This window comes from Nocardia puris, from assembly GCF_003315035.1.
Classification (GTDB): domain Bacteria; phylum Actinomycetota; class Actinomycetes; order Mycobacteriales; family Mycobacteriaceae; genus Nocardia; species Nocardia puris.
On record NZ_QNRE01000001.1, the window covers coordinates 616268 to 672948 of the forward strand.

At 70.6% G+C, this 56681-nt stretch carries 57 protein-coding genes (2 of these 57 running past the window's edge); 15 read left to right on the forward strand and 42 right to left on the reverse strand.

The window, feature by feature from the left end; all coding sequences use genetic code 11:
* Nucleotides 1–325, forward strand: partial view of a peptidylprolyl isomerase gene (locus tag DFR74_RS02845; RefSeq protein ID WP_084538224.1) — the 3' portion only. 263 nt of this gene lie to the left of the window's left edge; the window shows 325 of its 588 coding nt (coding positions 264–588); its start codon lies beyond the left edge, outside the window; the stop codon is at nt 323–325.
* 64 nt (nt 326–389) lie between these two features.
* Here DFR74_RS02845 and DFR74_RS35800 read toward each other — a convergent pair whose 3' ends face one another.
* The 6 genes from DFR74_RS35800 to pgsA all read right to left on the reverse strand — a co-directional run bounded on the left by DFR74_RS35800 (nt 390) and on the right by pgsA (nt 4431).
* Nucleotides 390–560 (reverse strand): hypothetical protein, encoded by a 171-nt coding sequence (locus DFR74_RS35800; RefSeq protein WP_170160691.1) that lies wholly within the window; start codon nt 558–560, stop codon nt 390–392.
* A 119-nt stretch (nt 561–679) separates the two neighbouring features.
* Nucleotides 680–1582 (reverse strand): phage shock envelope stress response protein PspM, encoded by a 903-nt coding sequence (gene pspM / locus DFR74_RS02850; protein ID WP_067514381.1) that lies wholly within the window; start codon nt 1580–1582, stop codon nt 680–682.
* Nucleotides 1583–1728: 146 nt separating this feature from the next.
* Complete coding sequence (locus tag DFR74_RS02855; RefSeq protein ID WP_067514379.1) at nt 1729–2550, reverse strand: PspA/IM30 family protein; 822 nt, start codon at nt 2548–2550, stop codon at nt 1729–1731.
* A gap of 192 nt (nt 2551–2742) precedes the next feature.
* Nucleotides 2743–3174 carry a helix-turn-helix domain-containing protein gene (locus DFR74_RS02860; protein ID WP_067514377.1) on the reverse strand — a complete coding sequence of 144 codons (432 nt, stop codon included), beginning with the start codon at nt 3172–3174 and terminating at the stop codon, nt 2743–2745.
* Between the two features lie 109 nt (nt 3175–3283).
* A complete protein-coding gene (locus tag DFR74_RS02865) occupies nt 3284–3775 on the reverse strand; it encodes a CinA family protein (RefSeq protein ID WP_067514398.1) in 492 nt (163 codons plus the stop codon).
* Nucleotides 3772–4431, reverse strand: coding sequence for a CDP-diacylglycerol--glycerol-3-phosphate 3-phosphatidyltransferase (gene pgsA, locus DFR74_RS02870; RefSeq protein WP_067514373.1), 660 nt, complete (start codon nt 4429–4431; stop codon nt 3772–3774). Before pgsA ends, DFR74_RS02865 begins: the two co-directional genes overlap by 4 nt.
* Before the next feature lie 143 nt (nt 4432–4574).
* Here pgsA and DFR74_RS02875 point away from each other — a divergent pair, with 143 nt between their 5' ends.
* Nucleotides 4575–5141, forward strand: a complete 567-nt coding sequence (locus tag DFR74_RS02875) for an amino-acid N-acetyltransferase (RefSeq protein WP_113974921.1) — start codon at nt 4575–4577, stop codon at nt 5139–5141.
* Between the two features lie 28 nt (nt 5142–5169).
* Nucleotides 5170–5451 (forward strand): YciI family protein, encoded by a 282-nt coding sequence (locus DFR74_RS02880; RefSeq protein ID WP_067514370.1) that lies wholly within the window; start codon nt 5170–5172, stop codon nt 5449–5451.
* A 43-nt stretch (nt 5452–5494) separates the two neighbouring features.
* Here DFR74_RS02880 and DFR74_RS02885 read toward each other — a convergent pair whose 3' ends face one another.
* Nucleotides 5495–6499 carry a TerC family protein gene (locus tag DFR74_RS02885; RefSeq protein ID WP_067514368.1) on the reverse strand — a complete coding sequence of 335 codons (1005 nt, stop codon included), beginning with the start codon at nt 6497–6499 and terminating at the stop codon, nt 5495–5497.
* 131 nt (nt 6500–6630) lie between these two features.
* Between DFR74_RS02885 and DFR74_RS02890 the strand changes: the two genes are divergently transcribed.
* Nucleotides 6631–7305, forward strand: a complete 675-nt coding sequence (locus tag DFR74_RS02890) for a GAP family protein (protein WP_067514366.1) — start codon at nt 6631–6633, stop codon at nt 7303–7305.
* Between the two features lie 4 nt (nt 7306–7309).
* Here the strand turns inward: DFR74_RS02890 and DFR74_RS02895 are convergent, their stop codons facing one another.
* Nucleotides 7310–9880, reverse strand: coding sequence for a DNA translocase FtsK (locus DFR74_RS02895; protein WP_067514364.1), 2571 nt, complete (start codon nt 9878–9880; stop codon nt 7310–7312).
* Between the two features lie 116 nt (nt 9881–9996).
* The gene (locus DFR74_RS02900; protein ID WP_067514396.1) at nt 9997–10620 is read right to left on the reverse strand and encodes a TIGR03085 family metal-binding protein; all 624 of its coding nucleotides are present in this window, start codon (nt 10618–10620) and stop codon (nt 9997–9999) included.
* A gap of 141 nt (nt 10621–10761) precedes the next feature.
* On the opposite strand from DFR74_RS02900, the gene DFR74_RS02905 reads away from it, so the two are divergent.
* Both DFR74_RS02905 and DFR74_RS02910 read left to right on the forward strand, forming a co-directional pair.
* A complete protein-coding gene (locus DFR74_RS02905) occupies nt 10762–11130 on the forward strand; it encodes a DUF4189 domain-containing protein (RefSeq protein WP_084538223.1) in 369 nt (122 codons plus the stop codon).
* A 57-nt stretch (nt 11131–11187) separates the two neighbouring features.
* A complete protein-coding gene (locus DFR74_RS02910) occupies nt 11188–11745 on the forward strand; it encodes a hypothetical protein (RefSeq protein WP_067514362.1) in 558 nt (185 codons plus the stop codon).
* A 69-nt stretch (nt 11746–11814) separates the two neighbouring features.
* On the opposite strand, the gene DFR74_RS02915 is transcribed toward DFR74_RS02910, so the two are convergent.
* Nucleotides 11815–13911 carry a ribonuclease J gene (locus DFR74_RS02915; RefSeq protein ID WP_113974922.1) on the reverse strand — a complete coding sequence of 699 codons (2097 nt, stop codon included), beginning with the start codon at nt 13909–13911 and terminating at the stop codon, nt 11815–11817.
* The gene (gene dapA / locus DFR74_RS02920) at nt 13908–14816 is read right to left on the reverse strand and encodes a 4-hydroxy-tetrahydrodipicolinate synthase (protein WP_067512964.1); all 909 of its coding nucleotides are present in this window, start codon (nt 14814–14816) and stop codon (nt 13908–13910) included. The genes DFR74_RS02915 and dapA overlap by 4 nt, the downstream gene beginning before the upstream one ends.
* A 147-nt stretch (nt 14817–14963) precedes the next feature.
* Between dapA and DFR74_RS02925 the strand changes: the two genes are divergently transcribed.
* Nucleotides 14964–15461, forward strand: a complete 498-nt coding sequence (locus DFR74_RS02925) for a toxin-antitoxin system HicB family antitoxin (protein ID WP_067512962.1) — start codon at nt 14964–14966, stop codon at nt 15459–15461.
* A 194-nt stretch (nt 15462–15655) separates the two neighbouring features.
* Here DFR74_RS02925 and DFR74_RS02930 read toward each other — a convergent pair whose 3' ends face one another.
* From DFR74_RS02930 to DFR74_RS02950, 4 genes are all read right to left on the reverse strand, one after another.
* On the reverse strand, nt 15656–16846 hold the full coding sequence (locus tag DFR74_RS02930; protein WP_084538060.1) for a winged helix-turn-helix domain-containing protein: 1191 nt from the start codon (nt 16844–16846) through the stop codon (nt 15656–15658).
* Nucleotides 16847–17501: 655 nt separating this feature from the next.
* Nucleotides 17502–18518, reverse strand: a complete 1017-nt coding sequence (locus DFR74_RS02940; RefSeq protein WP_067512960.1) for a hypothetical protein — start codon at nt 18516–18518, stop codon at nt 17502–17504.
* Nucleotides 18511–19824, reverse strand: a complete 1314-nt coding sequence (locus DFR74_RS02945) for an ATP-binding protein (protein ID WP_232331875.1) — start codon at nt 19822–19824, stop codon at nt 18511–18513. The genes DFR74_RS02940 and DFR74_RS02945 overlap by 8 nt, the downstream gene beginning before the upstream one ends.
* On the reverse strand, nt 19788–20486 hold the full coding sequence (locus tag DFR74_RS02950; protein WP_067512995.1) for a DNA-binding response regulator: 699 nt from the start codon (nt 20484–20486) through the stop codon (nt 19788–19790). Before DFR74_RS02950 ends, DFR74_RS02945 begins: the two co-directional genes overlap by 37 nt.
* A gap of 345 nt (nt 20487–20831) precedes the next feature.
* Here DFR74_RS02950 and DFR74_RS02955 point away from each other — a divergent pair, with 345 nt between their 5' ends.
* Nucleotides 20832–21455 (forward strand): TetR/AcrR family transcriptional regulator, encoded by a 624-nt coding sequence (locus DFR74_RS02955; protein ID WP_113974923.1) that lies wholly within the window; start codon nt 20832–20834, stop codon nt 21453–21455.
* A gap of 15 nt (nt 21456–21470) precedes the next feature.
* Here DFR74_RS02955 and DFR74_RS02960 read toward each other — a convergent pair whose 3' ends face one another.
* From DFR74_RS02960 to DFR74_RS03005, 10 genes are all read right to left on the reverse strand, one after another.
* Nucleotides 21471–21923 carry a flavodoxin family protein gene (locus DFR74_RS02960; RefSeq protein ID WP_198161869.1) on the reverse strand — a complete coding sequence of 151 codons (453 nt, stop codon included), beginning with the start codon at nt 21921–21923 and terminating at the stop codon, nt 21471–21473.
* Between the two features lie 6 nt (nt 21924–21929).
* Nucleotides 21930–22424, reverse strand: a complete 495-nt coding sequence (locus DFR74_RS02965; protein ID WP_113974964.1) for a hypothetical protein — start codon at nt 22422–22424, stop codon at nt 21930–21932.
* Nucleotides 22425–22429: 5 nt separating this feature from the next.
* Entirely contained in the window at nt 22430–23176 is a 747-nt protein-coding gene (dapB, locus tag DFR74_RS02970) for a 4-hydroxy-tetrahydrodipicolinate reductase (protein ID WP_067512954.1), read from the reverse strand.
* Between the two features lie 163 nt (nt 23177–23339).
* A complete protein-coding gene (locus DFR74_RS02975; protein ID WP_198161873.1) occupies nt 23340–23762 on the reverse strand; it encodes a type II toxin-antitoxin system VapC family toxin in 423 nt (140 codons plus the stop codon).
* Nucleotides 23759–24034, reverse strand: coding sequence for a type II toxin-antitoxin system Phd/YefM family antitoxin (locus tag DFR74_RS02980; RefSeq protein ID WP_067512950.1), 276 nt, complete (start codon nt 24032–24034; stop codon nt 23759–23761). The genes DFR74_RS02975 and DFR74_RS02980 overlap by 4 nt, the downstream gene beginning before the upstream one ends.
* A 273-nt stretch (nt 24035–24307) precedes the next feature.
* Nucleotides 24308–25411 carry an alcohol dehydrogenase catalytic domain-containing protein gene (locus tag DFR74_RS02985; protein ID WP_067512948.1) on the reverse strand — a complete coding sequence of 368 codons (1104 nt, stop codon included), beginning with the start codon at nt 25409–25411 and terminating at the stop codon, nt 24308–24310.
* A 66-nt stretch (nt 25412–25477) separates the two neighbouring features.
* Nucleotides 25478–26440 carry an NAD(P)H-dependent flavin oxidoreductase gene (locus DFR74_RS02990; protein ID WP_113974924.1) on the reverse strand — a complete coding sequence of 321 codons (963 nt, stop codon included), beginning with the start codon at nt 26438–26440 and terminating at the stop codon, nt 25478–25480.
* Nucleotides 26437–28149, reverse strand: coding sequence for a class I adenylate-forming enzyme family protein (locus DFR74_RS02995; RefSeq protein ID WP_067512988.1), 1713 nt, complete (start codon nt 28147–28149; stop codon nt 26437–26439). The genes DFR74_RS02990 and DFR74_RS02995 overlap by 4 nt, the downstream gene beginning before the upstream one ends.
* 42 nt (nt 28150–28191) lie before the next feature.
* Complete coding sequence (locus DFR74_RS03000; protein WP_067512946.1) at nt 28192–29370, reverse strand: acetyl-CoA C-acyltransferase; 1179 nt, start codon at nt 29368–29370, stop codon at nt 28192–28194.
* Nucleotides 29371–29521: 151 nt separating this feature from the next.
* Nucleotides 29522–30487 carry a winged helix-turn-helix transcriptional regulator gene (locus DFR74_RS03005; protein WP_067512986.1) on the reverse strand — a complete coding sequence of 322 codons (966 nt, stop codon included), beginning with the start codon at nt 30485–30487 and terminating at the stop codon, nt 29522–29524.
* A gap of 135 nt (nt 30488–30622) precedes the next feature.
* Between DFR74_RS03005 and DFR74_RS03010 the strand changes: the two genes are divergently transcribed.
* From DFR74_RS03010 to DFR74_RS03020, 3 genes are all read left to right on the forward strand, one after another.
* A complete protein-coding gene (locus DFR74_RS03010) occupies nt 30623–31843 on the forward strand; it encodes an acetyl-CoA acetyltransferase (RefSeq protein ID WP_198161867.1) in 1221 nt (406 codons plus the stop codon).
* Between the two features lie 19 nt (nt 31844–31862).
* Nucleotides 31863–33380: a carotenoid oxygenase family protein gene (locus tag DFR74_RS03015; RefSeq protein ID WP_067512945.1), complete on the forward strand. Its 1518-nt coding sequence runs from the start codon at nt 31863–31865 to the stop codon at nt 33378–33380.
* Nucleotides 33381–33494: 114 nt separating this feature from the next.
* Nucleotides 33495–33887, forward strand: coding sequence for a VOC family protein (locus tag DFR74_RS03020; protein ID WP_067512943.1), 393 nt, complete (start codon nt 33495–33497; stop codon nt 33885–33887).
* A 6-nt stretch (nt 33888–33893) separates the two neighbouring features.
* On the opposite strand, the gene DFR74_RS03025 is transcribed toward DFR74_RS03020, so the two are convergent.
* The gene (locus tag DFR74_RS03025; RefSeq protein ID WP_067512982.1) at nt 33894–35279 is read right to left on the reverse strand and encodes a pentapeptide repeat-containing protein; all 1386 of its coding nucleotides are present in this window, start codon (nt 35277–35279) and stop codon (nt 33894–33896) included.
* Nucleotides 35280–35383: 104 nt separating this feature from the next.
* Here DFR74_RS03025 and DFR74_RS03030 point away from each other — a divergent pair, with 104 nt between their 5' ends.
* On the forward strand, nt 35384–35785 hold the full coding sequence (locus tag DFR74_RS03030) for a nuclear transport factor 2 family protein (RefSeq protein WP_067512941.1): 402 nt from the start codon (nt 35384–35386) through the stop codon (nt 35783–35785).
* A gap of 1 nt (nt 35786) precedes the next feature.
* On the opposite strand, the gene DFR74_RS03035 is transcribed toward DFR74_RS03030, so the two are convergent.
* On the reverse strand, nt 35787–36998 hold the full coding sequence (locus tag DFR74_RS03035; RefSeq protein WP_067512980.1) for an MFS transporter: 1212 nt from the start codon (nt 36996–36998) through the stop codon (nt 35787–35789).
* A 97-nt stretch (nt 36999–37095) separates the two neighbouring features.
* On the opposite strand from DFR74_RS03035, the gene DFR74_RS03040 reads away from it, so the two are divergent.
* Nucleotides 37096–37413 (forward strand): ArsR/SmtB family transcription factor, encoded by a 318-nt coding sequence (locus DFR74_RS03040; RefSeq protein ID WP_067512939.1) that lies wholly within the window; start codon nt 37096–37098, stop codon nt 37411–37413.
* A 65-nt stretch (nt 37414–37478) separates the two neighbouring features.
* Here the strand turns inward: DFR74_RS03040 and DFR74_RS03045 are convergent, their stop codons facing one another.
* The 7 genes from DFR74_RS03045 to DFR74_RS03075 all read right to left on the reverse strand — a co-directional run bounded on the left by DFR74_RS03045 (nt 37479) and on the right by DFR74_RS03075 (nt 46952).
* Entirely contained in the window at nt 37479–38897 is a 1419-nt protein-coding gene (locus DFR74_RS03045; RefSeq protein WP_067512937.1) for a tetratricopeptide repeat protein, read from the reverse strand.
* A 52-nt stretch (nt 38898–38949) separates the two neighbouring features.
* A complete protein-coding gene (locus DFR74_RS03050; protein WP_067512978.1) occupies nt 38950–40245 on the reverse strand; it encodes a M16 family metallopeptidase in 1296 nt (431 codons plus the stop codon).
* Nucleotides 40246–40340: 95 nt separating this feature from the next.
* Complete coding sequence (locus tag DFR74_RS03055) at nt 40341–42611, reverse strand: polyribonucleotide nucleotidyltransferase (protein ID WP_067512935.1); 2271 nt, start codon at nt 42609–42611, stop codon at nt 40341–40343.
* A gap of 404 nt (nt 42612–43015) precedes the next feature.
* Nucleotides 43016–43876, reverse strand: a complete 861-nt coding sequence (locus DFR74_RS03060) for a phosphosulfolactate synthase (protein ID WP_067512933.1) — start codon at nt 43874–43876, stop codon at nt 43016–43018.
* 37 nt (nt 43877–43913) lie between these two features.
* On the reverse strand, nt 43914–45323 hold the full coding sequence (locus DFR74_RS03065; RefSeq protein ID WP_067512931.1) for an MmgE/PrpD family protein: 1410 nt from the start codon (nt 45321–45323) through the stop codon (nt 43914–43916).
* 210 nt (nt 45324–45533) lie between these two features.
* The gene (gene rpsO, locus DFR74_RS03070) at nt 45534–45803 is read right to left on the reverse strand and encodes a 30S ribosomal protein S15 (protein ID WP_067512929.1); all 270 of its coding nucleotides are present in this window, start codon (nt 45801–45803) and stop codon (nt 45534–45536) included.
* A 165-nt stretch (nt 45804–45968) separates the two neighbouring features.
* A complete protein-coding gene (locus tag DFR74_RS03075) occupies nt 45969–46952 on the reverse strand; it encodes a bifunctional riboflavin kinase/FAD synthetase (RefSeq protein WP_084538057.1) in 984 nt (327 codons plus the stop codon).
* A 284-nt stretch (nt 46953–47236) separates the two neighbouring features.
* Between DFR74_RS03075 and DFR74_RS03080 the strand changes: the two genes are divergently transcribed.
* Nucleotides 47237–47953, forward strand: a complete 717-nt coding sequence (locus DFR74_RS03080) for a metal-dependent transcriptional regulator (RefSeq protein WP_067512976.1) — start codon at nt 47237–47239, stop codon at nt 47951–47953.
* Nucleotides 47954–47962: 9 nt separating this feature from the next.
* On the opposite strand, the gene DFR74_RS03085 is transcribed toward DFR74_RS03080, so the two are convergent.
* Complete coding sequence (locus DFR74_RS03085) at nt 47963–48793, reverse strand: hypothetical protein (RefSeq protein WP_228790845.1); 831 nt, start codon at nt 48791–48793, stop codon at nt 47963–47965.
* A gap of 1787 nt (nt 48794–50580) precedes the next feature.
* Between DFR74_RS03085 and DFR74_RS03095 the strand changes: the two genes are divergently transcribed.
* Nucleotides 50581–50991 carry a PNPOx family protein gene (locus DFR74_RS03095; protein ID WP_232331874.1) on the forward strand — a complete coding sequence of 137 codons (411 nt, stop codon included), beginning with the start codon at nt 50581–50583 and terminating at the stop codon, nt 50989–50991.
* A gap of 171 nt (nt 50992–51162) precedes the next feature.
* Here the strand turns inward: DFR74_RS03095 and DFR74_RS03100 are convergent, their stop codons facing one another.
* The 7 genes from DFR74_RS03100 to DFR74_RS03130 form a co-directional block, all read right to left on the reverse strand.
* Nucleotides 51163–51585: an EF-hand domain-containing protein gene (locus tag DFR74_RS03100; protein ID WP_067512923.1), complete on the reverse strand. Its 423-nt coding sequence runs from the start codon at nt 51583–51585 to the stop codon at nt 51163–51165.
* A gap of 216 nt (nt 51586–51801) precedes the next feature.
* Complete coding sequence (truB, locus tag DFR74_RS03105) at nt 51802–52719, reverse strand: tRNA pseudouridine(55) synthase TruB (RefSeq protein WP_067512921.1); 918 nt, start codon at nt 52717–52719, stop codon at nt 51802–51804.
* Nucleotides 52716–53384, reverse strand: a complete 669-nt coding sequence (gene npt, locus DFR74_RS03110; protein WP_067512972.1) for a 4'-phosphopantetheinyl transferase Npt — start codon at nt 53382–53384, stop codon at nt 52716–52718. The genes truB and npt overlap by 4 nt, the downstream gene beginning before the upstream one ends.
* A gap of 102 nt (nt 53385–53486) precedes the next feature.
* Complete coding sequence (locus DFR74_RS03115) at nt 53487–54443, reverse strand: metallophosphoesterase family protein (protein WP_113974965.1); 957 nt, start codon at nt 54441–54443, stop codon at nt 53487–53489.
* 87 nt (nt 54444–54530) lie between these two features.
* Entirely contained in the window at nt 54531–54947 is a 417-nt protein-coding gene (locus DFR74_RS03120; protein ID WP_067512919.1) for a type II toxin-antitoxin system VapC family toxin, read from the reverse strand.
* Nucleotides 54944–55195, reverse strand: a complete 252-nt coding sequence (locus DFR74_RS03125) for a FitA-like ribbon-helix-helix domain-containing protein (protein WP_067512917.1) — start codon at nt 55193–55195, stop codon at nt 54944–54946. The genes DFR74_RS03120 and DFR74_RS03125 overlap by 4 nt, the downstream gene beginning before the upstream one ends.
* Nucleotides 55196–55421: 226 nt before the next feature.
* Nucleotides 55422–56681, reverse strand: the 3' end of a protein-coding gene (locus DFR74_RS03130; RefSeq protein WP_067512915.1) for a hypothetical protein. Its footprint extends 1914 nt past the window's final position; the window shows 1260 of its 3174 coding nt (coding positions 1915–3174); the start codon falls outside the window, past its right edge; it ends in the stop codon at nt 55422–55424.

Sequence of the window (56681 nt, forward strand, 5' to 3'; positions counted from 1 at the left end):
CCCGGGTTTCATGGCGCAGGGCGGTGACTTCACCAACGGTGACGGCACCGGCGGCAAGAGCATCTACGGCGACACGTTCCGCGACGAGAACTTCCAGCTCACCCACACCGGCCCCGGCGTGCTGAGCATGGCCAACCGCGGCCCCGGCACCAACGGCTCGCAGTTCTTCATCACCACGGCCGCCACCCCGTGGCTGGACGGCAAGCACGTGGTGTTCGGCACCGTGGTCGAGGGCCTGGACGTGGTGACCGCCGTCGAGCAGGCCGGTTCGGAGTCCGGGCAGCCCACCCGCGAGGTCGTCATCGCCGAGAGCGGTCAGCTCTAGTCACACGGAAACGGGCCGTGCCCCTCCTCGATGGAGGTGGTACGGCCCGTTGGCTTTTCGCGGTCTACAGCTTGCTGGCCGAATTGTCCGAGCCCGACACCGCCTTGTACAGCAGGTACAGGCCGAACACCACGGCGCTGATCACCAGGATCGGGAACAGCCCCTTGATCAGCGCACCGATGATGGCCAGGGCGATCCAGACGACCGCGACGACTCCGATGATCTTCCACAGCATTTCCAGCCTCCTGGACGTTTCGCTCGAAGCGCCCCACCGGCGATCCGACACCTCCATGCTGACACCCCGGGCGGCAGAAATCACCAGGTCAACAGCGATATGGGGGTGCATTTCAGGGTTCACCCCGAGAGCGGGCGCTCCGTGCGGTACCCGAGGGTGGACAGGTTCGGCGCGGCGACGGCGGTGCTGTCGGCGACCTCGGTGAGCGCCTGCGCCCAGCCGTCGAGACGGTCGGCGGCGTCGCGCAGTTCGGCCACGATCCCGTCGAAGCGGTGCGCCACGACGCTGCTCTCCGGCACCGCCAGCACCCGGCCCGCGGCGGCGACCACCTGCTCGTATTCGGCGATGCCCGCCTCGATGCGGCCGAGTGCGAAGCGCACGTTGCCGATCAGCGCCTGCACGGCCTGCGGGTTGGTGTGGCCGAGGGAGGCGATGGCGCGTTCCATGCCGACGATGTCGGAGGCCAGGGCGTGCAGCGCGGCGGCGCCGGAGGCGGCGGTCTCGACCATCTCGGTGAGTTCGTCCTCGGGGAGCCGGTGGCTGGCGGCGATCTGGGCGACGAGGCCGTGCATCGCCCGTTCGACGCCGATCAGGCGGGTGATCGGCGCGCGGGCGGCCGAGCGCAGCGGAGGTTGTTTGCGGGGGACGAACGCCGCCTGCGGCAGCGGGGATCGCCGCAGGCGCAGGTAGCGGCGGGCGCTGAGGGCGGTGCCGGTGACCAGCGCGACAGCGCCGCCACCGAGAACCACCACGGCCCAGGCGGGCGCCGAGATCACCACCAGCCCAACGGTTCCCGCGGTGGTGAGGCCGGAGACGGTGCCGAGCTGGTAGCTGCGGCGGCGGGCCCGGCGGCGCTTGCGCAGCTCTCGCTCCCGGGGATCGGCCCATCGGCGCACCGCGACGAGCGCATGCTCCCCCATATCGCGCAGCGTCTCCGGCAGCGACCCGTTCGGCATGCCGAACTGCCCGGGATGCGGCGCGGGCGCCTGCCAGGCGCGGGCGGGAGTTCGCTTGCGGCTCATGCTTCTACCTCACACCTGCGAGCGGGGACGTCGCGCGGCCGACGGCGGGCCGGGCGGTGCGCACCGACGGGCATGACAAGCTCGCCCGCCGGGGGGTGCGCCGGTTCGCGTCGTCCACCGCGCCGGTCCCTTCTCGATCGAACTGCCTACTGCTGGGCGGCCTGGCCCTTGTTCAGGTGCGGGGCGGCCGCGGGGTTGACCTGGGTGGGCGCGGCCTGCTGCTGGCCGCCCGCGGGCAGCGACTCCCCGCGCATGGAGGCGCGGATCTGCTCGAGCTTGCTGTGCCCGGCCATCTGGATGCTGGCCTGCTGGACCTCCATCATGCGACCCTGCACCGAGTTCTGCGCCAGCTCGGCCGAACCCAGCGCGTTGGCGTAGCGGCGCTCGATCTTCTCGCGCACCGCGTCCAGGCTCGGGGTGGTGCCGGGCGCGGACAGCGTGGAGTCCATCTGCTGCAGCGAGGCCGAGACCTGCTCCTGCATCTTGGCCTGCTCCAGCTGGCTGAGCAGCTTGGTGCGCTCGGCGACCTTCTGCTGCAACAGCATCGCGTTCTGCTCGACCGCCTTCTTGGCCTGCGCGGCGGCCTGCAGCGACTGGTCGTGCAGCACCTTGAGGTCCTCCACCGACTGCTCGGCGGTGACCAGCTGCGCGGCGAAGGCCTCGGCCGCGTTGGTGTACTGGATCGCCTTCTCGGTGTCGCCCGCGGCCGCGGCCTGGTCGGCCAGCAGCACCGCCTGGCGCGCGTTGGCGTTGAGCTTCTCGACCTCGTCGAGCTGGCGGTTCAGCTTCATCTCCAGCTGACGCTGGTTGCCGATGACCGACGCGGCCTGCTGTGAGAGGGCCTGGTGCTGCCGCTGGGCTTCCTCGATAGCCTGCTGGATCTGCACCTTCGGATCCGCGTGCTCCTCGATCTTGGAGTCGAAGAGGGCCATCAGGTATTTCCAGGCCTTGACGAACGGATTAGCCATCGATTGATCCCGCCTCCATCTGATGTACCGCTTGACGCGGCCGGGGCCCGCGACTTTCGCGCGCCCGGTTATTGCCTATCCTCCACCATGCGGCAGCCGGACCGGAGCAACCCGGCCCGATCGACGCCTACTACAGAATCTAGCCGTTTTCGGCGCCCGCCCGCAGCGTTGCCCGCGAGCGGGCGTATTCGCTCAGTTGCTCTTCACCAGGACCAGCATGTCGGCCTTGGGGGCCGGGATGACGATCCTGGTCTCCTCGGCGATCCGGTGGCGGGCGTCGGCGCCCGCGGACATGGTCGCGGCGGCGGGCTCGCCCGCGGCCTCGGCGGGGGCGGGGGCCTCGCTGCGCTCGGCCTCCGGCACCGCGGCGGCCTCCTCCACGGGTGGTCCGTCGGCACCCGCCATCACCGTGCTCACGTCCCACAGCACGCGCGACAGCGGCACGTCCAGCGCCGCGCAGATGGCCGCCAGCAGCTCGCTGGAGGCCTCCTTGCGGCCCCGTTCGACCTCGGACAGGTAGCCGAGGCTCACCCGCGCGGAGGTGGACACCTCGCGCAGGGTTCGGTGCTGGGCGAGACGAGCACGCCGCAGACTGTCCCCGATCGCCTCTCGCAGCAGCGTCATGTCGATCTCCTTCGCTCCCGATCGCCCGGCGCCGCCCCGAGGGCAGGCCACGCGTGCACCGTTCTTTCCAGCACAACGTGCCGGGGTGCCGCGATGGTTCCCGCGAAACTCAGCCGCCCTGAACGCACCGCAGCAGTTCCCGCACCGCGACGCGGGTCGCGGTGTGTCTGATCGTCCACCGGTCGCCCGGGAGTTGCAACCGCATCACCTCGGAGTGCCACGGTCCGGACAGGCCGAGGAACACCGTGCCCACCGGATGCCCGTCCTGGATATCGGGTCCGGCGACGCCGGTCAGGCCGATCCCCCAGTCGGCGCCGCAGCGGGCCCTGGCGCCCGCCGCGAGCTGTTCGGCGGCGCCCGCCGACACCGGTCCCTCGGTGGCGAGCAGGTCGGCGCCGACGTCGGCGAGGGTGTGTTTGAGGTCGGTGGCGTACACCACGAGCCCGCCGCGCAGCACCTTGCTGGCCCCGGGCACCCCGGCGACGGTCGCGGCCACCAGGCCCGCCGTGAGCGATTCGGCGGTGGCCACGGTGTGGCCCGTCGCGGTGAGCGCGCGCACCAGCTCGGCCGCGTCGGTGCCGGTGGTGAGCGGATCGGTCATGCGGCGCGGTTCCGCGCCGATCCGCCCGCGAACCACACCCGCGCGGCCTGGCCGACGTAGTCGAGCCCGGTGACGACGGTGAGCGCGACCGCCACGTACATCAGCGCCATGCCCGCGGTGGCGAAACCGCCGGCCAGCGGCAGCAGCAGCACCCCGATGGCGACAGACTGCACCAGCGTCTTGAGCTTGCCGCCGCGCCCGGCCGGGATCACCCCGCGCCGCACCACCAGCAGCCGCAACAGCGTGATGCCCAGTTCGCGGCCGCAGATGACGAGGGTGATCCACCAGGGCACATCGCCCAGCACGGAGAGCCCGATGAGGGCCGCGCCGATGAGCGCCTTGTCGGCGATCGGGTCGGCGAGCTTGCCGAAATCGGTGACCAGCCCGTACTTGCGGGCCAGCTGACCGTCGAAGCGGTCGGTGATGGCGGCCAAGGCGAACAGCGCGGTGGCGGTGATCCGCCAGGCGGTGTCGTGCCCGCCGCCCGCGAAGAGCGCGAGCACGAACAGCGGCACGATCGCGATGCGCGCCATGGTGAGCACGTTGGCGATATTGAGCAGCGGGACCGGCGTCTCCGCCGCGACGCCGGACGCCTCCGGACGCCGCAGACCCGCCTCGGGCCAGCCCCGATCGATTTCCTCCGGCTGCACGCTCATGCCCCCGCCCCGCACGCGAGCGTCGCGGAAACGACCACGCGCACATCCGTCGGCGCTACCCCGGCGCGATGCGGTGAGCGGAACGACAGGATGTGCGGCACACAATCAGACTATCGGTAACCCGGCCGACTACTGTGCACCCCATGACCTCTCGGGGACCGGCAGGTGGTCCGACCAGCGACACGTATCCGAGCGCGGCAGCCGCCGCGCCTGGCGCGGGCCCCGTCGTGCGACGAGCGCGAACCTCTGACGTTCCGCAGATCAAGAGCCTGGTCGACGTGTACGCGGGCCGTATCCTGCTGGAGAAGAACCTGGTCACGCTCTACGAGGCGGTGCAGGAGTTCTGGGTCGCCGAGTGGGACGGCCGTGTGGTCGGCTGTGGCGCGCTGCACGTGCTGTGGGCCGATCTGGGCGAAGTGCGCACCGTGGCGGTGCACCCCGACGTCAAGGGCGCCGGCGTGGGCAAGCTGATCGTGCGGCGGCTGATCGCGGTGGCACGGGAACTGGAGCTGCGCAGGCTGTTCGTGCTGACCTTCGAGGTGGAGTTCTTCGCGCGGCACGGGTTCGCCGAGATCGACGGCACCCCGGTCACCGCCGAGGTCTACGCCGAGATGTGCCGGTCCTACGACACCGGCGTCGCCGAGTTCCTCGACCTGAGTTATGTGAAACCGAACACTCTCGGCAACACCCGCATGCTGCTCACCCTCTGAGATCCCCCCGTTCGAGAAAGCGAAAGCCGTGCCGATCTTCGCCGTCCACTACACCTACTCCGAGGCCACCGTCGCGGCCCGCGACACCCACCGCCCCGAGCACCGGGCCTGGTTGAACGGGCTCGTCGAGGCGGGCACGGTGCTCTCCACCGGCCCGTACCCGGACGGTTCCGGCGCGCTGCTGCTCTTCCGCGCCGACGACGCGGCCACGCTCGAGGAGTTGCTGGCGCACGACCCGTTCGCCAGGGAGAACCTCATCGACGCGGTCCGCGCCGTCGAGTGGAAGCCGGTGATGGGCGCGTTCGCCTGACGCGGACGCTCGCCCGGCGCGAGGCCGGGCGCGCACCCTGCGGCTAGGACTCGGACTTGGTCGAGGTCGAGGACGCGGCCTTGCCCCTGGTCTTGATCAGGCTGGCCACGGTGGCGATCACCAGGATGCCGAGGATCACGCTCAGCGACACCGGGGTGGTGATCTCCGGGACCTTCACGTGCTCACCGCCGTTGATGAACGGCAGCGTGTTCTCGTGCAGCGCGTGCAGCACCAGCTTGATGCCGATGAACGCCAGGATGGCCGACAGACCGTAGGACAGGTACACCAGGCGGTCCAGCAGGCCGCCGATCAGGAAGTACAGCTGACGCAGGCCCATGAGCGCGAACGCGTTGGCGGTGAACACCAGGTACGGCTCCTGGGTGAGGCCGTAGATCGCGGGGATGGAGTCCAGCGCGAACAGCAGGTCGGCGAAGCCGATGGCCAGCAGCGCCAGCAGTAGCGGGGTCACCACGCGCTTGCCGTCGATCCGCACGACCAGCTTGTCGCCGTGGTACTCCTCGGTGGTCGGCAGATAGCGCTTGGCGAGCGCGACGATGCGGCTGTCGCGCTTCTCCTCGGCCTCCACCTCGTGCCCGCTCTCGCGCAGCAGGTTCACGGCCGTATAGATCAGGAACGCGCCGAACAGGTAGAACACCCAACTGAAGGCGTTGATGGCGGCGGCGCCGATCGCGATGAAGACACCGCGCATGACCAGCGCCAGCACGATGCCGATGAGCAGCACCTTCTGCTGGTAGATCCGCGGCACCGCGAACGTGGTCATGATGATGAGGAAGATGAACAGGTTGTCCACCGAGAGGGCCTTCTCGGTGACGAAACCGGCGTAGTACTCCCCGGCGTAGGTCGAGCCCCACTGCCAGGCGACGATCCCGCCGAAGGCCAGCGCCAACGCGATGTAGAACGCCGACCAGAAGCCGGATTCGCGGAAGGTCGGCTCGTGCGGCGTACGGACGTGCGCGAAGAAGTCGAAGACGAACAGCCCGAGGATCACCGCGATCGTGATCACCCAGACGAGTGCGGTCACCTGCATATCGCGGCCCTGTCGGAGTTGGTGGTCATGACGGCCATACTGCCCGATTTGTCCGTTCGTGTCGGCTTGCGGGGTCGTTGCCGCCCCATGATTCCACACACACCTGCCGCCCCCGTAAGGTCGGTGGCGTCATGTCGACCTTGCTCCTGGCGCTCGCCGGATTCGCCTTCCTGGATTCCCTGGACCTGCTGCTGGTGGGCGTCACGGCGGCCGTGGTCGCCGACAGCAAGCTGGCCCGCCGCTCACCGCTGCCGGGCGGGCTGAGCTTCGTGGCGGGCGTGTTCGCGATGACCACCGCGTTCGGCATCCTGACCGTGCTCGGCATCGGCTGGCTCACCGAGCTGGTCGATTTCCGGATGACGCCCGCCATTCGCTACCGGGGTGAACTGGTGGCCGCCGCGGTGCTGCTGGCGCTGGCCGCGCTGCCCGCGGGTTCGGTGCGCGAGCCACCGGCGTGGGCCGTGCGCGCCCGCAGGCGCCCCTGGGTGCTCGCGCTCGTCGGGATGGCCATCGGCCTGGCGCAGGCGCCGACGGCGGTGCCGTACCTGGCCGGTCTGGCGATGCTCTCCGCCCGCCAGCCGCCGGGGTGGCCCGCGATCATCGTCGTCTACTGCGTGCTGGCGCTCTCGCTGCCGCTACTGGTGCTCGCGCTGGCCGCCCGCGACACGCGGCGCACCCGCCGCGCCTACCGGGCCGTCCTGCGCGGGATGACCCGCTACGGCCCGGCGTCGGTGCGCATCCTGTTCGCGCTCTTCGGCATCGCCCTGCTGGTGGACGCGCTGATCCACCACACCCACCTGTGGTGAGCGCTCACTCCTCGGGTTCGGGCGCCTCGTCCCCGCCGCCGCGGATCGACCACAGCACACCGTCGAGTTCGTCGGGTTTGACCAGCACGTCGCGGGCCTTGGACCCCTCGCTGGGCCCCACCACGCCGCGCGTCTCCATGAGGTCCATGAGCCGCCCGGCCTTGGCGAACCCGACGCGCAGTTTGCGCTGCAACATCGACGTGGAGCCGAACTGCGAGGTGACCACCAGTTCGACCGCCTGGACCAGCAATTCGAGATCGTCGCCGATATCGGGATCGACGTCCTTCTTCTCGCCGGCCTTGGCCGCGGTGACGCCCTCCTGGTAGTCCGGCTCGGCCTGGTTCTTGGCGAAGTCGACGACGCCGTGGATCTCCTCGTCGCTGATGAACGCGCCCTGCAGGCGGGTGGGTTTGCCCGCGCCCATCGGCAGGAACAGACCGTCGCCCATGCCGATCAGCTTCTCGGCGCCGGGCTGGTCCAGGATGACGCGCGAGTCGGTGAGCGAGGACGTCGCGAACGCCAGCCGCGACGGCACGTTCGTCTTGATCAGGCCGGTCACCACGTCCACCGACGGCCGCTGGGTGGCCAGCACCAGGTGGATGCCCGCCGCGCGCGCCTTCTGCGTGATGCGCACGATCGCGTCCTCCACATCGCGCGGCGCGGTCATCATGAGGTCGGCCAGCTCGTCCACGATGGCCAGGATGTACGGATAGGGCCGGTAGACGCGCTCGCTGCCCAGCGGGGCGGTGATGGCGCCCGACTTCACCTTCTTGTTGAAGTCGTCGATGTGGCGCACCTTGTTGGCCTGCATGTCCTGGTAGCGCTGCTCCATCTCCTCCACCAGCCAGGCCAGCGCGGCGGCGGCCTTCTTCGGCTGGGTGATGATGGGCGTGATCAGGTGCGGAATGCCTTCGTAGGGCGTGAGTTCCACCATCTTCGGGTCGATCAGGATCATCCTGACCTCCTCCGGCGTGGCCCGCTGCAACAGCGAGACCAGCATGGAGTTCACGAAGCTGGACTTACCGGAGCCGGTGGAACCCGCGACGAGCAGGTGCGGCATCTTGGCCAGGTTCGCCGAGACGAACTCGCCCTCGATGTTCTTGCCGAGACCGATCACCAGCGGGTGGTGGTCGTTGCGGGTGGAGGGCGCCTTGAGCACATCGGCCAGGCGCACCAGTTCGCGGTCGGAGTTGGGCACCTCGATGCCGACCGCCGACTTGCCGGGGATCGGCGCGAGCAGCCGCACGTTCTCGGTGGCCACCGCGTAGGCGATATTGCGGGCCAGCGCGGTGATCTTCTCGACCTTCACGCCGGGCCCGAGCTCCACCTCGTAGCGGGTGACCGTCGGGCCGCGCACGAATCCGGTGACCGCCGCGTCGATCTTGAACTGCACCAGCACCTCGGTGATCGCCTCGATCATCGATTCGTTGGCGGCGCTGCGCTTCTTGGGCGGATCGCCGTCGGTGAGCAGGCTCAGCGGCGGCAGCGTGTAGTCGCCCTCGATGACGCGGTCCGCCACGAACTCCGGCTCCTTCGGGGGCGGCGGAGTCTGGTCCTGGACCTTGGGCGCGGGCTTCTTCTTCGGCTTCGGGGGCGCCGGAGGCGGTTCGGCGGCGATGGGTTTGGCGTCGCGCAGCGGCGGTTCGCCCAGCACCTCGGTGACCTCGTCGGAGCCGCCGAACTCGTCGGGCGGGTAGTTCTCGTCGGGCGTGCGGCCGCGGCGGCGGGAGGCGGTGCGACGCACCGGGAAACCCTCGGGGTCGTAGTCGGCCGGGTCGAATTCGCCGCGCTCGGGCGCGAATTCGCCGTATTCGTCACCGCCCGCGGCGGTGCCGAAGTATTCGCGCAAGCGTTGCGGCACCTCGCGCACGGTGGTGCCGGTGAGCAGCAGGACGCCGAAGACGATGGCCAGCACCAGAATCGGCACCGCCAGCCAGGCGGTGAGCCCGTCGGCCAGCGGTCCGCCGATGACGAATCCGACGAAACCGGCGGCGCGGGAACGGCCGTGCGCGTCGGTGGGCGCGCCCGCCGCCAGATGCCAGATGCCCAGCAGCGGCAACCCGACGAGCAGCCCGCCCAGCACGAGGCGCGGCCGGATCTCGGGATGCGGTTCGGTGCGCATGAGGATGACGGCGATGCCCGTCGCGACGAACGGCAGCGCGGCCGACGCGGATCCGGAGACCGCGCGGATCGCCTCCTCCACCCAGCGTCCGATCGGGCCGCCCGCCGAGAGCCACACCGCCGCGGCGATGACGCCGCTGAGCGCGATGAGTCCCAGCGCGATGCCGTCGCGGCGGTGGCCGTGTTCGATCTCGCCCGCGCGGCTGAGCGTGCGGGTGGTGGCGCCGACGCCGCGCGCGAGCATGGTCCAGCCGCCGGTGACGCTGCGTTTGAACACCGCGAGTGGCGCGGTGTTCGACGCCCGGCGCGCGGGCCTGCGGGCGGGCGCGGGACGTCCGCGCGCGGCCGTGCCACGGCGCGGTGTGGCGGAACGAGAGCGCGCCGCGGTGGTCCTCCCCCGGGTCGATCCCGCCCGCGCACGAGGTGTCGTGGTGCCGCGGGACTTACCTGCCATGGACCCAGGCTAGCGGGAAGCGCCCCATTCCCACCATCCGCAACACACGTATCGTCCGTCCCAATCGCCCCGGTCGGGCCCGAAATCGGCCGCTCGCGACGCGGAACGGCGCGGTTTCAGACCGAACGGTCCAAGCTGAGCACGGTGCGGATCGCGTCCGGATCGCCCTCGGTCTCCAACCGCACCTGATCGCGGCCGAACGCATGCAGCAGCAGTTCCGACGGCGCGGCGACCAGACTCACCACCGGCTCGGCCACCCGCTTCGCGGTGACCGTCTCCCCGCCCGGCGTACGGAGCACGACCGTGACGGGCGAGGCGCGGTAGGCCATCTTCCCGACGCGGCGCACCAGCCGCCACAGCTTCTCCTCGTCGGCGGCGGCGAGTTCGCGCGGCGCCCAACCGGGTTCGGCGCGGCGCACATCCTCGTGGTGGATGAACATCTCGCTCAGATTCGCCAGCGCGTCCACGGGCTTGAGCGGCGACCACCACGGCGGACCGGTGCGCACCAGCTCCAGCAGCTCGGGAAAGGGCTTGCGCGCCACCTTGTCCTGCACGGATGCCAGGTAGCCCGCGAACGGCTTCAGCAGGATGCCGGGAGCGGCGTCGGGCCTGCGCTCCCGGACGATCAGGTGCGCCGCCAGATCGCGCACGGTCCATTCGCCGCACAGGGTCGCCGCGTCGGGACCCGCCACGTTCATCGCGTCCACCAGGTCCGAGCGCTCTCGCTGTGCCATGCTCACGCGCAGAACATATCCCACGGCGGCGCCGTGGAGACAGGCCGAAAACGCGATTCGCGAGTTTCGGACTGGCTTCCTACGGCGTTGCTCGGTAGCTTGTCACTCGTCCATAGGGTCGTGGACCTTTCCAGAAGGGGATTCGTCTTGAAGAAGTTCTTCACCGCCGCCGCGGTCATCGTGGCGACGGTCGGTTCGATGCTGGTGACCGCGCCGGCCGCGGAAGCCCAGTACGGGTACTACGGTGCGATCGCCGTGTCGCGCAGCGGCGCCTACGGCATCGCCAACAACTACGGCAGCTACGCCGAGGCCGAGAACGCCGCCGTGGGCGTGTGCGGCGCGGGCTGCTACACGCTGGTGTCGTGGACCAACGGCTGCGGCGTGCTCGCCAGCAACCGGTCGTACTGGAGCGGCGCCGCGCGCGCCAGCTACTCCGCCGCCCGCTCGGCCGCGCTGGGCCGCCTGTCCGGCGGCTGGGTCGTCGACTGGCGCTGCACCTCCGGCTACTCGCTGTAGTCCGACACCTTCGCGTCCGGCACCGGACCGCGACTCACTTCCAAACAGGGGAATCACGTGAAGAACCGTTCGATTCGCGCCGCGATCGCCCTGGTGGCGACCGCGTCGGCACTCGCCTTGGGCGCGTGCAGCAGCTCCGACGACGACTCGTCCACCGGCTCCGCGGCCACCACCTCGCCCGCGGGTCAGTTCGAGGAGGGCAAGAGCGAGGAGGCCACGGTGGAGGGCGAGGCGCCCGCCACCACCACGCCGCCGAACCTGCCCAAGCCGACGGTCGAGGAGCTCAACGAGCGCATCAACAAGGCGTTCGACCCGTCGGTCGGCACCGAGGAGAAGATCTCCTGGATCCAGGACGCCGAGCGCGACCCCCAGCTGGTCGACAAGCTGGTCGAGGCGGCCAAGCAGAACGACGTGACGGTGCAGATCACCAACGTCGGCGACCCGAGCGAAGGCAAGCTGAAGGCCGACGCGGATGTCACCATCGGCGGCCAGCCGGTGGAGAACTCCTTCGTCGAGTTCGTGGCCGAGGGCGACACCTGGAAGGTGTCGCACCAGTTCACCTGCAATATCGTGCGCGCCGCGAAGCTCGACTCGGCGGCCTGCCAGGCGCAGTAACGCCCGTCGTGACGACATGAGAAGCGCCGGAAGGCATTGCCTTCCGGCGCTTCTCGCGTGTGCGGGGGGTCAGACGCCGATGACGGTGGGCACGATCATCGGGCGGCGGCGGTAGGTGTCGGCCACCCAGCGGCCGACCACGCGACGCACGGACTGGGCGATGCGGTGGGTGTCGGTGACGCCCTCGCCCGCCAGGCGCAGCAGTTCGGCCTCCACGAGTTCGGCGGCGGCCGACAGGGCGGTCGGATCGTCGGAGAAGCCGCGCCCGCTCACCTCGGGGGTGCTCACCGCCTTGCCGGTGGTGGAGTCGATGGCCACGGTGATGGCGATGAAACCGCCCTCGCCGAGCACCAGGCGATCCGACAGCGTGGACTCGCCCACGTCGCCCACCGAGAGCCCGTCCACGTACACGTGACCGACCGGCACCCGGCCCACGATGGTCGCGATGCCGTCGACCAGGTCGACCACCACGCCGTCCTCGGCCAGCACCACGCGCTCCTCGGGCACACCGGTCGCGACGGCCAGCGCCGCGTTGGCGCGCAGGTGCCGCCACTCGCCGTGCACCGGCATGGCGTTGGTGGGCCGCACCGCGTTGTACAGGTACAGCAGCTCGCCCGCGGACGCGTGACCGGAGACGTGCACCTTCGCGTTCTGCTGGGTGATGACGGTCGCGCCCAGCCGGGCCAGCCCGTTGACCACGGCGAACACCGAGTTCTCGTTGCCCGGGATCAGCGAGGAGGCCAGCACCACCAGATCGTCGGGGCGGATGTTGATCTGGCGGTGGTCGCCGCGGGCCATCCGCGACAGCGCCGAGAGCGGTTCGCCCTGCGAGCCGGTGGAGATGAGCACCAGCTTGTCGCCGGGCAGGGTGGCGGCCTGATCGAGATCGACGACGATATTGTCGGGCACGGTCAGGTAGCCCAGATCCTGCGCGATCTGCATGTTGCGGACCATCGAGCGGCCCACGAAGCAGATCCGGCGCCCGTACTTCTGCGCCACGTCGACCACCTGCTGGATGCGGTGCACGTGGCTGGCGAACGACGCCACGATCACGCGGCTGCGCGCCTTGCCGATGACGGTGTCGAGCACGCCGCCGATCTCGCGTTCCGGCGTGACGAAGCCGGGCACCTCGGCGTTGGTGGAGTCGACCAGGAACAGGTCCACGCCCTCGTCACCGAGCCGGGAGAAGCCGGCCAGATCGGTGAGCCTGCCGTCCAGCGGCAACTGGTCCAGCTTGATGTCGCCGGTGTGCAGCGCGACCCCGGCCGGGGTGCGGATGGCGACGGCGAGCGCGTCGGGGATCGAGTGGTTCACCGCGAAGTACTCGCACTCGAACGGGCCGTGCACGGTGGTCTCGCCCTCGGCGACCTGGATCAGCTTGGGCTGCAAGCGGTGCTCACGGCACTTGGCCGCCACCAGCGCGAGGGTGAACTTCGCGCCGAGGACGGGGATGTCGCCGCGCATCTTCAGCAGGAACGGCACCGCGCCGATGTGGTCCTCGTGGCCGTGGGTCAGCACGATGGCGACCACGTCGGCCATCCGGTCCTCGATGGGACGGAAGTCGGGCAGGATCAGGTCGACGCCCGGCTGCTGGTCCTCGGGGAACAGCACGCCGCAGTCCACGATCAGCAGCTTGCCGCCGTATTCGAAGACGGTCATGTTGCGGCCGATCTCCCCGATGCCGCCGAGCGCGAAGATGCGCAGGCCGTTCTTCGGCAGCTTCGGCGGGGTGCCGAGGCGGTCCTGCGCGGCGACCACGGGAGGTTCGGCGGGCGCCTGATCGCGGCCGCGACCGGACGGGCGGCCGCGGCCACCGCCGCGACGGCCCTGCTGGCCGGAGTCCTGGGGCTTGCCCCGGCTCTGGCGCGCGGGCTCGGCGTCGGCCTTGGGCTGGTCCTGCTTGGCCTGGGTGGCCTTGGCGCGGTCGGAGCGACGCACCGATTCCGCGCGCGAGGACGTCACTTCCGTTGCGGCGGCGGGCTTTTCAGCGGCGGGCTGCTCGGCTGCCGGTGCGGATTGCCCGGCGGCCGGCGTTTCCGCGGCGACCGGGGCCTGCTCGTCACGACGTTCCGCGGGCGGCGGGGTGGCGGGCGCCGGCTCGGGTGCGCCCGCGGCGCGGGCTGCCGTGCGGCGGGGGCGGCGGGCTGGTGCCGGACCGTCACTCATGCGAGCACCCCCGCGACACGCAGATCCTCGGCCAGCCGGTCGAGTTGATCGGTGGGCGGCATGAGCTGCGGCAGCCTCGGTTCCCCCACATCGATGCCGAGCAAGCGCAGACCACCTTTCGTCATGGCGACGCCGCCCAATCGCGCCATCGCGTGGTTGAGCGGGACCAGACTCGCGTTGATGTCCCTGGCGCGCGCCACATCGCCCGCCGAGTAGGCGTCGTGCAGTTCGCGCAGTCGTTCGGGCACCAGATGCCCGATGACACTGATGAATCCGGTCGCGCCGATCGACAACCACGGCAGGTTGAGCGAATCGTCGCCGGAGTAGAAGGCCAGCCCGGTGGTGGCGATGAGTTCCGCGCCCGCGTTCAGATCGCCCTTGGCGTCCTTCACCGCGACGATGCGCGGATGTTCGGCCAGCACGCGCAGCGCCTCGGGGCCGATCGGGATGATGGAGCGCGGCGGGATGTCGTAGAGGGTGACCGGCAGATCGGTCGCGTCGGCGACGGCCGTGAAGTGCGCGATCAGCCCGTCCTGGGTGGGGCGCGAGTAGTACGGGGTGACGACGAGCAGTCCGTGCGCGCCCGCGCGCTGGGCGTTGCGGGCCAGTTCGATCGAGTGCGCCGTGTCGTAGGTACCGGCGCCCGCGATGACGGTGGCGCGGTCGCCGACGGCGTCCACGACGGCGCGCAGCAGATCGGCCTTCTCGGACTCGGTGGTGGTGGGCGATTCCCCTGTGGTGCCGGAGATCGCGAGCAGATCGACGCCGCGGTCGACGAGACGGTGGGCCAGCGCCACTCCGGCGTCGACGTTCAGCTTCCCGTCGGCGCTGAAGGGGGTCACCATGGCGACACCAACCGTGCCGGAGGCACGCAGCTCCGGTGGCGTCGATTCACCGTTCGTCATGGTCGAAAAGGCTACCCGGTCCCCTGATCGCGCTCGACACCCTGACACCGTTCGGCCTGTCCGTGCGGGTTCTCCGCCACCGTTCGACATCACAATGACATCATCGACTTCCTTGCGTGACATCATTCGTGGCGTCACACTGATGTCATGGAACTCGACAAGTACACCGCGCAGCTGCGCGAGAACCTCATCGCCGCGGCCGCGCTCGGTGACGAGAAGACCCAGGCCACCGCCGCCGCGCTCGCCGCGGCGACCGAATCCTCCGCGCGGCTGGTCCTGCTCGCCGCGCTCTCCGACCTCGCCGCCGAGGTCAGCGCGGCGCTCGAGGATCGCACCGTGCGCGTCACCATGGACGGCGCCGCCGCCACCGTGGACGTGCGCAAGAACACCACCGCCGACGAGCCGCCCACCATCGAGGAGATGACCGGCGACATCAGCCGCGTCACCCTGCGCCTGGTGGAGCAGATGAAGGCCAAGGCCGAGGAGGCCGCGGCGGCCAGCGGCGTCTCGCTGAACTCGTGGATGTCGAACGCCGTATACGGGGCGCTGCGCGATCAGATGCGCGGGCCGGGGCCGCGCCGCGATCCGGGGCCATGGCGGGATACGGAATCCACGCGCGATCCGGAGACCAAGCGGGAGGACTGATCTCGCGGGCAGATCGCAGACGCCGTCCACCCGACATGCGCTGATTCGCGCCGGCGCCACTGTGGTCGAGTCCCGTCGAAGGGGGCCCAAGTGCGGTCAGCGAAACGCCTCGACACCCGACGTCCCCGTCGTGCGATCCAGGTGGCCGACGGATCTGTCCGACGGGATCCGTCGGACGCGGACCCGGCCCGCGTTCACAGCAGCGGGGCCAGGTCGCCGCGCTCGCCGATCACCACGTCGTCGAGCTCCAGCCAATCGGCCATCTCGCGCAGCGAAATACGCAGCGCCGCGGCGACTTCCGGTGTGTCGCGGCCCGGTTCGGCGAACGCGCCCGGGACCAGCAGGCGGCCGTTGGCGCGCTCGGCGCGCAGATCGACGCGGCCGACCAGTTCCCCGTTCAGAAGGAAGGGGAAGACGTAATAGCCGTGCACCCGTTTGGGTTCGGGGGTGTAGATCTCGATGCGGTAGTGGAAGTCGAAGATCCGCTCGGTGCGCGGCCGGAAGAAGATGAGCGGATCGAACGGGCACAGCAGCGCCGCCCCTTCGACGCGCCGGGGCGTGGCCGCCGCCGTGTGCAGGTAGGCGGGCTTGTCCCAGCCCGTCACCGTCACCGGCTCGAGTTCACCCGCGTCGACCAGGTCGGCGAGGGCGGGTTCGGTCTGGCTGCGGTGCAGGCGGTAGTAGTCGCGCAGGTCCGGTTCGGTGGCGATGCCGAGCGCGGTCGCGGCGCGGCGCACCAGCTCGCGGACGGCGTCCGCCTCGTCGGGCACGCGCGCCATCACCTCGGGCCCGACCACGCGTTCGGCGAGGTCGTAGTGCCGGGCGAAGCCGACCCGTCGCGCGACCGACAGCGCGCCCGCCGCGAACAGCTGCTCGCAGATCATCTTGGTATCGCTGAGGTTCCACCACGACCCCTTCGGCCGCGGCTTGTCCATCTCCAGGTGCTTCTCCACCTCCCCCGCCGTCGCCGCGCCGACCTCGGTGATCACGTCGAGAATGTCGTCGCCGAGCGTGGGATTGCGCGCGACGATCTCCCGCATCCCCGCCCACCGCCCGTGCCGGTACTTCTCCATCCGCCACCGCATCAGCGGCCAGTCCTCCACCGGAATCAGCGCCGCCTCGTGCGCCCAATACTCCACCAACCGCCGCGGCCTGCGCGCGGTATCACTCCACGCCGCCTCATCCAGCAACGCCCGGTCGTACGCCCCGATCCGGCTGAACACCGGCGCATAGTGCGCCCGCACCACCGCCGACACCGAATCCAACTGCAACACCTGCGTCTTGCGCACCACATCCAGCACGGTCCGCCGCGTAGCCCGCCCCGGCCTCCTCTTCCCAAACCCCTGCGCCCCCAACGCAATCCGCCGCGCAGCCGCAGCACTCACCCCCTTCCCACCGTTCGGCGCCCCACGCCGCCCCCGCGACCCCCCTACCGTCTCCACCTCGATACCCACCACGCCGCGCACCCTACGTCAGCCCACCGACAGAAAACGCCCCGGCGCATTCGCTACGGCCACCGACCCGAGTCCCGAGATCAGATGATCCGGCCCTTGCGGTGCTCCGGTGCCTGTTCGGCAACATCCCTGACGGGTGCGCCGATCACGGAACGCGGCGAAAAGGCACCTGTCCGTCTACCGGTTCGAGGGCGTTCTCAGCGCCTCCGGAGGGCCGGGTCGAGCAGAGCCGGACGCCGGTGCGTCCGAGCGTTCGATACTGCATGAGCGGTGGGCCCTTCCGCCGGGCTGATCTGCGTCGGGCGCCGCGCTTCCTCTGACGTCATGAAAGCGGTATCGGCAACCTCTGCATATTCGCCGAGCAGGATCCACGCTACGACGCGCGCCGGCTCGTTGGCCTGCTCGTCACCGGCCTGCTCCGCCAGCCCGGCACATGACCTCGAGACGGCGTATCGACGAGGGGGCCGAGGCGGCAGTCCGCCACATCGGCGTACCGGACGACGCATCTATGAAGTGGAAGCGGCGTCGGGCGGGCAGCGCCACGCGATCGATCCCTCCGACAGAACCCCGCACGGCGGGCATGCCCTCAAGCGACGGAAACCGTTCCCGCCGTGTCGATCTCGGTCCGCCGATCGAGATCCGGCGCGTTCGCGAGAACAGTCGCGACGATCCGCCGCCCCATCGGCAGCACCCGCACGGTCACCGATCCGGCGTTCGCGGCGTCGAGTTCCTTTGTCGCCGCGTCGATCACGTTCTGCCGCACCCACCGCGGCACCCCCGCGAACCCGCCGTCGTCGAGGAGCACCACCTCCACACCGCGGGAGCGGGCACCGCGGGCGGCGGCGCTGAGTTCGTCGGTGACGAGTTGGGGCGCGCGCAGACCGTCGCGCAGTTCGGCTTCGAGCAGGCGGCACTGTTCGCGTTCGGCGGAGGTGAGTTCGGCGCCGTCGGCGATGCGCTCCAGGATGGGACGCGCGACCTTGTCCAGCCGAGCCAGCTGACGATCGCGCTCACCGTTCTCGGCGGCCATCGTCGCCTCGGCGGCGGCGCGCATCGTGGCTTCCTCGCGCAGCAGACGCAGGGAGCGCTGGGTCGGGCGCATGATCGCCGCACACACCGACACGCCCGCGACGGTCGCGATCGGCACCATCGTGCCGAGCAATACCCGCCCGGCCACGCCCGCGGTCATGCCGACGCCCGCCACCACGGCGGCGACGCCGGCCATACCCACCCAGGCCGCGCCGAGCCGCCCGCGCAGCACCAGCACCGCCAGCACATACGAGGAGGCGAACGCCGACCACAGCGGTTTGGTCCAGTCCGCGTCGATCCGCGTGGTGGTCAGCGCGGTCGCGGCGGGTCCGGCGGCCATGACGAACACGGTGGCGGGCCAGGGCAGCGGATCGACCGGCACCACCAGCACCAGCACGCCCGCCACGACCAGCAGGCCCACCGCGATCGCGGCGTTCAGCGGCGCCCCGTCGTAGAAGGTGCGCGCCATGTACATCACGATGGTCACTTCGAGGATGAGCAGGAACAGCCACGCCGCCGCGTCGCGCAGGCCGAGCAGATCCCGCAGTCCCACTTCGGAATCGGCGTCACCCATCACTACCCCACACCAGAGTCACCGTCGTTCCCTCACCGGGCTGCGATTCCACGAAGGCCGCACCGCCCGCCAGCCGCCGCATCCGGCCGAGGATGCTCACCGAGATCCCCAGCCGGTCGGCCGGGACCTGCCCGGGATCGAAGCCCGCGCCGTCGTCGCGGAAGACCACCCGGATGCCGCCCGCGCTCAACGTCACGGTCACCGACCGGTGCACCTCGCGTCCGGGCGTAGCGGCGTGGCGCAGGCTGTTGCGCACCGCCTCGGCCAGCGCGGCGGCCATGGCGCCCGCCGCGTCGACGGGCAGGCGCAGGTCGTCCACGCCGGGCCAGCGCCGCACCCCGAACTCGATCCCCGGATTCACCTCGTGCACGGCCGCGCGCAGGAACCCGACGGCCGCCTGGGCACCCAGCCGGTCGGGTTCGGCTTCGGTGCCGCGCAGTTCGTCCAGCTGGGCGAGGGTGCGTTCGGCCTGTTTGCGCAGCACCGGCGATTCGGTGCCGCCGCGCGAGGCGTCGAGCAGTGTGGACAGCACCGCGTCGTGGATGAGCGCGGCGAAGCGGGCGCGTTCCCGGTCGCGCGCGGCGGCGCCGGCCACCGCGGCGGCCCGGCTGCCCGCCAGCGTCGATTCCCGGTCCACCCGGGCCGCGGCGGCGCGCGCGAAGATGGCGCACCACAGGAACAGCGCGCACAGCCCGGCCGCCCTGGCGAAGTCGACGAACAGGGTGAACGCGGTGCCGTGCGGCAGGATGTACATGTTCGCGCAGGCGGCCAGCATCCCGCCGACCAGCAGATAGCCGATGGCGATCGCCGGTCGCCAGGCCAGGGCGGCGGCCAGCACGCCGAGCGCGAAGATCCGGTACAACCACAGCGAGGTCGCGTCGGTCTCGGGCTGCTGATAGGCGATAATCAGCACCACCATCGCGGTGGGATACCCGACGGCCGCGACGCCCGCGACGGTCTGGATCACCCGCCTGCTCATCCGGGGCGAGACGGCGGCGAGCACCGCGAACGGCCCGAACACCAGCAGCATCGCGGCGAGCGTCCAGCCCACCGGCGCGAATCGGCTCTGATCGGCGATCTCGGGAATCTGCACCACAGCCGCGATGACGCCGGCCAGGCCGAAGGTCAGCCCGAGGCGGCGCAGGATGCGGTCGGACGCGGGCTCGTCCTCCCGGGTCGGGGACACCGCGGCGAACCCACGCCACCGGCGGGACGCCGGTGCGGCGGGGTCGGTCGCGAAACGTGCGGTGTCCAGCGTGCTGGACGAGATCATCCGCGCGGATGCCGCTCGGGTACCGGTAGCCATCCGTCCTCCACGGCCCGCTTGTAGAGGTCGGTCTTGGTGGGTGCGGGCCGTCCCGCGTCGGCGTACTTCTGCCGGATGCGGCCCAGGTAGTCGTTGACGGTCTGTTCGGACAGGCCGGTCAGCCGCGCCACCCTGGACGCCTTCTCACCGGAGGCGTAGAGGGTGAGCACCTCCTCCTGGCGCGGGCTCAGGCCCACGTCGGAGAGCTGCGGGTCGCCGTCGATGGCGGCGGCCCAGTCGGTGGTGACCACCTGTTCGCCCGACGCGGCGCGGCGCACCGCCGCGACGACGGTGGACGCGTCCTCGGACTTGCGCACCACGCCGAGCACGCCGGCGCGGGCCGCGGACCGCACCAGGAACGCGTTGTCCGCGCCGGTGAACACCAGTACCTCGACGCCGCGTTCGCGCAGCGCGCGCACATTGTCCTCGGGCGCGGAACCGTCGGCCAACCGCAGATCCAGCACCACCAGGTCCAGTTCGGGCCGTGGCCCGGTCGCGGCCAGCAGTTCCGGCACGGTTCCGGCAGTGTGCACCAGTTCGAGGTCAGGTTCCGCCGCCAGCATCGCGGCGAGTCCGATCGCGACGGATTCGTGGTCTTCGACCAATGCGATCCGCCGCGGCGACTCGCCCCCTTCGGCCCTCGTCACCTCGACAACTCCCATCCCGAGCAACTCGCCCACAGTCCCCACCGCAATAACGTCACCTCGCAGTATGCCGGTCCGCGCGCACTCATGGTCAGACACCAGAAATAAGGGGTGTCGGCGTTTCGCTCGTGGGTGCACAGATCTCGCGTCATGGGCCCGCGGGTGTGCCGGCACCGGATTCCTTCGCCGGCGCGGCGGTCTGCCGACGGCCCTAAGTGAATCCATTTAGGCGCCCGCGATTTGAGATGTGCCATCAGAAATCTGGGCCCAGTTCGGTACAGTACACGCAAGTGAATCTTGTATTGGTTCATCTCCTGGCGTGCGCGGCACCTCGGCCTGCACCCGGAACGGAAGAGTAGTGACATGCGCGCAGAGGGATGGCGAGAGGAACGCCGGCAGCTCATCCTCACTGTCGCGTCGGAGCTGTTCGCGGCCCGCGGCTATCACGGCACCGGCATGCACGATATCGCGCGCCTGACGCAGTGCTCCAAACCTGTTCTGTACAAGAGCTTCTCGTGCAAACTGGAGCTGTACCTGGCGGTCCTCGACCACCACGTCGCGACGTTGTCGACGGCGATCGGCGCGGCGCTGGCCACCGAATCCGGCAACCTGTTCCGCATCCAGGCCGCAGTCGGCGCGCTCTTCGACTTCATCGACTCGCAGTCCCAGGGCTTCCGGTTGATCTTCGAAGCGGACGTCCTCGACGAGCCCTCGGTCCAGTGGCGCGTCGACACCGCCGTCGACACCTGCATCACCCTGATCGCCGACGCGATCAGCCGCGACTCCCGCCTGGACCCCGTGCGCAGCCGCACGCTCGCGGCGGGCCTGGTCGGCGCCAGCCGCTACACGGCCCGCCACTGGCTCGAAGCGGGCCGCCCGATCCCCAAACACGTAGCCGCCGACACCATCGTCGCCCTCTACTGGGGCGGCCTCTCTCAACTCCCCCTCACCCCCCACCACTGCGACCTCCCCGCCCGCATCGCCTGACGGGGTCCAGAGGGCTCAGTCCATCAACTGGGCCGCGACGGTCGCGCCGAGTTCCCAGCACGCTTCCAGGTCGGCTTTGGCCGGCTTGCCCGAGACGGTCACGTAGTCGGCGGCTTTGGTCCAGCCGAGGCCGGTGGTGATGCTGTCGACGGCGCGTTCGGCGCCTTCGGTGCCCTCGTTGCCGTGCAGGTACAGGCCGTAGGGGCGGGCGCGGGTGGAGTCGAGGCAGGGGTAGTAGAAGGTGTCGAAGGCGTGTTTGAGGGCGCCGGAGATGTAGCCGAGGTTGGCCGGGGTGCCGAGGAGGTAGCCGTCGGCCTCGAGGACGTCGACGGCGGTGACAGCCAGGGCGGCGCGGCGGACGAGTTCCACACCTTGGATCTCCGGATCGGTGGCGCCGGACACCGCCGCCTCGAACATCGCCTGTGTGTGCGGGGACGGGGTGTGGTGGATGAGCAAGAGCCGGGCCACTTTTCGTTACCCTCCGCTGGTGTCGCGTTCCAGTTTTTCCAAGGCGACGGCTCGGCGCATGGTGTCGCGGGCGCGACGGCGGTCGCCCGCGTAGTCGTAGGCGCGGGCGAGGCGGTAGTTGACCTGCCAGTCGTCGGGGGCGGCTTCCCATTCCTGGCGGACTTGGTCGAACAGTGCGTCGGCGGCGGCGCGTTCGATGCGGCCGGAGGCCCGGCGCGGCAGGTCGGAGATGTCGAGTTCGCGGCCTTCGGCGTGCATGCGGCGGGCGAGGCGCTGGTGGGCCAGTGCCGCGCGCAGGGTGGCGACGACGATCCACACGCCGATCAACGGCAGCAACAGCACGCCGATGCCCATGGCGATACCGGCGATCTCGCCCGACCCGATCAGCACGAACGCGATGCCGCCCAGCGCGATCATGTAGAGGACGCAGGCCAGTACGAGAGCGCCGATCAGCCCGACGATCCGGATGATCTCGCCGCGGCCCGCGCCGGTCTCCGCCACCGCGTTCACAGGTCCAGGAACGGATCGAGTCCGACGGTCAGGCCGGGGCGCTCGGCGATCCCGCGCACCCCGAGCAGGACGCCGGGCGCGAAGGAGGAGCGGTCGATCGAGTCGTGCCGGATGGTGAGGGTCTCGCCCTGGGTGCCGAACAGCACTTCCTGGTGGGCGACGAGTCCGGCCAGGCGTACCGAGTGCACGCGCACACCGTCCACGTCGGCGCCGCGCGCGCCCTCGAGTTCGGCGGTGGTGGCGTCGGGGCTGCGGCCCACCCCGGCCTTCTCCCGCGCCTCGGCGATGAGACCGGCGGTGCGGTAGGCGGTGCCCGAGGGCGCGTCGGCCTTGTTCGGGTGGTGCAGTTCGATGACCTCGACCGAATCGAAGAACCGAGCGGCCTGTTCGGCGAACCGCATGGAGAGCACGGCGCCGATGGCGAAGTTGGGCGCGATGAGCACGCCGGTCGACGGGCTGCCCGCGAGCCAGCCGCGCACTTCCTCGAGGCGGCCCGCGTCGAAGCCGGTGGTGCCGACGACGGCGTGGATGCCGTTCTCCACCAGGAACTTCAGGTTGCCCATCACCACGTCGGGGTGGGTGAAGTCGACCACGACCTGCGTTCCGGTGGCGGTGAGGGTCTCCAGGGCGTCGCCCTTGTCGACCTCGGCGGACAGTTCCAGGTCGTCCGCCGCCTGGACGGCCGCGCAGATCGCCTGTCCGACCTTTCCGCGTGCTCCGAGCACTCCGACCCGAATGGTCACCGCACCTCCTCGTTCCGCTGGTGTTCCCGGGTCAGCCTACTGCTTGCCCGGCCCCCTCCCCCTCGTCGGTGCCGTGTGGTGACGGAGCGCACCCGACGTCGGATTGCCGCGTTGACGCATGTATAGGCGCGCATAGCGTCATACGTTCATCGCGGGCCCGTGGTCACTCCCAGGGGCACACGACCGTCGCACCCACCGCCTCGAAGTCGCGCACATTCCGGGTGACGACCTCGAGTTCGTAGGACTCTGCCGTGGCGGCGAGCAGCGCGTCGGCGGGCGCGATCGCGCGGCCGGCCGAGTGCGCGCGCCCGAGCACCCTCCCCCACATCTGCGCGACGGTCTCGTCGACCGGCAGCAGGCGGCCGCTGAATCGCTCGACCAGCGCGACCGTCAACCATTCGACCAGCTGCCGCTTGCGCACCGAGTCGTCCAATCGTTCGATGCCCGTGCGGATTTCGCCGAGGGTGAGGACGCTCAGGTGCAGGCGGTCCTCGTCGGCCTCGTCGAGCCAGCGGACCAGGCCGGGGTTCGGACGCGGCCGCACCCATTCCGAGACGGCGCAGGTGTCGAGCAGGTACCCGGTCACCATTCCACGTCGCGCGCGCCGAGCCGCACGCGTTCGATGGACAGGTCGCTCTCGCGCAGCGGCGAGCGCGCGAGGAACTCGGCGAGGGTCCCGGATCGGCGCGTCTTGCGACGCCACTCTTCGATCGGTACCACGACCGCGATCTCCCGCCCGTGCTTGCTGATCACCTGGGGCCCCTCCCTTTCCACCGTGTCGATCAATTCGGAGAACTTCGCCTTGGCGGTGGCGACCGGCCAGGCGACATCCGCCCGCACCTCGTCCGGATCCGGCATGAGTCACCCCTTCGCGACGATCGCGCCCGATACGACCATTCTGACCACTCTGGTCATAGTCGAGAGTAGCAGCCGATCACCCACCGCACCAAGCGTTTCGGCGAGCGCCCACACCGCGTGGGGCGGCTCGCTCCGGCCGAGAGTGCGCGGCATCGCCGACGACTTCCGGACACACGTTCGACACCGAGCGCGTACCCGAGCTCCGCACCCCCGACAACGCGCCGACCTCGACCGGCCCCCGCGCGACTCAGGGACACGCACTGAACCGAACCCTCAGAAGACGATCACCTGGCGCAGGGCGTGGCCCGCCGCGAGTTCGTCCATCGCGCGGTTGATCTCGTCCAGGCCGATGTGCGCCGAGATCAGGCGCTCGACGGGCAGGCGGCCTTCGCGCCACATCCGCACGTATTCGGGGATGTCGCGGGCGGGGACGGCCGAGCCGAGGTAGCTGCCCACGATGGAGCGGCCCTGGGCGACCAGGCCGAGCGGGGAGATGCCGGCGCGGGCGTCGGGAGCGGGCAGGCCGACGGTGACGGTAACGCCGCCCGCAGCCGTCGCCGCGACGGCGGTTTCGAAGGCGCGCACGTTGCCCGCGGCTTCGACCACGGCCTCGGCCTGGCTGCCGGACTCCGCCACCTGCGCGGGTGTGTAGGCCGAGGTTGCGCCGAGTTCCTTTGCCAGCGCGAGCTTTTCGGGCACGGTGTCCACGGCGATCACCTCGGGCGCGCCGAGCGACACCGCGACGAGCACGGCCGCCATGCCGACGCCGCCGAGGCCGACCACCATGATCCGGTCGGCGGGCCCGGGACGCGCCGAATTCAGCAGCGCCCCACCGCCGGTCAGCACCGCGCACCCCAGCACGGCGGCCACCTCGGGCGGGACGTCGTCGTCCACGGGCACCACCGAGCGCCGGTCCACCACGGCGTGCGTCGCGAACGCCGACACCCCGAGGTGGTGGTGCACCTCGCCGCCGTCGCGGTGCAGGCGCCGCCCGCCGCCCAGGAGTTCGCCCGCGTTGTTCGCGACGCTGCCCGGCCCGCACGGGGTCCGGCCCTCGCTGGCGCAGCCCGCGCAGTCGCCGCAGCGCGGCAGGAAGGTCATGACGACGCGCTGCCCCACGGCGATATCGCCGCCGCCCGGCCCGACCGCCTCGACGCGCCCGGCCGCCTCGTGCCCGAGCAGCATCGGCACCGGGCGCACGCGGTTCCCGTCGACCACCGACAGGTCCGAATGGCACAACCCGGCCGCCTCGATGCGCACCAGCAACTCACCCGGCCCCGGTTCGCCCAGGTCCAGCTCGCAGACGGTGATCGGCGCCGACTCGGCGAACGGTGTGGGCGCCGCGATCCGCTCCAGGACCGCCCCTCGAATCTTCATTCTCGCGACGCTACCCCGGCCCCGCGCGCGCCGGATCACTTCCCTCCAGCCCGGACAATCAACCCACTACCGCACCGGCACCGCTCGCCCCCGCAACCCCACCACCCGATCCAGCGCCGAGTGATACTCCCCCGCAAGCTGTTCCACCACATTCTCGACGCTCTCCACCGACCGAATCGTGGTGAGCCCCTGCCCCGCGGCCCACAGATCCTTCCACCGCTTGATCGCGTCACCTCCGGCCGAATAGTTGCGGGAGACGGCGGCCGGGTCGAGCCGATCCGGGTCGAGGCCGCTGGCCAGCAGGCTCGGGCGCAACCACGATGCGGGGGTGCCGGTGATACCGGCGCTGACCACCAGGTCGTCGGCGCCGTGGTCCACGACCATCGTCTTGTATTCGGCCGGCGCCATGCTCTCGGCTGTGGCGAGGAAGCGGGTTCCCAGGTAGACGAGGTCAGCCCCGGCGGCGACGGCGCCCGCGACGCCATGACCGTCGCCGATGCCGCCGCCTACGATCACGAGGCCGTCGAAGAATTCGCGGACCGCCGATACGAAGGCGAAGGGAGACAGGTGGCCGGTGTGCCCGCCCGCGCCCGCCGCGATGCACGCGAGCCCGTCGACGCCGCACTCCGCGGCCTTGCGCGCGAGCCGCAGGTCGACCACATCGGCGAGGACGAGGCCGCCGTAGCCGTGCACCGTCTCCAGTGCGGGCCGGGGCGAACCGAGGGCCGTGATCACCACCGGCGGCCGGTATTCGGCGATGAGCCGCAGGTCGTCGGCGAGCCGGGCGTTGCTGCTGTGCGTGATCAGGTTGGCCGACCACGGACGGGATCGCGCCCCAGCGGGATTCAGCGCATCGCTGATGCGGCCCATCCATTGATCCAGTTCGGCGGCGGTGCGGCAGTTCTGGGTCGGGAAGGAGCCGAGGATTCCGGCCGCACCGGCGGCGATCACGAGGCCAGGACCCGACACCAGGAACATGGGCGCGGCGACCACGGGAATCCGCAGTGCCCCGAGCAGATCGGTCGTCACGACAGGCTCTCCTTGATCCGGCGGCGAAGCAGCTTGCCGACGGGGTTGCGCGGCAATGCCTCCGCCAGCTCGAGGCGTTCGGGGATCTTGAACCCCGCCACACCGCGCCCGGTGAGGAAGTCCCGCACGGACTCCAGCGTCACGTCCGCGCCGGGCGCGGGAACCACCACCGCGCAACACTTCTCGCCCATCACGGGATCGTCGTAGCCGACCACGGCGGCGTCGGCGATCCCCGGGTGGTCGATCAACAGTCCTTCCACTTCGGCCGGGGCGATGTTCATCCCGCCGCGCACGATGATCTCCTTGCTGCGCTCCACGAATCGCAGGTATTCCCCGTCGGGAGCGCACAATTCGAACACGTCACCGCTGCGCAGCATCCCGTCCGCGTCGAACGGGTCGGCGGCCTCGGTCCCCCCGAGGTAGCCCGCGAACACGGTCGGCCCGGCGATGCGCAGCTCGCCGATCCCGCCCGGCGTCGTCACCCGCTCCCCCGTGCGCGGATCCACCAGCGCCACCTCGGTGTGCGCGGCCAGCCGCGCCGTCCACTCGCGGCCCCGGTACCCGTAGTTGGGCAGGTGCTGCGCCCGCACGGTCGGATCGGGGGTGTCGGCGTAGGTTCCCATCAGGCACACGCCTTCGTTGGAGCCGAAGAAGTTGGTCACCTCCACGCCGAGATCGTCCTGCCAGGCGCGCACCACCCCAGGCGGCAGCGCCGAGCCCCCCGATCCCACCGTGCGCAGCGACGAAAGATCCACCGACGCACGCAGTTCCGCCCGCTGGAGCAGCAGCGTGAGGATCGCGGGCGCCATGATCGTGTGCGTCGCCCGATACCGCTCGATCTGCCCGAGGAACACCGCCAGATCGAGCGGCTGGTGCTGCACGAGGTGCGCACCGCCGATGAGCCACGGCATGAGCGATCCGGCGAATCCGGCCATGTTCACGAGCGGGAAGGGATTGAGCACCACCGAGGTCTCCGCGACGGAGATCCCGTCCTGCACACCGTGTCCGACGGCCAGCCAATCCCCGTGGCAGCGCGGCACGCCCTTCGGCGCGGCCTCGGTGCCGCTGGTCCAGCAGATCGTGATGCGGTCGTTCACCGTGTGCCGGATGTGGGACCGGTACTCCCGCATGTCGCCGACGTCGTCGGCGCCGGGCCGTACACCGAGGTCGATGACGCCCTCGGGAAGCCCAGTGCCCGTGGCGAAGACGAGGATATCGCCGCCGGACGCGACCTCGGCCGGTGCCGAGTCACCGAACGCGCCCACCGTGATCACCGCCCGAGCCCCCGATCGCGCCAGCACGGTGGACAGCTCGTGCCGGCCGTACGCCATCGGCATCGGTGTGGCGGTCACGCCCAGCCGCCACAGCGCGAAGTAGGCGGCCACCTGCGTCACCGTGTTGGGCAGCCACATCGCCACCACGTCGCCCGCGCGTATTCCGTTGCGCCACAGGGTCGTGGCGAGATCGTCGGCGCGCTCGTTCAGCTGCCGCCAGGTCACCGATTCGGGGGTCGCACCGGTCAAGGACGAGAGGTTGGCGGGGTCGGTGACCGCCGGTTCGTCGCCCCGCCGTTCGACGGCGTCGTCGAACAGGTCGAGCATGGTCTCGGCGTGCCACCACCCCTTGCCGAGGTAGTCGTCGACCCGGTCGCGCGGGTGACAGCCGAGCAGATCGAGGGGTCCGGCGGTGCGGGGTTGTGCGTCGAGCATGGGCATTTCCTTGTCAGCAGAGGACTTACGAGACGGAGCCGTTCATTCGCGGCGCAGCACCAGCGCCGAACCGAGCCCGAGGGCCGCCGGGACGGTGATCAGCGCGTGCGTGCCGCCGGTGCGTTCGAGGCGGTCGAGCGCGGTGGTGAGCAGGATGCCGCCGGTGGCGCCGAGCGGATGGCCGAAAGCCAGCGCGCCGCCGTCGGTGTTGACGATGCCGGGATCGAGCGCCAGCTCCCGGGTGAGCAAAAGCGGTGTGACAGCGAAGGATTCGTTCACTTCCACCACGTCCAGATCCGCGGCCGCGATCCCCGCCGCGGCCAGCGCCCGGCGACTCGCCTCGACGGTCGCGGTCAGCAATGGCGACCGGACCGCGGCGTGCGTCACCGCGACGATCCGCGCGCGCCGGCGCAATCCATGCGCGGCACCGGCGGCTTCGCTGCCGACGAGGGCCGCCGACGCGGAATCGCAGAGCGCGGGTGCGGTGGCGAGGGTGTGCAGCCCCGCCTCGGGGCGAGGGAGGTCCGGCAGTTCGCGGGCGATGCGCGCCCAGCCGGGGTCCTCGGTGAAAAGCGCAGGCAGTGCGGATAATGCGTCGAGCCCGAGACCAGCGCGAGCGCCCTCGTCTCGCTCGAGAAAGCGCTCCGAATCCTGATACGCGACGATCCCGGGTTGCTCGGGAGCCTCCGACGCCCGCCGGTGCGCCTCCACCGCGTAGCGGTCCAGGTGATCCCGGGTGAACCCGCTCACGGCGGCGGTCAGATCGGCGGACACCCCGATGGTGACGAAACCCGTTGTGTCGCCCAAGCTCTCGTCGGCGGCGAACAGAGGCCGGTCGCTGAGCATCGGCACCCGCGACATGGATTCGACCCCGCCCGCGACCACCAGATCACTCATCCCGCAGCTCACGGCCGCGGCCGCCCGCCCGAGGGCGTCGATCCCCGAACAGCACAGCCGCGACACCACCGCCCCGGGCACCGCATCCGGCCAGCCGGCGGCCTGCACGGCGACGCGCGCCAGATCGCCCGCCTGTTCACCGGTCACGGTGCCGATGCCCAGCACCACCTCCTCGACCGAGTTCGCGACGCCGTGCCGCTTCTCGAGCGCCGACAGCAGGTGGGCGATCAGGCGGTGCGGCGGCACCTGGGCCAGCGTTCCGCCCGCCCGGCGCACGCGCGCCCGTGGCAGCCGGATCGCGTCGTAGACGTACACGCCGTCCATCGGAGATCTCCTTGACGGTGCGCCGCGCGCACCTCGGGCAGTGACTCACCGCATCCCGCGAGCAAGTCACTCTGTTAATTGAACCAGTCGCAAAGTAGCACGATCCGGCCACCCCGCGAAGGGGATTCCGAAAGTTTCCGACCGTGGTCCGTCAGGCGGGCGAACGACCCCGCACCCCGGACCGACGGCCCGGACGCTCGATGATCGAGCCACCGCTGATCGGCTGGTGACACTGATCGCACACCCAGCGCGGCTCCGGCGCGTGCTCGTGGTCGCGATGCCGGAAGACCAGCGCGTCGCCCTCCGGCGCGCGGAACCAGCGCTGCCCCCACGTGATCATCAGGTAGATCACGGGAAAGAAGTCGCGGCCCTTGTCGGTGAGGCGATACCACACCCAGCCGGGCCGGTCGGGGTTCGGTGCCGCCTCGGCGACGCCCGCCGCGACGAAGTCCTGCAAACGTCCCGCGATGATCGCCGGCGACGCGCCCACCCGCGCGCTGAAGTCGCGAAAACGGTGCGTGCCCAGCATGAGCGCGCCCAGTACCGCGACCGACCAGCGATTGCCGATGAGCCGCATGGTGTCGGGCAGGATCGCCGCCGCGCTCGCCGACGACGACCGCCTGCGCCCCGACGCGGCAGGCACGCTGCGTCCCCACTCCCCGCTGGGACCGGGGTCCGCGACGACGGAGTCCAGGTCGAGCACCTCCGCGCAGATCCCGCAGCGCAGCTCCGGCACGCACGGCGCTCCGCAGTCGGCGTGCACGATGCGCGGCAGGTCGACCGCGGCCGACGACCAGCGCAGTTCCCAGTTCCACAGTCCCAGCAGGATCGGCCACACGCCGCGCCCGCGCGGGGTCAGCAGGTACTCGTAGCGCCGCGGATTGTCCTGATAGGCGGACCGGGTGAACAGCCCGACGTCGGTGAGCTGGCTGAGCCGGTGGGTGAGCACCGCGTTGGAGATGCCCCCGCGCGACATCCAGTCCAGATACCGGCGATCCCCGCGCAACGCGTGGCGCAGGATCCACAGGTTCCATTCGTCGCCGAGCAGACCGAGCGTCACGGCGATCGCGTTGTCGCCGCCCGCTCGCAGCTCGGAAGGCGATCGCTTGCCGCACATGAGTTCCACATCCTACCGACCGGGCCCCGCCGCACGGCGCCGGAACCCGCACCACCCTGGACGAACCCCAGTGACTCTGTTAATAGTAGTAGAGACGCGCGGATCCGCGCGCTGCCGTCTGCGAAGGACTATGCGATGACCGATACGTCGATCTGGATTCTCGGTGGCTATCAGAGCGATTTCGCCAGGAACCTGGCGCGCGAGGGCGTCGACTTCGCCGGACTGTTCGCCGAAGTGGTCCCGGGCACCCTCGAGGCGGCCGCGACACCGGCCGCCGATATCGGAGTTATCCACGTGGGCAACGCCTTCGGCGAAATGTTCGCGCGCCAGGGCCATCTGGGCGCCATGCCCGCCACGGTGGTCCCGGAATTGCACGGCGTCCCGGCGACGCGGCACGAGGCGGCGTGCGCGTCGGGCTCTGTGGCGCTGCTGGCCGCGATCGCGGACCTGCGCACCGGCGACCACGACTGCGCGCTGGTGGTCGGCGCGGAACTGGAGAAGACCGTGCCGGGCGACGACGCGTCGGGGTACCTGGGCGCGGCCGCCTGGGTGGGCCACGAAGGCGAGGACGCGAAATTCGTGTGGCCCCATATGTTCTCGGTGGTGGCCGACGAGTACGACCGCCGCTACGGCCTGGACGAGCGGTACCTGCACCGCATCGCCGAGCTCAACTTCGCCAACGCCCGCCGCAATCCGAACGCCCAGACCCGCACCTGGTCGGTCCCCGATCTGGCCGCCGAGGGCGCGCGCGACGAGGTCAACCCGCTCGTGGACGGCCGGCTGCGGCGCTTCGATTGCAGCCAGATCACCGACGGCGGCGCGGGCCTGGTGGTGGTCAGCGACGCCTACCTGAAGGCCCACCCCGGCGCGAAGCCGGTGGCGCGGATCGCCGGGTGGGGGCACCGCACGGCCGCGCTCGACCTCGCGGCCAAACTGTCCCGCGCCGCCGGCGAGCCCTACATCTTCCCGCACCTGCGCCGCGCCGTGTCCGACGCGTTCACCAGGGCGCGCACCGATCTCGAGGGCGTGCACGGGCTCGAGACGCACGACTGCTTCACCCCGAGCGAGTATGTCGCGATCGACCACATCGGCCTGACCGATCCGGGACAATCGTGGCGGGCCATCGAGGACGGGGACATCGCGATCGGCGGCCGGTTCCCGATCAACCCGAGCGGCGGGCTGATCGGCGGCGGGCACCCGGTCGGCGCATCCGGGGTGCGGATGGTGCTGGACGCCGCGAAGCAGGTCGCGGGCACGGCCGGTGCGTATCAGGTCGAGGGGGCGTCGCGGTTCGCGACGCTGAACTTCGGCGGAAGCACCGCCACCGTCGTGAGCTTCGTCGTCGACGCGGCCTGAGACCGGAGAGGAATTCGTCATGGATGTCGAGATCGTCGGCCGGATGCTGTCGACGCTGTCCCCCGAGGACGACCACCCCTATCGCACCGGCCCGTGGCGGCCGCAGACCGTGGAGCGCGACGCCGACGACCTCGACGTGGTGGCCGTCGAGATCCCCCGCGACCTCGACGGGATCTACCTGCGCAACACCGAGAACCCGCTGCACCCCGCGATCAAGAACTACCACCCGTTCGACGGCGACGGGATGATCCACGTGGTCGGGTTCCGGGACGGAAAAGCCTTCTACCGCAACAGGTTCATCCGCACCGACGGACTGCTCGCGGAGAGCGAGGCGCGCGGGCCGCTGTGGGCGGGCATCTCCGAGATGCCGGAATGGTCGGCGCGCGAAGACGGTTGGGGCGCGCGTGGCCGGATGAAGGACGCGTCCAGCACCGATGTGGTCGTGCACCGCGGGATCGCGCTGACCAGTTTCTACCAGTGCGGCGATCTCTACCGCGTGAACCCCTACACCGCCGACACGCTCGGCAAGTCGACGTGGGGCGGCGCATTCCCTTCGCGCGCAGGCGTTTCCGCGCATCCGAAAATCGACGACGCGACCGGCGAGATGCTGTTCTTCAATTACGGGAAGGACGCGCCGTACATGCACTACGGCGTGGTGGACGGCAACGACGACCTGGTGCACTACACCGACATACCGCTCCCCGGTCCGCGCTTGCCGCACGATATGGCGTTCACCGAGAACTACGCGATCCTCAACGATCTGCCGTTGTTCTGGGACGAGAAACTGCTGGCCGAGGGCGCGCACGTGCCGCGTTTCCATCGCGACGTGCCGTCCCGCTTCGCCGTGCTCCCGCGCCGGGGCGGGCCCGAGCAGATCCGCTGGTTCGAGGCCGATCCCACCTACGTGCTGCACTTCGTCAACGCCTACGAGGACGGCGACACCATCGTCCTGGACGGCTTCTTCCAGGACGAGCCCGAACCCGCCGACGACGTGCACGCCGACAAGTGGCAGCGCGCGTTCCGCTACCTGGCGCTCGACCGCTTCGAATCGCGGCTGCACCGGTGGCGCCTGGACCTGCGCACCGGCGCGGTGCGCGAGGAGCGGCTCACCGAGCGGATCACCGAATTCGGCATGCTGAACCCGCGTTTCGGCGGCCGGGCGCACCGCTACATCTACGCCTCGACGGGCAAGCCGGGCTGGTTCCTGTTCGACGGGCTGGTCCGCCACGACGTCCGCACGGGCGCCGAACGGCACTACGCCTACGGCGAGGGCGTCTACGGCAGCGAGACCGCGATGGCGCCCCGGGCCGGCGCGACGGCCGAGGACGATGGCTACTTGATCACGCTCACCACCGATATGAACCGGGACGCCTCGTTCTGCCTGGTGTTCGACGCGGCGCGGGTGGAGGACGGACCGGTCTGCACGCTCGCCCTGCCCGAGCGGATCTCCAGCGGCACGCATGCGACGTGGGCGGCGGGCGAGGAACTGCGGCGGTGGCACGAGACCGATCACGCGGCGAGCGCCGTCGGCCTGTGAGGGGTTGTCAGCGGCACCGTGGCGGTCTGGTCTGGTTCGCCGTGATGGTGCTCCTGTCGGCCGCCTTGTACCGAGCCCAGGGTCGGGACCGTCACGAATCTCAGGAGTAATCCCCTGTCCATCCAGTTCAATCACACGATCGTCGCGGCGCGCGACAAGCGCGAATCGGCGGAGTTCTGGGCCGACATGCTCGGCCTCACCCCCGGAGCGGAAGCGGGCCCGTTCATCCCGCTTCCCGTGGCCAATGGCGTCACTTTCGATTTCGCGGACATCCCGCCCCATGCGGAGATGGCGCCGCAGCACTACGCCTTCCTCGTCTCCGAGGAGGAGTTCGACGCAGCCTACGCCAAGATCCTGCGCTACAAGCTGGATCACTGGGCCGATCCGCGCCAGCAGGACGCGGGGCAGATCAACCACCACGACGGTGGCCGCGGCGTCTACTTCCTCGACCCCGCCGGCCACTATCTGGAGCTGATCACCGTGCCCTACGGCGGTTGGCCGGCGTAACCCGGGTCAGGCGCTCGGCGGCGTGGGTGGCCACTGGTTCGGCGTGACCGAGGTGGGCTTGCGGGACGCGTCGTCGTCCCAGTCGAATCGCACACCCACCCACGCCTTCGGGCGGTCGAAACGGATCTCGGTGGCGGTGAAGCGCGCCGCCACGAACGAGATGTCGCCGAAGAAATCGCCTTCGGCGAAGTCGATGAGGTGACCGGCGAACCCGGCGCGGGCGAAACTCACCGCCGAGTGGAATTCCGCACCGGTGAAACCGATCTCGCGGGTGCCCCGGCCGCGTCTGCGCGCCGGGGCGCCCAGTTCGGCCTCCTCGAACGACACGGCGGTGGCGTAGAACAGCGCGCCCGCGAAGGTGACGCGACGGCCCGCCAAGCGGGTGTGGTCGAAGTCGGTCTTGTCGCCGTCGAACACGACCTTCTCGAAGATCGTGTCGTCGGCGCGGAAGGTGGCCGCGCGGAACGAGGTGGCGGGACCGGCGAACCGCGCGCCGGTGAATCCGGTGCGGTCGCCGGTGAACACGGACTCGGCGAAGGTGGTCTTGGCGCTGTCGAACACCACGTCGTCGAAAGTGGTGCGACCCGCGTGGAATTCGGCCTTGTCGAAGTTCACCACCGGGACCCGGAAGGTGGCGCCGCGGAACGTGACGTGCACGCCGGTGAACCGGGTGCGATGGAAGTAGGCATCCCGGTCACCGACGAACACGCACTTGGCGAACAGGGTGCGCCGCCCGCCGAACTCCGTCGCCTCGAAATTCGCGTTCTCGAACACCGCGCCGGTGAAGTCGAAATCGCACCGTGACCACGACACATCGGAGAACGGCCGCAGGTGCTGGGCGATGACGCGCACGATCGTGCTGCGCACCTCGCGGTCGTTGTGCCGCAACTGCTGCACGCGCTCGACCCGGCGCCCGGCCTCCTCGACCGCCTCCGTGCGCGACACCAGATGGTTCGCGCCGTCCTCGGGGTCGTAGGGCAGTCGCAGATATCCGCACAGCACGTCGATGCACTGCTGGCGCCTGCTCGGCGCCGAGAACTCGTCGGCGACACCGGCCATCGCGTAGACACCGGCGATCCGCACGGCGGGATCGGTGTCGCCCAGTTGCGCCGCGGCCGCGCCGAACAGTTCCGCGAACCGCCCGCGTTCGGAGTCGCGCTGCCTGCGGTAGGCCACGACGAGGCCGATCGCCGCGCCGACGAACGCCGCCACCGACACGGCGATCTTGGCGAGGTCCATCTGCGTGGGCGTCTCGGCCCGCGCGCCGAACACCCACCACAGCACCCACCACGCCAGGCCCGCGATCGCCAGCGCGCCCAGCACCACGGTGATGACCGCCAGCAACAGCCCGGCGCGATGTAATCGGTTGATCGTCCTCCCCCGCCTTCGCATGAGCTGCATGTTAGCCCGACCGGCACCGGGCGACCACCCCGTCGTGGACGGCCGCCGCAGCGGCGCAACCGGTTTCACGGCCGCCGCGTCGCTAAGCTCGTCTCGTGACCAGCGAAGCGCACGCCGACCTCATCGCGGCGGTCCGGAACCTGCACGACGATCTGGCCGCCTGGCTCGGGTCGGCGGCCGCGCCCGAGGTCTTCGAGCGTTTCGCCGCCGCGCAGCACGTGGACTTCACGATCGTCACGGTGTCGGGTGAGATCGCGCACCGGACCGCACTGCTCGAAGGATTGGGTGGTGCGCGAAACACCGCCCCCGGCTTGACGATCGACGTGTCCGACATCACCGTCGTGGCGCGGGCCGGGGATCAGGCGGTGGTCCGGTTCCTGGAAAGCCACCGCAGGGACGGTCACACCTCCGCGCGACGTGTCACGGCAGTCCTACTAGCGCAAGGCGATTCATTCCGGTGGCTCACGGTGCACGAAACCGCCCTGCCCGACCGGTGACTCACGCTTCCGCGCGCACCCGCCCGCGCCGCACACCCAAGCCCGCCGCCACCAGGCAGGCCAGCGCCACCACCGCCACGAACCACGGGAACACCCGGTCCAGACCCCAGGTCGTCGCGGCCCACCCCGCCGCCACGGTGGGCAGCGCCATCGACGAGTACGCCAGCAGGTAGTACGCCGACATGGTCTCGCCGCGCCGGTTCTGCGGCACCACTTCCGAGAGGTGGCGCAGGGAGCCGCCGAAGCCGAGGCCGAAGGTCGCGCCGAGCACCACGCCCGCGCCGAGCACCGCCACCCAGCTGTGGGTGGCCAGCGCCGGCACCGTGAGCAGCAGCGCCAGCGCCATACCGATATCGCCGGCAATGGCCGCCCGGCGCGCGGGGATGCGGGTCGCGAACAACTGCGCGGTGGCACCCGCCAGCGCGGTCGTGGCCACCACCACGCCGCCGAACACCAGGTTGTGGATGCCGGTCTGGCGCGCCGCCAGCGACGGGTAGAGCGAGAGCAGCACACCGAGCACCGACCACGCCGCCATTACGCCGATCGCCGAGAACCAAAAGTCGGTGCGGATCTCATGCGGCACAGCCGGTTTCGCGATACGAATGCGCCCCGCGACCCGCGCGCCGTGCGGTTCGCGCAACCACAGCACACCCACGGCGATCGCGAGGCACACCACGGTGATCACCACGTACGGCGTGCGCAGCGGGTACGGCGCGTACTGCGCGAGCAGGGCCGAGCCCATGATCGCCACGGCCATACCGACATTGAACGCCACACCGCTGAGCTGCCCCGAGCGCGCGCCGCGATCGGGGCGCAGGTCCAGCAGCGCGGCCGCGCCGGCCACCACGGTCGCGCCGACCGCCATGCCGTGTAAGGCCCTGGCCAGCAACAGCATCGGCACCGAATCGGCCACCACGAACACCGCGAGCCCGGCGATCATGGTCGCGAACGCGCCCAGCAGCACCGGCTTGCGGCCCACCACGTCGGAGATGCGCCCCGACACCAGCACCGCCACCAACGCCGCGACGGCGTACACCGCGAACACCACCGTGGTGGTGAGCGGCGAGAGGTGCCACTCCTGTTCGTAGAGGCCGTACAAGGGGGCGGGCACGCCGGAGACGCCCAGGGCGACGCCGCTCGCGGCCAGGACGAGACCGTATGCCCAGCGCTGGGCGATCCGCTCGTCGGCGACCACGGCCGTTGACGCTGTCATCATGCTCCCGATCAGGTAAGTTTGACGTTGATCGAACTCCATCGACCCTACAACCCGGTTCGATGATCATCAAACCCCCTATTGTGTGAGGTGGATCATGACCGAGACCGAGACCCTCGCGCCGGTGGCGCCCCTGCCCACGGTGCTCGGCGCCCTGCAGGACCCGGTGCGGCTGGAGATGGTGCGCCGCCTCAGCAATGCGGGCACGGCCGTGCGCTGCGGCGCCCTCTACGACGTGATCAACAAATCGACCGCCACCCACCACTTCAGAATCCTGCGCGAGGCGGGCATCATCGAACGCCTGGTCATCGACGGCCACACCTGCCAGCGCCTGCGCGCCGACGACCTGGAATCCGCACTGCCGGGCGTGCTTCCGGCGATCGTCGACGCCGCCAACCGCGCCAGCGGGGACTGAGCGCGGCCCCGTTTCCGGCCGAGCGGGGACGGGTCGGCCGTGGCAGGGCAAGCCACACCAGCCGGCTACGGCACAGACGACTCCATCCCGTACCGTTGCGGCACCCCGGGAATATGGTCGGTCGTCAAATGCACCGTGCCCCACCACATTCCGGCCATCGCCAGCGCGCCTACCGCGAGCAGTCCCGCGAGGATCTTCCCCGGGCCGATCCACTCTCCCCACCGCGCGACCAAGGCCCGCACCGCCTCCACCACGAAGGTGAGCGCGATGAGGCAGAGCGTGGTCATCACCACCGCGAACGCGACCGGCTGGCGCGCGAAGAACCGGAGAATCCCCAAGGCGGCGAGCAGGATCACGCCACCCGGCACGACCACCACCAGGCCCACCATCACGTACGTCTCGTGCCCGTCGTGTTCGGCCTCGTCGGCGTAGCCGCGCATCCACGCCCGATACAGCGCCAGATGCGACAGCGCCGCGGCGACCACTGCGAACAGCATCACCCAGTAGCCGAGGCGAACGAGCCCGGTCGTCAACTCGGCGCGCACGAGCACCCCGCCCAACCAGGCCAGCAGGGTCACGCCGACCAGCGTCACCAACGCGAGGACCGCCGACGGCCTGTCCCGGAGCCTGGTGCGGATGTAGCGCGGCGGCAGCCTGCGCCGCAACTTCCGGAAGACGCCGAACCACGCGAACGGCACCAGCACGAAGAACACCGCGCTGGCACCCCGAAGCGCGGAGATCGGCAGCAGCATCGACAGCGTCGCCGTCGCGAGCACGTACACCCACAGCACCGTCACCAATCCCAGCAACGCGCGCCACAGGATCGACGCCAGCATCCGGCGCGCCTCGGCGTCACCGGGCCGGGTCCCGAGCAGGCCGCGCAGCGTGGCGGCCGCGCGATACCGGTGGAACCCGTCCACCTCCAGCCGGGCCTTGATCCGCAGCAGGTTCTCGTTGGCGGGGTCTTCCGCGAGTCCGGCGTCGACGTGCGCCTGGGCGGCCTCGCGCTCGTGTAACTGGTGGAGCACGTCGGCGGCGGACGCGTGCACGTCGGCGTCGCCGGGGGTGAGCTCCACCGCGCGCTCGACCAGTTCCTTGGCCTCCGCGCTGATCGCGGGGTCCTGTGCCGAGTAGACCGCGAGCAGCAGGGCCAGGGCGAGCAGGACCGGTGTGCTGTGCGGTGCGAGCCGAACGGCCTCGCGCGCGCACCGGAGCGCCTCGTCCTTGTCCCCGAGCCCGGCCGAGGCCCACGCGACCGTCAGGTACGCGTCGACCCGCGCCGGATCGGCGGCGATGGCCTGCCGCCCGAGCCGCAGCGCCTCGTCGGTGTCGTCCAACCGGTACGCCACATCGGCCAGCAACTCGAGCAGCGCGGGATCGTCCGGCGCGCTCGCCAGCGCCTCCCCCGCGATGCGCCGTGCTTCGTCCAAGCGCCCCAGCTTCTTGGCGGCGCGCGCCCTTTCCAGCCGCGTCTCGACGTGCACAGTTCCCCCTCCCGCGGGCCGGATCACCCCGTCCCGCACCGTCTTTCGCCCGTCAGGCGTCCACCAACCGCCGCACCGCCGCGGGCAGGTCCCGCCTGCGCCGGTACGGTCCGGCCACCGACACCCCGTACGGCCGCGACAGCAGCGTGCGGGCGACGGCGCTGACCTCCTCGGTGGTGACGGCGTCGATGCGGCTCAGCGTCTCCGAGACGCTGCGGTGGTTGCCGTAGCTGAGTTCGCTGCGGCCGATGCGGTTCATCCGCGACGCCGAATCCTCCAGTCCCAGCACCAATCCCCCGCGCAGCGACCCCTTCGCGCGGGCGCATTCGGCGTCGGTGATGCCGTGTTCGGCGACCTCCTCGAGCACGGTGCGCGCCAGCGACGCCACCTTGCCCAGGTTCTCCGGCTGGCAGCCGATGTACACCGAGAACGCGCCGGTGTCGGCGAAGGTGTCCACGCTCGAGTACACCGAGTACGCCAGCCCGCGCTCCTCCCGGATGCGCTGGAACAGGCGCGAACTCAGCCCGCCGCCCACCACGGTGTTGAGCACCGACAGCGGCCAGCGGCGCTCGCCCTCGTGCCTGCCGAACGCGCGCACGCCGAACGCGAGGTGCGCCTGTTCGCTGTCGCGGTGGCTCCAGTGCAGCGACGGCGCGCCGGTCGGCCGGAAGCGGCCCTCGCGGCGCGGCGCGGGCTTGGCCGACGGGTCGAGCCGGTTCTCGAACGCGCGGTGCACCAGTTCCACGGTGTGGTCGTGCTCCACGTTGCCCGCGACCGCCACGACCATCCGGTCCGGCCGGTAGCGCCGCTGGTGGAAGCCGCGCAGCTGCGCGGCGTGCATGGCCTCGATGGACTCCACCGAGCCGATCACCGGCCGCCCGATCGGGTGATCCCCGAACAGGGCGGTGAGGAACGCGTCGCCGACCAGGTCCTCGGGGTCGTCGTCGCGCATCGCGATCTCCTCGAGCACCACCTGCCGCTCCACGTCCACGTCCTCGGCGCGGCACAACCCGTTGAGCACCACATCCGAGACCAGGTCCACCGCCAGCGGCAGGTCCTCGTCGAGGACGTGCGCGTAGTAGCAGGTCTGTTCCTTCGCGGTGAACGCGTTGAGCTCGCCGCCGACCGCGTCCATCGCCTGCGCGATGTCCAGGGCGGTGCGACTCGGCGTGGCCTTGAACAGCAGATGTTCCAGGAAGTGCGCCGCGCCCGCGACCGTGCGGCCCTCGTCGCGCGAGCCGACGCCGACCCATACGCCGATGGAGGCCGAACGCACACCGGGTAGATGTTCGGTGACCACCCGCAGTCCGCCGGGCAACTCCGTGCGCCGGACCCCGGTGTCCACCATCGTCGTCTCGTCCACCCGCCGCTCCAGTGACGAACCCCCCTGCCCGGTCGGGAGCAGGGGGGTTGCCGTCTTCTTCGTCGTCACAAAGACCAGTACTACTCGGTTCCGGCTTCGACGGCATCCGCCGCGGCGGGTTCCTCGGCGTTCTCCTCGACCGGGATCAGCGAGATCTTGCCGCGGTTGTCGATATCGGCGATCTCCACGCGCAGCTTGTCGCCGACGTTCACCACGTCCTCGACCTTGGCGACGCGCTTGCCGTTGCCCAGCTTGGAGATGTGCACCAGGCCGTCGCGGCCGGGCAGCAGCGAGACGAACGCGCCGAAGGCGGTGGTCTTGACGACCGTGCCCAGGAAGCGCTCGCCGACCTTCGGCAGCTGCGGGTTGGCGATGGCGTTGATCGCGTCGATCGCGGCCTGCGCCGACGGGCCGTCGGTCGCGCCGACGAACACGGTGCCGTCGTCCTCGATGGAGATGTTGGCGCCGGTGTCCTCGGTGATCTGGTTGATGACCTTGCCCTTGGGCCCGATCACCTCGCCGATCTTGTCGACCGGGATCTTGATCGCGGTGACGCGCGGCGCGTACGGGCTCATCTCGTCCGGGGTGGCGATGGCCTCGGCCATCACGTCCAGGATGGTGACGCGGGCGTCGTGCGCCTGGCTCAGCGCGCCGGCCAGCACCTGCGAGGGGATGCCGTCCAGCTTGGTGTCCAGCTGCAGCGCGGTGACGAAGTCGCGGGTGCCGGCGACCTTGAAGTCCATATCGCCGAACGCGTCCTCGGCGCCCAGGATGTCGGTCAGCGCGACGTAGCGGACCTCGTCCTCGCCCTTGTCGTTGGTGACGGTGTCGGACACCAGGCCCATCGCGATGCCCGCGACCGGCGCCTTGAGCGGCACACCGGCGTTCAGCAGCGCGAGGGTGGAGGCGCACACCGAGCCCATCGAGGTGGAGCCGTTGGAGCCCAGCGCCTCCGACACCTGACGGATCGCGTACGGGAACTCCTCCTGGCTGGGCAGCACGGGGATCAGCGCCCGCTCCGCCAGCGCGCCGTGGCCGATCTCGCGGCGCTTGGGCGAGCCCACGCGACCGGTCTCACCGGTGGAGTACGGCGGGAAGTTGTAGTGGTGCATGTAGCGCTTGGAGGTCTCCGGGCCGAGCGAGTCGACCTGCTGCGCCATCTTCACCATGTCGAGGGTGGTGACGCCCATGATCTGGGTCTCACCGCGCTCGAACAGCGCCGAACCGTGCGCGCGCGGCACCACGGCCACCTCGGCGGACAGGGCGCGGATATCGGCCAGGCCGCGGCCGTCGATGCGGAAGCCCTCGGTGAGGATGCGCTGGCGCACCAGCTTCTTGGTCACCGAGCGGAACGCGGCGCCCAGCTCCTTCTCGCGGCCGGCGAAGTCGTCGGCCAGCCGGTCCAGCACGGCGAGCTTGACCTCGTCGATCTTGGCCTCGCGCTCCTGCTTGTCGGCGATGCTGAGCGCCTGGTTCAGCTCCACCTTCGCGGTGCCCTCGACGGCCTCGAACACGTCGGACTCGTAGGGCAGGAACACCGGGAACTCACCGGTCGGCTTGGCGGCCAGCTCGGCGAGGTCGGACTGCGCGCGGCACAGGCGGGCGATGAACGGCTTGGCGGCCTCGAGGCCCTCGGCCACCACGGCCTCGGTCGGCGCCTGCGCGCCGCCCTCGATCAGCGCGATGACCTTCTCGGTGGCCTCGGCCTCGACCATCATGATGGCGACGTCACCGGACTCGACCACGCGGCCCGCGACCACCATGTCGAACACGGCGTCCTCGAGCTGCTCGTTGGTCGGGAACGCGACCCACTGGCCCTCGATCAGCGCGACGCGCACGCCGCCGACCGGGCCGGAGAACGGCAGGCCCGCGATCTGGGTGGACGCGGACGCGGCGTTGATCGCCACCACGTCGTAGAGGTCCTTGGGATCCAGGCTCAGCACGGTGACCACGACCTGGATCTCGTTGCGCAGGCCGTCGACGAACGACGGGCGCAGCGGGCGGTCGATCAGGCGGCAGGTCAGGATCGCGTCGGTGGAGGGGCGGCCCTCGCGACGGAAGAACGAGCCGGGGATGCGGCCCGCGGCGTACATGCGCTCCTCGACGTCCACCGTCAGCGGGAAGAAGTCGAACTGGTCCTTGGGCGCCTTGCTGGCGGTGGTCGCCGACAGCAGCATGGTCTCGTCGTCCAGGTAGGCGACGACGGAGCCGGCGGCCTGGCGGGCCAGGCGTCCGGTCTCGAAACGCACGGTGCGGGTGCCGAAGCTGCCGTTATCGATCAGCGCGACGGATTCGAACACACCGGGCTCGACCTCCACGGCCGAGGACTTGCGTTCAGTTGTTTCGGTCATCTCTCTTCTCTCAACCTCTCGTCTCGCCGGCTCGAGCGCATGCGAGCGCGAGCCGACTGTCGTCAGCCGTACCCGGCACGGGCGCGCGGCAGCCTTCTCGGCCGCGACGCGCACACCCGGCCGTGTCCCCTTGGAGACGGCGACGCGGAGGCGGTCATCGATCGAAGCCCAACGGCGGATTTCTCACCGGCCGAGAGGCCACTACCGAAGACCGACGCCACGCGTTCGGGTGCGTACGGCTGTGCGGTGTTGCCGTGCGCAGAATACTGTTCGGCGTTCGCGCACGGATAGCCAACGAAAAGATTGTACGTCCGACCACCTAGGGTCCATCGATCGCCTCTGCCGGGCCGCGTGTCGCCGGAAATCCCACCGCACAGAACGCGACGGCCGCTCGTGGCCCTGCCTCAGACGTTGACGATGCGGCCCCAGGTGCTCTTGTTGCCCCAGATGTTCTGCCGCAACCCTTCCCATTGCAGGACCTGCGAGTGGTCGACGAAGAGGTTGACCTCGTTGCCGTAGTTCTTGATGTACCACTCGTAGACCAGCGGATCGGCGGATTCGAACATCACGTTCTCCAGGCCGACGCCGTTGATGATCTGGGCGACCGCGCCGGTGTTCCAGTCGGCGACGTTCTCGGTGATGCCCTCCGACTCGATCATGATGATGTCGGCGCCCGCGTCCAGCGCGCGCTTGGCCCGCTCGATCAGATCGCCGACGTCCTTCTTGCCCTCGGCGGCGAGTTCGGCCTCGGTGGAGTCGCCGCCCGAACCGAACTGGATGCCGAGTTCGGGCTTGGCCTTCAGTCCGGCCTTCTTGACGCGTTCGATCAGCCGCAGCAGCCCGGAGGTGGGCACCGAGATGAAGCCCGTGGAGATCTCGATGACGTCGAATCCGACCTCCTTGGCCTCGGCGAGATACCGGTCGATGTACTGGTCGCCGTAGCGCAGCACGGTCTCGAGCCAGCCGCCGGAGGAGATGTAGGCGTCGTGTTCGTGCGCGAGATCGCTGAAGGCGCGGACCTGCTCGCGCGGGAGCAGCGCGAACGAGCCGCCCGCCCACTTCACGCCGTCGACCCACTGCCCGGCGACCTCGAGCACGTCGGCCAGGTGCCGCACACCGTAGGTGGAGTAGTAGGGGCCGCGGACCTCGGTGAGCCCGTAGGCGCGCGGCTTGGCGGGCCGGTGGGCGCGCGGGATGAAGTCGAAGGCGGTGCCGGGGGCCAGGCCCGCGGCATTGTCGACCGGTCGAATTTCGGTGGTGGTCATGGTGGTTGCCTTTCGGGTGGTGAGGGTTCGCCCGGTGTCAGTGCGCGTCGGACCGGACGGTGGACACGCGGGCCAGGAGCGCGGTGAGGGCGGCGACGTCCAGGTCCTCCAGCCGCCGCACGGCGTCGGCGATGTCCTCGCGCAGCGCGGTATCGGCGAACGGGGCGGCCAGCAGGTCGAACTTGGCGCGGGCCGCCGCCCAGGTGAGCGGATCGGTGACGAAGCCCCGGTAGTCGTCGCGGGCGGCGGCGAAGACGGTGCCGTCGGCGAGTTCGACCTCGAGTTCGGCGGGCAGCAGCCCGGGGAACTTCGCGGTGAGCTCGGGCGAGGGGGTCACCTCGACCTTCGCGAGCAGTTCCTGCACGTCGTCGGCGGCGATCCGCTCGGGCGTGTACTGCTCAGGGGTGAGGTGTCCGTCGAGCAGGGCGACCGTCAGCATGTAGGGCAGCGAGTGGTCGGCCTCCTCCTTGGTGCGGATGTCGTGCTTACCGCCCTCCTCGCCGCCGCCGATGATCGAGAACGCCACGTCGAAGGTGCGCAGCCGCACGGCGCGCACGGCCCGCGCGGTGAAACCGTCCTGCGCGCGGATGTCGAGGGCGGCGTCCAGCGCGGACTGCGAGTGGATCTCGGCGTTGTGCTTCTTCACGATCGTCCGCAGCACCGCGTCGAGACCTTCTGCCGCCCAATCGATCTCGAACGGCCCGGCGATGGCGTCCTTGAATCCCTTGTTGCCCTCGAACACCGCCTCGGGTCCGGTGATCCCCCGGCTCGCCAGCAGCGCCGCGAAGGTGGCTTCCTTGGCCGTGTTGGGGTAGGCCAAGCCTTTCCAGTGCGAGAGATTGCCGGTGCGCGTGACGCGCAGCGCGTTATTGGCGGTGCCCGCGATCGCTATCGCGTTGGCGGTCTGGGCGGCGTCGAGTCCGAGCGCCTTCGCCGCGCCCGCCGCCGCGGCGTACGCGCCCTGCGTGGTGTGGTCGAATCCCTTGTCCCGCACCGGCGCCGCCTCGGATAGGCGCACGTGCACCTGATAGGCCACGGCCAGCGCGGTCAGGAACTCCCGGCCCGACGCGCCCACGCTCTCGGCGGCGGCGAGCACCGCGCCCAGGTTGTCGGACGGGTGGTTGGTCTCGCCGCGGCCGATGAACGAGTCCATGAAATCGAGGTAGCGACTGAGCGCGCCGTTGTAGAAGGCGACCCGGTCGGGCGCGGAGCGGCCGCCGCCGATCATGGTGGAACGCGGGTCGCCGCCCAGATCGTCCACCAGCCCGCGAATGGCGATCAGGGGTGGCGCGTCGAGCGCGCCGATGGCGACGCCGAGCGTGTCGAGGACGCGAATCTTCAACTGCTCCAGCGCATCCGGTGGTATTCGGTCGACATCCGCCGCGGTGACGAAGTCCGCGAGACGCTGGACTTCGGTGGTTGTTCGTGGGGCGAGCGTACTGGTCATACAGCCTCCTCGAGCCGAAACAGACCGAGTGAATTAGGTAAGGCTTGCCTTACAATTCTCACCGTACGCTCGTACTGTTAGGAGTCAAGGAGTATGACGCACGGCACACTCGCGCCCGGGCAAACGAAAAGCCGGTGGACGGTGTGAACCGTCCACCGGCTTTCGCGAGATCGGTCGGCCCGCCGCGCGGCGAGCCGGGCGATCAGTGGGTCACCGGCGCAGGCCGAGGCGCTCGATCAGCGAACGGTAGCGCTGGATGTCCTTGTCCTGCAGGTACTTCGAGAGCCGCTTGCGACGACCGATCAGCGCCATCAGGCCGTGGCGGGTGTGGTGGTCGTGCTTGTGGACCTTCAGGTGCTCGGTGATGTCGGCGATCCGCTTCGACAGCAGCGCGATCTGGGCCTCCGGCGAACCGGTGTCCTTCTCGTGCAGGCCGTACTCGGCCAGGATGGCCGTCTTCTGCTCGGTGGTCAGCGCCACGGGGCATCCACTCCTGTTTCTCAGTTCCGCGTGTGAGGTGACCGGCGAACCGGGTGGGCGCCGCCGCGGACCGCAGCAAACCCGAGGGTCCACCTTACCGGAGGTGGATTCCGGCACCGAATCGGGTCCGTCCCGAGGTGGTGCCGCACCCGGAGCGACCCCGCGCTACGACGAGGCGGCGCGGCGCTCGGCGCTCTCGAGCAACCCGCGAGCTTTGTCCACATCGCGGCCCATCTCGGCGAGCAGCGCGTCGATCGAGTCGAACTTCTGCATACCGCGCACGTGCTCGACGAAGTCCACCGCCACGTGCTGGCCGTACAGATCGGCGTCACCGTCGATGACGTAGGCCTCCACCGTGCGCGCGCGACCGGAGAACGTGGGGTTGGTGCCCACCGAGATCGCCGCCATGGCGCGCTGGCCCGGCGTGACGGTGCCGATCGTCGGGCCGGGCCCGAGCACCGTGAACCAGCCCGCGTACACGCCGTCGGCCGGGATCGCCGCGTGCATGGGGGGCGCGACGTTCGCGGTGGGATAGCCCAGTTCGCGGCCGCGGCCGTCGCCGTGCACGACCACGCCCTCCACCCGGTGCGGGCGGCCCAGCGCCTCGGCCGCGGCGGCCATATCACCGGCGTCGACGCAAGCGCGGATGTAGGTGGAGGAGAACGTCACCGCGTGCTCGCCGAGCAGCGTGACCCCGTCGACCTCGAAGCCGAACCGGTCGCCCAGCTCGCGCATGGTCTCGATGGTGCCCGCGGCCTTCTTGCCGAAGGTGAAGTTGTCGCCCACCACGACCTCGGCCACGTGCAGGCGCTCGACCAGCAGGTCGTGGACGTAGCGGCCGGGGGTCAGCTTCATGAACTCGTGGGTGAACGGCATCACGCAGAACACGTCGACACCGAGTTCCTCGACCAGTTCCGCGCGCCGGGTGAGGGTGGTGAGCTGCGCCGGGTGGGAGCCGGGCCGCACCACCTCCATCGGATGCGGATCGAACGTCATCAGGACCGACGGCACGCCACGCGCCGCCGCGGATTTCACCGCCCTGCTGATCAACTGCGCGTGACCGCGGTGCACCCCGTCGAATACGCCGATCGTGAGCACGCACCGTCCCCAGTCCGCGGGCACCTCGTCGAGACTTCGCCATCTCTGCACAGTTCGCAGCCTACGCAAGCCCCGGAACGAACCCTATTCGGGCGTACCGGATGTCACACAACGCTTCCCCGCCGGTCGCGCACGCGACACCGCGGCGTACCGCGCCGGACGGTCACCGAGGGGTACGCGGCCCGCCGTCGCGACTGGTCACGGGGGCGATCGCGACCGGGCGGACGGCCGAACACGACTTGGCCGCATCCCGGTGTCCGACTGTGTGAAAATGCGGCGATGTGCATAAGCTCGGGTATGTGCCAGGCAAACGTGATATCGCCACCCGCCGCGAGTTGAGCGACGGCTCCGCGGCGACCGAGCCGACGGGCAGCACCGCCACCCTCGCACCGGAGCTGACCTCGGTTGCCCAGGACTATCTGAAGGTCATCTGGACCGCCCAGGAGTGGTCGCAGGAGAAGGTGTCCACCAAGCTGCTGGCCGAACGCATCGGCGTCTCGGCGTCCACCGTGTCCGAGGCCGTGCGCAAGCTCGCCGACCAGGGTCTGGTGGAACACGCCAGGTACGGATCGATCACGCTCACCGACCACGGCCGCCGCGCCGCCGTCGCCATGGTGCGTAGGCACCGGCTCATCGAGACGTTCCTCGTCAACGAGCTCGGCTACGGCTGGGACGAGGTGCACGACGAGGCCGAGGTGCTCGAGCACGCGGTGTCGGAACTGCTGATGGCGCGCATCGACGCCAAACTCGGCTACCCCGACCGCGACCCGCACGGCGACCCCATCCCCTCGGTGGACGGCGCGGTGCCCACGCCCCCGGCCCGCCAGCTCACCGATTTCGAGGCGAACCAGGGCGGACGCGTCGCCCGCATCTCCGACTCCGACCCCGACATGCTGCGCTACTTCGACTCGGTCGGGATCGCGCTGGACACCCTGATCACGGTGGTCGAGCGCCGCGATTTCGCGGGGACCATCGCGGTGCGGATCGGGGACGCGGAAGCGCCGATCGACCTGGGGCGTCCCGCTACGGACGCCATTTGGATCACGACCTGAGGGTCGCGGTCAGCACGCCGTGAAGTAGATATCCAGGCGGGCCGGGGCGCCGTCGGCGACGGCTTCGCTCCAGCACTGGTTGTGCGGGAAGCGCACGTAGGTGCGCCAGCCGTCGGGGCCGTGGCGGACGATGCGCTGGCTGTCGCCGGGGATGTCCCACACGATGACCGCCCAGCCGCCGTCGCAGCCGGAGACCGAGGGGACGTAGTTCCCGAGTTCGCCGAGTTCACCGTGGCGGCCGAGATCGTCGACGATCCGCGTCACCGCGCACTCCGGTCCGGACACCGGGTCGTTGAACCGCAGCTGCCCGGTGACGTGCTGGCCGGCGTGGGTGACGAACAGCGTGTGCATGCCTTCGGGGACCGGATCGGTGCCGGCGGGCGGGTCCATGCGGAAGCGGTAGCAGCCGACCGGAGCGGTGAACGTGGCGCGCCCGTCGCTGCCGGTGGTGGCGTCCCAGCGCCCGATCTCGGTGGCGCCCAACGGGATATCGTTGTTCGCCTGGTCGCAGGGCTGCATCCGCATCAGCGTCACCGGCACGCCGGGGACGGCCGCACCACCCAGCGTCACCGTCTCCAGCACGACGGTCCCCTGCGCGGGCGACTCCGGCGGAATGGCGGGCGGCGGCGCCGAGGGCGGCTGCACCGGACTGGGCTGCCCGCCGCCGGGCGCGGTGGGCGCGGCCGCGATCCCCGGACTCTGCGGTGTCGGCGCGGTCGTCGCATCGGGCAGGGTGATGCTCGGCAAGCTGTCGACCTGCTCCGCCGCCCGGTCTTTCGCGCACCCGGCCACCGCGACCGCCACGCACACCGCCATCACACACCCGAACCACCGCTTCACCACACACCTCCGCAGAGTCCGCTGACACCCGGCCTATCGAGCGCACGACCCCCGCGTCAGCCCGCACCGGTCAAGTGAGCCAGGGAGTTACCGGCCCGCGCCCATCCGTGATCGGTGTGGTCGCGGGACCGCACGTGGTCGCCTGAAGTTTCGTTGTCGAGATAGATGATCCGCCTGCTGCGGGGAGTGCGTGGGGAAACCGGGCCGGATGCGCGCCTCGGTGGTCGCGGATGCGCGCCTCGGCGATCGCGAACGCAAGCCTCGGCGATCGCGGGGACCCAACCTCAGCGATCCCGACCGCACACCACGGCGACCCTGGACGCCGCTTCGGCGATCCGGGATGCCGCGCAGGTCCGGACCCCGCTGTCGCCGGTCGCGTTCGGGCCGATCCCGGCGGCCCCGAGGCGGGTAGGAATCGGCCGGCGCGGGCGGCCGTTGGTGGCGACGCCGGACCGCTCTCCACATCCGGGACGAACATTTCCGGGACCGCTGCGAACAACGACGAGAACAGCTGTCGGCCAACAGATCTGGGCCGACACAAGATCACATTGCAGAGACTTCAACTCAGTGCTATATCAAATCTATGTTGTGGTAGTCAGATTTTCTCCACCACTCAGTGGAGAACACCTGCTCCGCCCTCGCACCTACCGCCCGGAATCCGCGTGCGGGTACGACGACGTTCCGCACCCGGTCCCGGTGCGCCACTCCACCGACGCTCGACCTGTCACCGGAGGTCTCGACCCATGTACGGCGCCCTCGACAACATCGCCCCCACCATCCCGTTCAACCACATCGCACCCCCCACCCTCGAGCTGAGCCTCGACGGCTCACTCACCACACCCCTCGACCTCGCCACCACCTCGACCACACCACCCCGTCCGGTCGCCGCACCCCGCGGCGGTGCTGGACCGATCGCGCCCACCACGACTCCCAGCGAGGGCGCCGCACCTGTCGCGCCGGCCTCCGCACCCCACTGCCGCGCCACCGAACCCGATGCACGCAACGCGCCTCTCCGCGCCGCCGACGCACCCGGTGCCATCACCGCGTCACGCAGCGCCGCCGCGGCTGCCGAGACCCCGACTCGTGCCGCCGCCAAGCCCCTCACGCACACCGCCGCACCCCATGGTCGCACCGGCGAACCGGCCACACCCAGAGCGCCTCGCATCGCAGTCGCGGCCACCACAACGACGGGTTCGCCCCGCGCCGTAACCACACCTGTCAAGCCTCCGGCTCCCGCCGCACCCACCAAGCCCTTCGTGGCCACCGCAACACCCCGCGACCCCGCCGCCACTCGCTGCTCGGTCACCACACCTGGCACCCACACCGAGACGCGCGACTCTGTCGCCGCCGAGACTCCGACTCGTGCGGCCGCACCCACCAAGGCTCTCGCGCCCGCCGCCGCGCCTCACGGTCGCGCCACCGTGCCCGCCCCACCCAGCGCGCCTCTCGGCGCAGCTGACGCACCCGGTGCCACCGCTACGCACAGCGTCGGCGCCGCGTCCACCGAGACTCCGACTTCCGGCTCCGCACCCACCGAACTCCTTGTCCACGCCGCCACACCCCACGGTCGTGCCGCCGTGGTCGCCGCACCTCCCAGCCGTGCTGTCGCATCCACTACGCCTCGAGTCCCTGTTCCCCCACCTCCCGGCCCGGGTGGGGGATCACCCGGACCCACCCCGCCCGGCCGCAACTCCGCACCGGCCGATTTGCTCCCGGTACCTCGTCCTCCGGCCGCGCCTGTCGCTCCGGCCGGGACGCACGACCGGCCGAGTGAATGGCATCCCGGCATGCTCTGGTGGGACGCGAGCACGGTGCGGGTGACCCGGTCGGTGGCATCGGGACCCTGGCCGACCGTCGCCCACTTGGTGATCCCGATCGATCGCGGCCAGCTCGCGTTCCGTCTCTCGTCCGGGTCCAGCGAAGCGCGGCAGCTGGCTCGGGATCCGCGTGTGATCGTGCAGGCCGGGGACTGGCGCGGCAGGCCCGCGGTCGGCTCCCGCCAGCATCAAGGCGTCGCCGAAGTCGTCCACGCGGGACCCTTGTTCGACAAGATCACGGCGGGTCTGGAACTCAAATACGGCATGCGTCTCGGACTGGCCGAGCTGTACCACCGGATGGCACTGGGCTCCGCCCCGTACGGCGATCTCGCCGTCGTGGTGACGGTCCACGAGACCGCCCTGATGCCACCGGTCGGCTGATCCCGCACACCGTCAGGGCCGGGGCCGGCCGACCCACGGGCCTCGGCGACTTCACCGACGCGCGTTACGACTCAGCCGACGGCTGCTCGCGCGGCTTTCCCGCTCAGCGAGCCAGGTCGTCCCGCAGGGGCGGGACTTCGGAGGGGAACGCTCGCTCTCGCGGCCTCCCGCTCAGCGGGCGAGTTCGTCCAGGAGGGCGCGGAATTCGGACGGGGAGAGGTAACCGTCACCGTCGTGGTCGGCCGCCGCGAGGAGGTCGGCGGCCGGGGTATCGATCAGGCCCGCACCGACGTGGCGGATGAGGTTCTCCAGTTCCTCGACGGAGATGCGCCCGTCGCCGTTGGCGTCGAAGACGCGGAAGGCGGCGTCGGCGTCGTTCACGTCGAGACGCCCGGCCACCAGCGCGGCGTCGAATTCGGCACGCGAGACGAGGAAGTCGCCGTTGGTGTCGGCGGCCGCGACCATCCGCTCCACGGCCTCGGTGTCGACCTCGAGCCCCAGCGACCCGATGCCCTCGACGATGTCGCGCACCGAGACGAGCCCGTCGCCATCCCGATCCCACAACTCGAACGTGTCGACCGGCTTCTCACTCATACCCACTGCCTTCCCGGCCCACAATCCGGCGCTTACAACCACCGCCCACTGTACGGGGACCGCCCGCCCCCAGCAGCCCACGGCCACACCGGGATTCGGGCCTGCTCCCTCGAACACCCGGCGGCGGCTCGCCTTCCCGCGACGGCAGCGAATGACGGAATCGGCACTGCCCCCGACCACGTGGCGCACTCGCAACTGGCGAGGCGCCCAAGTCCCTCAGTCCACCAATCCGCGCGGGCGCACCACGAACACCGGCGACGACCGCTTGCCCTTCTCCTCCAGCAACGCGATGGCGATCCCCTCCGGCGTGAGGGCGGCGTGCACGCCCTCGATACCGACCGGGTCGAGCCAGCGCCCGTCGCGCAGGGATTCGGCTTCGTCCGCGTCGATGGTGCGGTGCGGGAAGGCGATTCGGATGGCCTCGTCGATGCCGAGGTTCAGGGTGGGATCGTCGGCGAGCGCTTCGAGGGTGCGCGCGTGCTCGAGGGTGAAGGGGCCCACTCGGGTGCGGCGCAACGCCGTGAGGTGGCCGCCGACACCCAGCGCCGCGCCCAGATCGCGGGCGAGCGCGCGCACGTAGGTGCCCGACGAGCACTCCACCACCACGTCCAGGTCGACGTACCCACCGTCGGCGACGTCCCGCCGCGCCAGCACGTCGAACCGCGACACCGTGACCGGGCGGGCGGCCAGTTTCACCTCCTCGCCCGCGCGATGGCGGGCGTACGCGCGTTCCCCGTTCACCTTGATCGCGCTGACCGTGGCGGGGACCTGCTGGATCTCGCCGGTCAGCGCGGCGACCCCCGCCGCGATCTCGGCGTCGGTGACGTGCAGCGCCGACGAGGTGGTGAGCGTTTCCCCTTCCGCGTCATCGGTACTGGTGGCCGCGCCGAGCCGGATGGTCGCCGTGTACGCCTTGGTGGTCAGCGTCAGCAGGCCGAGCAGTTTCGTGGCCCGTTCCACGCCGAGCACCAGCACGCCGGTGGCCATCGGGTCGAGGGTGCCCGCGTGCCCGACTTTCTTGGTGCGCAACAGTTTCCGGCAGCGTGACACCACATCGTGGCTGGTCCACCCGCCGTCCTTGTCGACGATGAGCAGGCCGCCGAGCACGTCGGGGCGGGTTCCGGCGTCGGTCATGCGTGCGCGATCGCGGCCAGGATGAGACCGTCGCCGATGCGCCAGCGCCCGTCGAACGAGGTGAGCGGCAGGCCGCCGTCATGGGTCTGGCCGGGCACCAGCAGTTCGCTGCGGAAGGTGCCCGAGCCGGTGCCCTCCCCCACCTCGTCGACGGTGAACGTGATGCGCGCTTCCTCGAAGCCGAGCCAGCGCGTGGTGAGCGGGAACCACGCCTTGTAGGTGGCTTCCTTCGCGCAGAACAGCAACCGGTCCAGGTGCAGGCCGGTGTCGGTGGACGCCAGCCATGCGCGTTCCTCCGGGAGGCTGGTCGATTCGAGCACGCCCTCGGGCAGCGCGCCGTGCGGTTCGGCGTCGATCCCGACGGAACGGAACCGCATCTTGTGCGCGAGCGCCGCCGCCCGGTATCCGTCGCAGTGGGTGAGGCTGCCGACGATGCCGCGCGGCCACACCGGCGCCCCGCGCTCGCCCTTGCCGATGGCGACGGGCGGCTCGCCGAGCTGTTCCAGCGCGAGGCGGGCGCAATGCCGGGCGCCGATGAAGTCGCGGCGGCGCTTCTCCACCGATTTGGCGATGAGATGCTCTTCCGCCGGATGGGGTTTCAGATCATCCGGGTAGTCCAGCAGTTCCGCCGAGGCGATCCCGCCGGGCAGAATGTTCTCGATCAGCGTCTTCACCTCTCCGCGCGGTCCGGGTGCGGACCGTCCTCCCGCCGGGCGGATCGCCCGTGCGCCCACCAACTCCGTAGCCCGATCGAGCCTACCGGCCGCTCAGACGCCCCGCCGACGCTGGGCGCGGCTGCGCATCTCGGCGGCGGCCGCCTCCATCTCGGGTGTCACCTGGAAGTGGCCGCCCCACTTGTTGAGGGTGCCGGGCGGGTACTCCGGGGCGGGCAGGATCTGGCGCAGCAGCCGGTCGGGCAGCCCGCGCCGCTGCCACTCTCTCGGATAGCCGAGCGACACCTCTTCGAAGCGGACGCCGTCGTAGTGCGAGGTGCGCGGGATGTGCAGGTGCCCGTACACCGAGCACACCACGTTGTAGCGGGTGTGCCAGTCGGCGGTGAGTTCGGTGCCGCACCACAGCGCGAACTCGGGGTAGAACAGCACGTCGGTGGGCTGGCGGACCATCGGGAAGTGGTTGATCAGCACGACCGGGGTGTCGGGTCCGAGTGCGTCGAGCTTGCGTTTGGTGACCTGCACGCGGGCGTGACACCACGCGTCGCGGGTGAGGTACGGCTCCGGGGAGAGCAGGAATTCGTCGGTGGCCACCACGTTGCGTTCGCGGGCGATCGCCAGGCCCTCGGCCTTGGTGGTGGCGCCCTCCGGCAGGAACGAGTAGTCGTAGAGCAGGAACAGGGGCGCGAGGGTGACCGCGCCGCCGTACTGTTCGCTGCCCGCGCCGCGCCAGACGGGGAACGGATCCTCCGGGGTGATCACGTCCAGATCGCGGCAGATCGACACCAGGTACTCGTAACGGGCGACGCCGTGCATCTGCACCGGATCCTTGGCGGTCGTCCACAGTTCGTGGTTGCCCGGCACCCAGATGACCTGCTTGAACCGGCTGCGCAACAGCTCCAGCGCCCACCGGATGTCGTCGGATTTCTCGGCGACGTCACCGGCCACGATGAGCCAGTCCTCCGGCGAATCGGGCCGGATCTCCTCCACGACGGGACGATTCCCCTGGTGGCCGACATGAATGTCGCTCACCGCCATCAACTTGGGTATCACCACACCCACCCTGTCATACCGTGCTCCTTCCGCCACCCGACCATGCCCGATGCGAACGCTCCCCGGCGCGTTCCCATTCCGGACCCCTCACTGCCACGGATCGACCACGGGCACCCCCGCGGCGCGAAACGGCTCGACATCGCGGGTGGCGACCGCCATATCGGAGGCCGCCGCCGTGGCGGCGATCAGCCCGTCGGCTATCCCGATCGCCACTCCGGCCGACCGGGCCGTCACCATGAGATCGGCGTACGCGCCGGACGCCGGGATATCGACGTCGAGAATTCGCCCATCGAACAAAGGCAGCACCCGGCGTTCCAGGTTGTCGCGCAACAGATCTCGCCGCGTTCCCGAAGGCATGGCCGCGACACCGAACCGCAACTCGGCGATGGTGATGACCGAGAGGTACAGGGTCGCCACATTCTGCGCGTCGAGCCAGGCGACGACGCGCGGATCGGGTGTCTTGCGCAGCGGTTCGGAGATGACGTTCGTGTCGAGGATGATCACCCGAACTCCATCGGCCGCACCGGGGTCCGATCACGGGCCGCCAGCGCGTCGACCTCGTCGTCGCCGAGCGCCACCTCCCGCCCGATCTCGACCAGGACAGACCCCAGCTCCACGCGACCGGGCGGCAGAACCGCCTCGGCGATGATCGACCGCAACTCCGCCTCCGCGCTCCGACCGTGCGCCGCCGCCCGCAGCCGCAGGGCACGGTGCACTTCGTCCGGAATGTTCCGCACCGTCAGGTTGACCACTGCCCTCACCCCTCCCGTAATGCTGTCAATGCAGTCATCGTACGCCCGATGCATGCACCCTGTCGGGCGCGCGGACTTCCGCCTCCAGACACGACGAACCAGGCGGCTCGAATCCGGCCGGATGGATCGGTGACCGACCACGAACGAAGCGGCGGACACCCCCAGATCCCTCATCGCCTATGACCACTGCCCCAGGAATCAACCGCCCAGGCGCGGTCAACCGGAGTCAGGGATGGGGCCAGAGGATGTGGGTGGTGGGGGCGAAGCCGCCGGCGACGATGAGCCGGCCGTTCGGTTCCCGGCGGCAGGAGGCGACGGCCACGTGGCACGGGCGCGGGAGGTCGGCGGGGACGCGGACGCCGCCGTCGATCTCGTAGCGCATATTGGTGACCTTCCAGGCGCGGGCCTGGGGGTCGTCCGGGGTGAGTGGGGGCGCGTCGGGGCGTGCCGCGACCATCACCTCGGTGACGCCGGTGGGCCAGTCGAACTGGAGAAGGCCGCCGTTTTCGCGGAGGGCGGAGACGACGGGGATGCCGTCCGGCATCGGATCACCTTGCGGTGCGGCGTGATTCGATGTGGTGGCCGCTGCGGCCGACATCGCACTCGGCTCCGCCGTGTCGGGCGACTGCGAATCCTGCGGCAAGACGGCACCCGCGGCGGCAGGAGACGATGCAGTGGGCGCTCCGGCGGATGATCCCGTACCCGAGGACGGATCACCCTGGGGCGCAGCGGCTCTCGCAGGTGCGACGTCCCCGGGCGATCCCGACGGCGATTCTGCGCCGGCAGACGGATCACGCTGCGGCACGGAACCCGCGGGGAATCGAACGGTCTCCGCGGGCGCTGCGGCCGTCGCGCTGGCAGCCGATGCTTCGCCGCTCTCATCGAGTCGGCCGCCCGAGTGCCCGGCCACTGCACCGGTGGCAGCATCGCCCGGGTTCGGGATCGACGCCGCGCGCACCTGTTCGTAACCCGGTTCCGACCCCTCGGCGACCGAGTGTTCGGCGCTGGATTCCGCACCGGCAGAAGGAAGTTCACGCTGCGCCGGATCCGCCGAGGGGACGTGTGTCTCGACGGTGGACGCGGAGGAGGTGGGTGCGGGGGCGGTGGCCCGCGCCGCGCGCGGTGGACGCCGGTAGTCGATCTTCTTGGCACCACCGGCATTCGGAGCATCAGCGACTCGCTCCTGCCCGCCCGGGGCGGTGGTCGGCCCGGTGCCCGTTGCGGAGCCCGCGACGGGCTCGGAACCTCTTACCGTAGGGTCCACCGCCGCGGCGCTCACGTCCGGCCCGGATGTCGGCGCGGTTGCACCGTGTTCGGACGTCGTAGCGGTCCAGGCACTCGCGACGTCCTCCCCGGTCGCGGCGTTCCCAGCCGTCGCCGAACCCGAGGCAGGCGCGACGTACCGGGGCTGCGCGGAACTCGCACCGGCACTTGCCGTGGCACCACCGACCGCACCGATACCGGGCGCCGAACTCTCATTCACCGA

Excerpts from the sequence above, each read along its gene's own strand:
- DFR74_RS35800 (WP_170160691.1), bottom strand. The coding sequence starts at position 560 with ATGCTGTGGAAGATCATCGGAGTCGTCGCGGTCGTCTGGATCGCCCTG.
- pspM (WP_067514381.1), bottom strand. The coding sequence starts at position 1,582 with ATGAGCCGCAAGCGAACTCCCGCCCGCGCCTGGCAGGCGCCCGCGCCG.
- DFR74_RS02855 (WP_067514379.1), bottom strand. The coding sequence starts at position 2,550 with ATGGCTAATCCGTTCGTCAAGGCCTGGAAATACCTGATGGCCCTCTTC.
- DFR74_RS02860 (WP_067514377.1), bottom strand. The coding sequence starts at position 3,174 with ATGACGCTGCTGCGAGAGGCGATCGGGGACAGTCTGCGGCGTGCTCGT.
- DFR74_RS02865 (WP_067514398.1), bottom strand. The coding sequence starts at position 3,775 with ATGACCGATCCGCTCACCACCGGCACCGACGCGGCCGAGCTGGTGCGC.
- pgsA (WP_067514373.1), bottom strand. The coding sequence starts at position 4,431 with ATGAGCGTGCAGCCGGAGGAAATCGATCGGGGCTGGCCCGAGGCGGGT.
- DFR74_RS02875 (WP_113974921.1), top strand. The coding sequence starts at position 4,575 with ATGACCTCTCGGGGACCGGCAGGTGGTCCGACCAGCGACACGTATCCG.
- DFR74_RS02885 (WP_067514368.1), bottom strand. The coding sequence starts at position 6,499 with ATGCAGGTGACCGCACTCGTCTGGGTGATCACGATCGCGGTGATCCTC.
- DFR74_RS02890 (WP_067514366.1), top strand. The coding sequence starts at position 6,631 with ATGTCGACCTTGCTCCTGGCGCTCGCCGGATTCGCCTTCCTGGATTCC.
- DFR74_RS02895 (WP_067514364.1), bottom strand. The coding sequence starts at position 9,880 with ATGGCAGGTAAGTCCCGCGGCACCACGACACCTCGTGCGCGGGCGGGA.
- DFR74_RS02915 (WP_113974922.1), bottom strand. The coding sequence starts at position 13,911 with ATGAGTGACGGTCCGGCACCAGCCCGCCGCCCCCGCCGCACGGCAGCC.
- dapA (WP_067512964.1), bottom strand. The coding sequence starts at position 14,816 with ATGACGAACGGTGAATCGACGCCACCGGAGCTGCGTGCCTCCGGCACG.
- DFR74_RS02925 (WP_067512962.1), top strand. The coding sequence starts at position 14,964 with ATGGAACTCGACAAGTACACCGCGCAGCTGCGCGAGAACCTCATCGCC.
- DFR74_RS02940 (WP_067512960.1), bottom strand. The coding sequence starts at position 18,518 with ATGGGTGACGCCGATTCCGAAGTGGGACTGCGGGATCTGCTCGGCCTG.
- DFR74_RS02945 (WP_232331875.1), bottom strand. The coding sequence starts at position 19,824 with ATGGCTACCGGTACCCGAGCGGCATCCGCGCGGATGATCTCGTCCAGC.
- DFR74_RS02950 (WP_067512995.1), bottom strand. The coding sequence starts at position 20,486 with ATGGGAGTTGTCGAGGTGACGAGGGCCGAAGGGGGCGAGTCGCCGCGG.
- DFR74_RS02955 (WP_113974923.1), top strand. The coding sequence starts at position 20,832 with ATGCGCGCAGAGGGATGGCGAGAGGAACGCCGGCAGCTCATCCTCACT.
- DFR74_RS02980 (WP_067512950.1), bottom strand. The coding sequence starts at position 24,034 with ATGCCGGATCCGGACGAGGTGCGGGCGGATGTCGCCTGGCCGGTCGCC.
- DFR74_RS02985 (WP_067512948.1), bottom strand. The coding sequence starts at position 25,411 with ATGAAGATTCGAGGGGCGGTCCTGGAGCGGATCGCGGCGCCCACACCG.
- DFR74_RS02995 (WP_067512988.1), bottom strand. The coding sequence starts at position 28,149 with ATGCTCGACGCACAACCCCGCACCGCCGGACCCCTCGATCTGCTCGGC.
- DFR74_RS03000 (WP_067512946.1), bottom strand. The coding sequence starts at position 29,370 with ATGGACGGCGTGTACGTCTACGACGCGATCCGGCTGCCACGGGCGCGC.
- DFR74_RS03005 (WP_067512986.1), bottom strand. The coding sequence starts at position 30,487 with ATGTGCGGCAAGCGATCGCCTTCCGAGCTGCGAGCGGGCGGCGACAAC.
- DFR74_RS03010 (WP_198161867.1), top strand. The coding sequence starts at position 30,623 with ATGACCGATACGTCGATCTGGATTCTCGGTGGCTATCAGAGCGATTTC.
- DFR74_RS03015 (WP_067512945.1), top strand. The coding sequence starts at position 31,863 with ATGGATGTCGAGATCGTCGGCCGGATGCTGTCGACGCTGTCCCCCGAG.
- DFR74_RS03025 (WP_067512982.1), bottom strand. The coding sequence starts at position 35,279 with ATGCGAAGGCGGGGGAGGACGATCAACCGATTACATCGCGCCGGGCTG.
- DFR74_RS03035 (WP_067512980.1), bottom strand. The coding sequence starts at position 36,998 with ATGACAGCGTCAACGGCCGTGGTCGCCGACGAGCGGATCGCCCAGCGC.
- DFR74_RS03040 (WP_067512939.1), top strand. The coding sequence starts at position 37,096 with ATGACCGAGACCGAGACCCTCGCGCCGGTGGCGCCCCTGCCCACGGTG.
- DFR74_RS03050 (WP_067512978.1), bottom strand. The coding sequence starts at position 40,245 with ATGGTGGACACCGGGGTCCGGCGCACGGAGTTGCCCGGCGGACTGCGG.
- DFR74_RS03055 (WP_067512935.1), bottom strand. The coding sequence starts at position 42,611 with ATGACCGAAACAACTGAACGCAAGTCCTCGGCCGTGGAGGTCGAGCCC.
- DFR74_RS03060 (WP_067512933.1), bottom strand. The coding sequence starts at position 43,876 with ATGACCACCACCGAAATTCGACCGGTCGACAATGCCGCGGGCCTGGCC.
- DFR74_RS03065 (WP_067512931.1), bottom strand. The coding sequence starts at position 45,323 with ATGACCAGTACGCTCGCCCCACGAACAACCACCGAAGTCCAGCGTCTC.
- DFR74_RS03095 (WP_232331874.1), top strand. The coding sequence starts at position 50,581 with ATGCTCTGGTGGGACGCGAGCACGGTGCGGGTGACCCGGTCGGTGGCA.
- DFR74_RS03100 (WP_067512923.1), bottom strand. The coding sequence starts at position 51,585 with ATGAGTGAGAAGCCGGTCGACACGTTCGAGTTGTGGGATCGGGATGGC.
- truB (WP_067512921.1), bottom strand. The coding sequence starts at position 52,719 with ATGACCGACGCCGGAACCCGCCCCGACGTGCTCGGCGGCCTGCTCATC.